The following is a 57,671-nucleotide window of genomic DNA, read 5'->3' as shown; positions in this document are numbered from 1 at the left end:
TAAATCTCTCTTATACGAGTGCGATGTCTATCAACGATGAAGAAAATCATTCAATTTATGCATGCAAAAAAACTGTGCAGACGGAAAGTGCGTCTACACAGTTTTTTTACATGGATATCAGGTATTTAAGAAAAATTCAAAAAGTTGTTTAATATTACTTTTAAATAAGACAATCATCGAACCGTAAAACGAATATTGTAGGCATTCTTTTATTTTTGCTGTGTGTTAAGGGTAAGGTAACTAATGATGCCCATTTTGAATGACCTGTACCTTAGCTAATGGATGAAGTTTTTTTAAATTGGTATGAAAATCCATTAACAAGTGTGCTGTTAATGATCACGCAAACACTTCAAGTAATCTTCAACTATATGGCAGGTTGGGATCCACAACATTTCTTTTTAGAATATCTTGATTTTTGGACAGTAGAAGGCTTTTTGAGAAACTTGTTCTTCAACGGCTATCACCCTGTATTGCCGTGGATTTGTTTCTTTTTCATCGGCCTAATTTTAGGACGGTTAGATTTAACCAATGATACCGTAAGAAAAAGATTGTTGGTCGCTGGTCTTTCTATAACGGTTTTAACTGAATTCATGTCTAAAGTACTGATGAATGTAACAACCAAGTCAGTTCTAGATGCAGATAGCGCGTGGTTCCTTTTTGAAACGGGTCCAATTCCCCCTAATATTTTCTACATCGTTTCAAATACCGCAACGGCACTGATTGTTATTGTAGGCTCCATATATATTGCCGAAAAATTTGCCGAACATGGGCTTGTACGTGCCATTATAAATACAGGTCAATTGACATTGACGCATTATGTAAGCCATGTCTTTATTGGTATTGGCATTTTAATAGTGTTTGACAGACTCGACAATCAAACATTAGCTTTTTCACTGCTATACGCATGTCTTTTTTTCATCGGCAGTATGCTATTCTCTGTGCGCTGGAGACGAAAATATCGTAGAGGCCCCATTGAGCTTATGATGCGAAAAATATCAAAGTAGAAAAGGTGACTGCGTTTAATCGGTGATTGACGCGATACTATCAGCGATTTTTAGTAGAACAAGTAACTGCATTTTCATTCACATGCAACAATGACAGTTGTACATCACACAAAATAGAATAGGCTTTCTTCATAAGTTTCGAGCACCTTTTACTGACAAAATGCACCATTTCGCTTAATTTCATAGTATTCGTCTAGGTTTTCTAATATTTATGTTGACAATAGGTTTTCAGAATTATAGAATTATTTCCAAGAAACGTAATGCCTTATCAAGAGAGGTGAAGGGACTTCGCCCAATAAAGCCTCGGCTACTGATGTGAATCGGTGCCAAACTCAGCAGAGTTTACTGACAGATAAGCGGGTCCATCGAATCATCATGATGCGTTGACCTCTTTTGTACAAAAAAGTATGAAAAAGAAGGGGTGTATCGAATGTCTCAAACAGCAAAGATTGATGACAAGAAATTAGAAGTGATTGCCAATGCTATTCAAAATCTACAATTTGGCGAGGTGCAAATCACCATTCAAGATGGTGTTATTGTGCAAATTAATCGACTTGAAAAGCAAAGATTTCCACAAAAAAAACGAATAATCGCAGCTGACTAGAAATCTGGAGGCCACATCATAAGCAGGAATCTTTCCTTCGCTTATATGTGGTCTTTTTTTGATCCCGCATGAACGGTCAGGCATTGAACTGATCGTAAAAGCCCGATTGGTTCAACGTTGGATCCTTAGGTATGATGAATACCCATTTGATTGAAGTTTTTTCTTAATTAGCAGCGATTTAAAAAGGAGTGAACAGTTTGAGATTAAGGTATTTCATAAATATTGGTGTACTGAGTAGTATATCAATTGTGCTGATGTTATTTAATTTTCCGTTACCACCGTTCCCTAGTTTCTTACAGGTAGATTTTAGTGATGTGCCAGCCTTATTAGCAGCAATGACGATGGGACCAGTTGCAGGAATTTTAGTGGAGCTATTAAAAAATATATTGGATTGGTTATTGTCAGGAAGCATGACTGGTGTACCGGTAGGCCATTTGGCCAACTTTACAACAGGTGTGTTATTCATCATCCCGGTGTATTTCTTCTATTCAAAAATACAAAGTGGGAAGGGGCTTATCATTGGATTGCTTGCAGGTACAGTTTCGATGGCAGTTGGTATGAGCCTTCTGAATTATGTGCTTTTCCTACCGATGTACACCTTGTTTTTAGGAATGGAACCTGTGAAGGGGGATGCTTTAAAAGATATGATTGTTTTAGGGATTTTACCATTCAATCTAGTGAAAGGTGTCATTGTCATGATTGTAACAATGATAGTATTCCGAAATATTCGAGCTTGGATGGCCCAGCAACGTTTGAAATATAATCGTACATATTAAAAACAGGAGGAATAATAATGACGACAAAAACAGTTAAAAAGATTGAAGAAATCGCAACTTCGCTTGCAGAGAAATTTAAGGAAACAGCCATCACGCGAGATCAAACAGGGGGGAATGCTAAAAATGAGCGAGATTTAATACGAGAAAGTGGACTTTTAAAGCTTTTAATTCCGACTGAATATGGTGGTTTAGGAGGTAATTGGCTTGAGGTCCTACAGGTTGTGCGTATTTTTGCTAGAGTAGATAGCTCGCTAGCACATGTTTTTGGTTATCATTTTGTCAATTTAACGACGCCACATTTATGTGGGAGTGAAGAACAAAAAGTGCGTTATTATACGGAAACCGTACAACGAAATTTATTTTGGGGTAATGCCTTTAACCCAATTGATATTAAGTTAACGGCAACGAAGCAGGATAATCATTACATTTTTGAAGGTAAGAAAACATTCTGCTCAGGTAGTGTAGATTCGGATTATTTATTAGTATCAGCGCTGTTAGAAGGGCGGGAAGAGCCATTGTTGGCTATAATACCTACTAAACGAATAGGTATAGAAGTGAAAGAGGATTGGGATAATTTTGGTCAACGTCAGACAGATAGTGGGACAGTCGAATTTCATGCGGTACGTGTGGAACTTAATGAAGTACTGGAGAATGGCTTTAATCGCAATGAGTTTTCTCGCCTTCGTTTAAATATTTCAAGCTTTATCTTAAATCATCTGTATTTAGGTATTGTAGAAGGCGCATTTGAAGCAGCAAGAAATTACACACAAACTGAAACGAGAGCGCGTTCACCGCTCTACACTTCAGCAACAGAGGATCCAATTATTCAAAAACATTTTGGTGAATTTTTTGCTCAAGTAGAGGCGGCCAAATTAGTGGTGGAACGCTCAGATGAATTGTTCCAAAAGCTTTGGCTAAAAGGAAGTAACATTACGCTAGCAGAACGTGAAGCGTTAGACGATGTCACGAATGTTGCGAAAATTGTGACGACAAGAATAGGGTTAGATGTTACCTCTCGTATGTTCGAGGTGATGGAAAGTCGTGCTACAGCAAATCGTTACGGCTTTGATCGCTACTGGCGTAATTTACGGACGATGACGCTACATGTGCCAGTAGATACGACTATACAAGAATTAGGAAGACGTGTCTTACAACGTTAAAAGGGGTGAATATCATGGTGCTATTAGAGCGTGAAGAGGAGCATAACAATAATGACTTGGAGGAGGCGATTAAGGTACTTGCGCCAACAACAAAAAATAAAATAGAGGCGAAAAACATTCATTTCGATTATCAAGATGTCTGCATTTTAAACGACATTTCGATAAATGTGCAGGAAGGTGAATTTCTCGTTCTAATGGGCCCGAGTGGTTGTGGAAAAAGTACCTTTCTTCGTTTGCTTGCAGGACTCGAGCAACCAAACGCTGGAGATATTACGATTGATGATGTGTCGCTACAAATACAGGCGCCAGATTGCGGCGTAGTATTTCAAGATTATTCATTGTTTCCTTGGTTAACGGCACGCAGCAATATCGTGCTTGCATTAAAACAAAAGCTTGGGAAAACGAAAAAGAAACAAGCATTACAACAGCTTGCAGAAGATTATTTGAAGCTTGTCAATCTAGGCCATGCCATTACAAAATATCCTGGTCAAATGTCTGGAGGGATGAAGCAACGTGCAGCCATAGCCCGTGCATTGGCTTACGGATCTGATTTACTACTAATGGATGAACCATTCGGAGCACTTGATCCGATTACTCGCATTCAACTACAAGATTTAATGCTCCAAATTAGTCGGGAACAAAAACGCACCATTGTTTTTGTGACACATGATGCTGATGAAGCAATCTATTTGGCAGATCGCATTATCATGTTTGGTCTTGGCAAAAAAGGGGCTGTGACGACTAGTTTAGATGTACCGTTTAAACGGAAAACGACAAATCGTAAAAAACTATTTGAAAGTGAGGAGTTTTTAACGTTCAGAGACAATGTATATGAAGTAATGAATAAAGAGATACTCAATCAAATTGAAGAAACATCACTTGTGACAGCGGATGGCGCAGGGATTTAAGGAGGAACTAGTTTGCAAAAGCGTAGATGGAAAAAATCAATTTATACATTTTTGGGAGGTGTCAGTTTACTTGCTCTAACAGCATGTGGCACGGATGAAAAAGTTAGTGAGCCAGCTTCAGCAGAGGATTTGTCGGAGAAAACGTATGATATTAAGGTCGGATATAGTCAATCCAGCGGTGCGCCATTATTAGATGTTGCGCTGCAAGAAGGCTTTTTTGAGGATGTCGGCGTCAATATCGAACGTATTGGTTTTGCGAACTCTGCTGACGGATTAAATGCGCTGCAAGCAGGGAAAATCGATGTCGGTCTGTCATTTGGCACAGCCGGTCCACTGACGTTCATTTCAAATGGTTCTGATTTCAAAATTATCGGTGGGCATTTAGAAGGTGGACATCCGATTTTAACGAAAACAGAAAATGCTAACCAATACAAAACATTAGCAGATTACAAGGGTAAGAAAGTTGGTACGATTCGTATCTTCACGTCGGATATCGTCTTTCGTTCAGCATTAGCAGAGGAAGGAATAGATTGGGAGAAAGATTTAGAAATTATCGAGTTTAAAACGGGCAGCATGTTATTAGAGGCAGTTGCTTCCGGAAAAGTAGATGTGGCAGTTTCCGCAAACTCATTCTATGCACAAGCACTTGAAATGGGCTTGGAGGCAGTAAGTTGGAGCAACGATTTACAGCCATCCCATGTGTGCTGTCGTGTCGTAACAAAAGAAGAGCTGTTAAAAGAAGATGATGGCGAAGGCTATAAACGCTTCCTGAAGGCATTAATTTTGGCAGAGCGTACGAAGATTGAGCATCCAGAAAAAGCGGTGGAAGCTGCACGAGAACATTTAAAGGTAGATGATGAAGTGATTAACGCCATTGTCAACGAGGGTCATTCTAATTATTCAGCAGATCCAAACAAAGACAGCGTTATCGCCATGTGGAGTCAAATGCAAGAAATAGGTTATGTCGAGGATGTTGAGGATATTGATATTAATGAATATATCAATATTGAATTATATGAAAGAGCACTGAATGAGTTAATAGAAGAACATCCATCTGATGATTATTTTAAACAATTACTAGAAAAATTTAATGCACAAAATGCCTAAGTAAAGGAGGGACACTCTATGCGCCAATTTTTTAAGCAATATAGCATCACGATTTTAATTGGGCTAATTGTACTTGTAGCCTGGGCGCTGTTCACGAAATATGCGAGCTGGATTAATCCTGTGATTTTCCCAGAGCCCCTTGTAGTGTGGACGTCCCTGCAAGAAAAAGTCCAAGAGTTATTTAGCGGTTTTATCAGTTCCATGCAGCTATTATTGCCGGCATATGTGGGCGCACTAATCATTGGTATCGCAGGCGGTGTATTTTTCGGCTTGCATCATCAATCACGCAAAATTTTAATGCCGTATTTTCATGCATTCAGTCCAATTCCACCGACATTATTTATACCCTATGTCATTGCGTTAATGCCGACGTTTCAATCGGCATCAACGTCACTCATTTTTATCGGTGCGTTTTGGCCTATCTTTTTAGGGGCTATTCAAGGGGTATTACTCATTGAGCAACACTATTTAGACAATGCAAAAACTCTTGGTTTGAAAGGCTTCGACTTTTTAGCAAAAGTCATACTTCCTGCAAGTTCCCCGCATATTTTAGCAGGTGCTGGATCGTCACTAGGGATGTCCTTTTTAATCTTAACGATTGCAGAAATGTTTGGGGCATCGTCCGGGATGGGTTACTTCATTCAATACTATGCGGATTTCTCACAATACCATTTCGTACTAGCAGGCATTATTTTCAACAGTATGATTATTCTGGCGTTCATGATTGGTTTTGACAAACTAAAAAAACGTCTGCTTTTTTGGACGAATATGAAGGCTGAATCGAAATGACAGGTAAGCGATTGATGCAAGTGTTAACGATGGTGCTCATCTTAATAGCACTTAGCTATAGCGTATATGTGAATGGTTTTGCAAAAGAAAAAACAAAGCTTCTTGCGGCAAAACAAATGGCGCCTACTTTTATACTGACAAATACAGCAGGTCAAAAGGTTCGATTAGAGGATACTAAGGGACAAGGGCTAATTTTAAATTTTTGGGCCACGTACTGCCCGCCTTGTAAAAAAGAAATGCCATTATTAGATGCCCAATCAAAAAATATAGCAGTTATCACGGTCAATGTAGGGGAGCCTACGCGGCTGGTGAATCAATTTTTACAAAAACAGCAGTTAACGCTGCCCACATTATTAGACCGCGAACAGAAAGTGTATATCCTCTATCAAGTGACGAATCTACCGACCACATTTTTTGTGAATGCAAAGGGCGAGATCGTTGACAAAGTCGTAGGGGAATTAAACGAACAACTATTAAAAGAAAAGATTGCACAAATACAACCAAAGTAAAGGGAGAGATTTTAATGACGAATGAATTCAAACAAGACACAATCGCATTACATGGTGGGCAAACAGTTGACCCTATTACACGTTCTCGTGCTGTGCCACTTTACCAAACGACATCCTACGTATTTGATGATACGGAACATGCAGCGTTCCTCTTTAAGTTACAAAGTAGCGGCTACTTATATTCACGCAATGCCAATCCGACAAATGATGTGTTAGAAAAACGTCTTGCAGCGCTTGAGGGTGGTGTGGGTGCATTTGCGGTCGCTTCTGGGCAAGCGGCTGTGCTATTAGCAGTATTAACTGTGGCACAAGTGGGCGATGAAATTGTCGCAACTAATGCGTTATATGGTGGCACTTATACATTATTTGAACGGACACTACCACGCTTTGGTATTACAGTGCGCTTTGTTGACGGGGCAGATTTGACAGCAATTGAAACAGCTATTAATGATAAAACAAAAGCGGTATTCACAGAAACAATCGGTAACCCAAGTTTGCAAATTGCTGATATCGAGGGCATTAGTGAAGTGGCTCATCGTCATGGCGTGCCAGTAATTGTCGATAACACATTCGCCACACCTTATTTAGCGAAGCCATTTGAACATGGCGCCGATATTATTGTCCACTCAACGACGAAATTTATCGGTGGGCACGGGACATCTATCGGTGGAGCTATCATCGATAGTGGGAACTTTGAATGGAATACTCAACGTTTCCCAGCATTTGTCGAAAGCAACCCATTGATCGACAATCGTTCATTTGTTGAAGCGGCAGGAAAAGCAGCGTTTGTAACGAAAGCACGCTTTGAGCTTGGGCATGATTTAGGGGCTACTTTATCGCCATTTAATGCTTGGTTATTTATTCAAGGTTTAGAGTCACTATCTGTTCGTATTCGTCAGCATGTATCGAATGCCCAGGCGGTTGCCACGTTTTTAGAGCAACATGATTTAGTGGAATGGGTGAATTATCCGACACTAGCGGGAAATGCACAGCAGGGTATTGCCGCGAAATATTTGCCAAAAGGCGCGGGCTCAATTTTCAGCTTTGGCATTAAAGGTGGTCTAGAGGCAGCCAAAACGTTCATTAATGCAGTGGAGCTTTTATCGCATGTTGCGAATGTTGGTGATTCAAAATCACTTGTCATTCACCCAGCAAGTACATCCCATTCTCGTTTAACACCAGCCCAACAAATTAGTAGTGGTGTCACACCAGAGTTAATTCGTCTATCGATTGGCTTAGAAGATATTGACGATATTTTAGCAGACTTAGAGCAAGCACTACAAAAAGCAAGCGTGCAAGCTTTAGTGACAGCGAAGGAGGAGCAATAATATGACAATTGCAGTTGTAGTTAATGATGCAGGCATTATCACAACCATCACAGAAGGCAGCGTGTTACGCATTCTAGCGCACGATGGTAGTACAGAGAATTTCCGTAATCCTGCACTAGATTTAACAGAAGGTCGCCGTGGTGCAGCACTACGTTTAGCCATTGAAAAGGGCGCAAAGATATTTGTTGCACCACCGGAGACGTTTTGTGAACTATCTTATGCGAAAGCACAAAGTGAAAACATTCAATTTTATCACCTGCCTAGTAATAGTCCCTATGAAGCATTTACAACAGCATTAGCGAACGGAGAAATAACACTTTCTACGACATTACCAGAAGCAGAAATTTTACCGAGTGTACCTGTGAAAAAATAATAAAAGATATGGAGGAATGAGCATGGTTGAATTTATTACAATGGCCCCTACTTCAGGAGATAGTGAGTATGTAGGTGCTCCATCGAAGGACAAAAATATTGATGGTTGGACTGGTACTGGTACGGATGCCAATCGTGAACCGTCTGTTGACTATATTACAAAAGTTGCACAGGCTGCAGAACGCGGAGGTTTCTCAACGCTATTACTGCCAATTGGTGGCTCATGCATCGACTCACTTGTTGCGGCATCACACTTAACAGCTAGAACCGAAACTTTAAAATTTCTATATGCAGTTCGTCCAAGTTCAACAGCACCGACGATTTTGGCAAAGCAGTTTGCTTCCATTGATGAATGGTCGAATGGTCGTATCAACGTTAACATCGTTACAGGTGGTTCACCACAGGAGTTAGCAAGTGATGGAGATTTGCTATCTCACACAGAGCGCTATCGTCGCACGCGTGAATATATCTATATCTTAAAACGACTGTTTACGGGCGAGAAATTTGATTTTAACGGTGAATTCTATCAGTTAAGAGGTGCGTATTTACCACGATTACCAAAACAAACACCACCTATTTTCTTTGGAGGTTCCTCGGATGTAGCAAAAGCGGTAGCGGCAGATTTAGCTGATGTATACATGCTATGGGGAGAAACATTAGAAAATACGAAGGTAGAAATTGATTCGGTGAAGGCGCTCGCATCACAAAAAGGTCGAGAGCTGTCGTATAGTTTTTCATTCCAAGTGGTCATTGGTGATACGGAAGAAGAAGCATGGGCGAAAGCAAATAAACTCATTAGTCAGGTAGATCCAGAATTTTTAGCATTGAAACATCAACAAACACTAGCAAATGGGGCAGTGGGTGTGAATCGATTGCATACGTTAATGGTGGCGTCAAAAGATAATAATTTTGTCATTGGACCAAATTTATGGGCGGGTTTAACGCAAGTATTGTCTGGTAATTCCATTGCATTAGTAGGCACACCAGACCAAGTTGCAGCACGTATCGTTGAATATGTGGATTTAGGTTTCGATAAAGTGCTATTACGCGGATTCCCTCATTTAGAGACCATCGAAGAGGTTGGCCAAAAAGTAATTCCACGTGTTCGTGCATTATTAGCGGAGCGCGAAGCAAAAGTCGTATAAGGAGGAGTGAAACGATGACAAAAAAACAAATGAAACTAGGCGTCTTTTTAATGGGCACAGGGCATCATATTGCCTCATGGCGTCATCCAGATGTGCCGAGGGATGCAAGTGAAAGTATTGCATTTTTTCAGCACATCGCACAAGTAGCAGAAGCTGGAAAACTAGATATGTTGTTTTTAAGCGATGGGCTATCGTTTAACCATCTATCGCACCCAGCTGAACTTGTGCGCTTTGAACCGTTAACATTGCATGCGGCATTATCAACCGTGACGAAAAATATCGGCTTAACAGCAACGGCTTCGACAACATATAATGAGCCATTTCATGTAGCCCGAAAGTTCTCCTCGCTCGATCATTTAAGTGGTGGTCGTGCAGGGTGGAATGTGGTGACATCATATTACGAAGCAGAGGCGTTGAACTTTAATCAAAATTCACATTTAGACCATACGCTTCGTTATGATCGTGCCGAAGAATTTGTAGAAGTAGTAAAGGGGTTATGGGATAGCTGGGAGCAAGAGGCGCTTATCCGAGATAAAGACCATGGCACTTATTTTGATAAGCAGAAGCTACACACATTGTCTTTCAAGGGCAAGTATTATGCAGTGAAGGGACCATTGAATTCATCTCGTTCTCCACAAGGACGTCCAGTCATAGTGCAGGCAGGCTCGTCGGAATCGGGCACAGATTTAGCTGCTAAAACAGCCGATGTTATTTTTACTGCACAGCAAACATTAGAGGATGCCCAGTTCTTCTATAAAAAGCTAAAGGATAAGGCGGTAGCCTTTGGGCGCAATGCAGATGATGTGAAAATTATGCCCGGTGTGTCACCGTATGTAGGTGATACAGAGGAAGAAGCCTATGCGAAATACGAACAATTGCAAAGTCTAATTACACCTGAAATTGGCTTGGATTTCTTGTCAGATTATTTAGGGGGATTTGATTTTTCAGGCTATGATCTAGATGGCCCACTACCGAAAGATATTCCCCTGACGAACGGCAATCAAAGTCGTCAACAGTTGATTGTGGCGTTGGCAGAGCGTGAGCAGCTGTCCATTCGTGAATTGTATTTACGTATTGCAGGCTCACGCGGGCATCGTTTTATTTTTGGGACGCCTGAACAAATTGCCGATCAGCTAGCGGAATGGATGGATAAGGGTGCAGCGGATGGTTTTAATATTATGCCGCCATATTTCCCAGACGGATTTACGGACTTTGTGGAAAAGGTAGTGCCTATTCTACAACAACGAGGTATTTTTCGTACAGCATACGAGGGCACAACATTACGAGAAAATTTAGGTTTACCACAGGTCGAGTCACGGTATGACAAGGTAGAAGTTTAACTTCTTTCCGCATTCATCCCTTACCTCTATAGGTAATGAGATGAATGCGGTTTAAGCTACTTTTCAGCGAGTGTCCAAACTCCCGCTGAAATAGAGAAACTCAGGCTATAACTTCCCATCCTGTGAAAATGACTGGGTGACCAACACTACGTTGGCCAATAGTGGATAAAGATAGGGACGTCCGTGGCGAAACGGCGTTCTTTTTATTTGATATGGGTAAGATTAGTGTCTGTTAAAGCTTTGAATAGCTTTTGAGAATCTTCTCTATTGAGATGCTTCCTGTGTAAGATATGTCCACCTATGAACAATAGAATTTTAGTTGTACGATAGATATATGAATGAAAGTGGGTTGATCCTACCAAAAAAGGAGTTACCTCAAGGTGTGAATTTGAGATAACTCTCTTTCCAATAGAAATAGAAATGACATATACGCATAAAGCGAATGACCTGCGTAAATGAATAGTGAAGTGCCACTTTTTTTCTTAGCATATGACTATAAAGGGGTAGGTTAATCGTAAAAGCTTGTAGGAATTTGACCTAAATGCCGACGATGATAGAGCAGTGGTTCTTTTTGCGCATTATTAATTTCCAAGACATGCCCAATGAATATTGTATGGTCACCTGCATCGACTTGCTTGAATGTTTTGCATTGTAATGTCGACAATGTAGCATGTAAAATCGGTAAACCATGTCCGGAAGTTGACCAAGTTGTTTGGGCAAAGCGGTCCGGAATTTTACTCGAAAATAATGTACATAAATGTGCTTGCTCGCTCGCTAAAATATTGACGGCAAATTTTTGGGCTGCTAGAAATGGCGCATGAAGTTGTGATCTTTTATCGAGCGACCATAAGATGAGCAATGGATCAATAGAAACAGATGCAAAGGAATTGACCGTTAAGCCAATAGGTTCGTGCGCGTCATTATAAGCTGTAACAACTGTGACGCCTGTTGGGTAATTGCCTAAAGCTTGTTTAAATGCAGTTACTTTGTCAGTCATGTCAATCACCTCTTGTTATTTTATGATAAAAACACATTGTTCTACGGGCACAATATCTTTTTAATACGCTCAACAGTTGTTTGTTCTAGCCGTGTCATTTAAAGCGAGCTGCCAAAATCTATCATGCTGCACCTTTAATAAAACGACGATGCGGCCCGTTTGTGAATAAAATGCGGAAGGAGCATTTTTCGCCGCTACTTCAATAACTTCTTGTAACCGTCTATCGGAAAGAGGCGAAGCTTTCGATAGACCAAAAATGGAAAGTCTATCTTGGAGGGCTTTGTAAAATGCAGTTGTCATAATCTATAAAAAATCCTTAACTATTAGAAAATTCTTAATATTATTTTAAACCAATAAAACTAACAGGTAAAGTATATAATGAAAAAATGAAAGGGGGCACAATCATGACTTTATATTTCGACCATTTAGTTCATCAAGTTCAGTCACCAGAGAATATAAAAGATTTCTTAAATAAGCGCAATATCCATACCGTGAATGGTGGTCAGCACACAATGTGGGGAACGTATAATACACTAAGTTATTTTGGCTTAACATATATTGAGCAAATAGCTGTGTATGATCGAGCATTATTTGAGGAGGCGGCGAAGTACCCTTATACATTACATCATACGTTTAAGGGGAATAATGAGCATTACGGATTTTCACGCATTGCTTTACGTACCACTAATATTGACGAAGAGGCAACTCGTTTACGTACGCTGGGACTAGAAGTTTTCGGACCTGATGCTTGTAGTCGAACACGGCCAGATGGTTCAGTGGTGAAATGGAAGCTTTTACACTATGGTCTGCCGGGGCAAGCCATTGATTTTCCATTTTTAATCGAATGGGCAGATGGCGATCAAGAGCGCTATGCGCAATTAGAGGCAAGTGGAGCGATCAAAACGGCACAGCCTATTACGATGGAGTCTGTGCAATTTTATGTACGAGATGCCGAAGCTACGGTGCAACGATGGCAGGAAGTCTTACAATTGCCCGAGCCCGACATACAACCACAACGTATATCCTTACAGTTGCCGAATATGCGCTTAGATTTTTATGAAGAGGCACAGGCCACTAAAATGATGCTGGGTCGTAAAAGTGAAGGTCCATTTGGGGTAACGTTAAAAGATAACGAACGAAAAAAGGAAACATTAATCTTCCCAGGCGCTTTTTATTGGATCAATTCATAATAACTAGTTGAGCGAGTAACCGCCACTAGAAATGCTTAAACTATTCATACTTAGAACAAAAAGGAGCTGTTCTTTTTAGGGAACAGCTCCTGTCACGTTTATAATTTTACAACATTTGACGCCTGTGGTCCGCGATTACCTTCCACCACATCAAATGATACCTTTTGACCTTCTTCAAGTGTACGGAAGCCTTCCTCTTGGATCCCCGTAAAATGTACAAATACATCTTCTCCATCATCACATTCAATAAAGCCATAACCTTTTTCATTATTGAACCACTTTACGATTCCCTGTTGCATAAGCATTCGCCTCCAATGCGCTTGAATGTAAAACTAAATCAATTAAGTCGTGACATAATTTAGAAAATGTGAAAAAATGCATTTTCACTTAGAACATACATGAATTGAGCAAAGTTGTCAATTGATTGTCGAAATGCCTTGTATAACTATCTATGAATTCTTTCACAATAAAGGCTATAATGGAATTTAACAACAGAGAAAGTAGGATGCCATATGACAACGAAAAATCAACCTTTAACAGATTTAGAAATTGCAAGTCAAGCGGTTATGAAGCCTATTACTGAAATTGCGAAAGCTGCGGGTATTCCAGAGGAAGCACTCGAACAATATGGCCGCTACAAGGCAAAAATTGATCCATTAAAAATTACAGCACACGGTGAGGATGCAAAAGTAGTTTTAGTAACAGCTATTAGTCCTACTCCAGCAGGTGAAGGGAAATCAACTGTAACGGTTGGACTTGCTGATGCTCTTCATCAATTGAATAAAAATGTTGCGGTTGCTTTACGTGAGCCATCACTAGGTCCAGTAATGGGCGTAAAAGGTGGTGCAACGGGTGGTGGATATGCACAGGTCGTACCAATGGAAGATATTAATTTACATTTCACTGGCGATCTTCACGCAATTACTACGGCCAACAATGCATTATCTGCATTTATTGATAATCATATCCATCAAGGCAATGCGTTAAACATAGACCCTCGTCGCATTATTTGGAAGCGTGTGATGGATTTAAATGACCGTGCGCTTCGTAAAGTAGTCGTTGGTTTAGGTGGTCCTGTTCAAGGGATGCCGCGTGAGGACGGCTTTGACATTACAGTTGCGTCAGAAGTTATGGCTGTGTTCTGTTTAGCGACAAGCATTGAAGATTTACGTGAACGTTTAGCAAGCATCGTGATTGGTTACACATTTGAGCGTGAGCCTGTATTCGTGCGTGATCTACAAGTAGAAGGTGCTTTAACATTATTATTGAAGGATGCCTTCAAACCAAATTTAGTACAAACCCTTGAAGGAACACCTGCCATTATTCATGGTGGTCCATTCGCCAATATCGCTCATGGCTGTAACTCCATTATGGCAACCCAAACAGCACGAAAGCTAGCTGATATCGTAGTAACTGAAGCGGGCTTCGGTTCAGATTTAGGTGCTGAAAAATTCATGAACATTAAAGCACGTAAAGCAGGTTTCAAGCCAAGTGCCGTTGTCATTGTAGCAACGATTCGAGCATTAAAAATGCATGGTGGTGTAGCAAAAACAGCACTCATTGATGAGAATGTTGAAGCACTTTTACAAGGAATTGAAAACTTAGCTAAACACGTTGAGACAGTTCGTACATTTGGCGTTGAACCGATAATCGCTTTGAATCGTTTTATTACGGACACAGAGGCTGAGTTAGAAGCAGTCCTGAACTGGTGTCAAGATAATCATGTACGTATTGCTCGTACAAATGTCTGGGAAGAGGGTGGCAAAGGTGGGCTAGCTTTAGCAGAGCAAGTGCTAGCTGTACTGGATGAAGAAAACAATTTCTCACCTTTATATGACGTAACAGAATCTATCGAAGAAAAAGTACGTACAATCGTGCAAAAAGTGTATGGTGGGAAAGATGTACAATTTACAGACCAAGCCAAAAAACAAATTGTCCAAATTGAGAAATTCGGTTGGGACTCTCTGCCGATCTGTATGGCGAAAACGCAATATTCTTTATCCGATCAACCAAGTCTTTTAGGACGCCCAGAAGGATTTACAATCACAATACGTGAAGTTATTCCAAAACTTGGTGCAGGCTTCTTAGTTTGTCTTACAGGCGATATTATGACAATGCCAGGTTTACCAAAAACACCAGCTGCCTTTCGTATGGATGTAGATAATGATGGACATGCGGTAGGTTTGTTCTAATTTAATAATTAAATGTACAAAAGCTGCTCCTTGATAGGGCAGCTTTTAATTTTCAAAGGAGGGAAGCACCATATCGAATCAGTAAACAACTAGCCAGCCATAAAAAAATGGCTACTCGAATGATGATATCTATTGTCAATTAAAAGGCAGAAAGCTTTCTTTCTCGTTTTATCTTTTTTAGAAGCCTAACAGAAAAAGCAGAAATAAAATGAGTTAAATAAAGAAATTGGAAAGAAACAATAAAAGCTACCATCATCTTCATCGAGTAAGATGGGCAGCTTTTACTGTTTCTTCAGCGGGTTGGTATTACATAACATAACTATCGTTCCTACTTCCTTCATAACTTACTTCATTTTGGCTTAAATGAAACTCGGAAAAAAAATGGTGCCTAAAAAAATAATCTATTTTTGTTAGCACGACTCTGATATGATACAGCTTTTTGCAATATGTTGGCAAAATAATAGGTGTATTATTTTACATTAAAGGGAGGAGTTACGTTCACACATACTCAAAGCAATGAATAGTAGAAGGTAACATCGATTAATGGTAAAGATATTACACGTTTGCGACATATGGCCAAAGCCTTCTTGGTCGTGAAAACAAGCTAACTGTTCGTTCACTTATCTCGTCATGTACATTCACTATGCGGGTTAAAACAAAGAATTTCTAAGGGAAAGTGTTCACTTTTATTTGTTTTCTTAGATGATTGGTTTACACTATACGCACGTCATCTTTCAACACAATATTCAATTGTAAGCCCGCTGAAGTTGTATAATCTGTCGAAACATAGCTGTTGTACATTACTGAAATAGTGAGGTTACAGAACAAAAATAGATGTTCTGTATGGTTAGTATATAATATTCTGAAAAATTAGTCAATTGAAAGTGTTTTTTATTTGATTTTTTGTTTCTTACCAACTCCTCTAAGCAATGCAGTATAATTACAAAGGAAAGGACTGAACAAAAAATGAACAATTTAATGGATAAAGTACGAGGAATTTATGAGCAATTTGATGCTAGCCATGACTTTCAGCATATTGAACGCGTTTATCAAAATGCGTTAGCGATTTTACATACAGAGCCAGAAGCAGATGCGGAGGTCGTAAAAATTGCTGTGCTTTTGCATGATGTGAGCGATAAAAAGTATACCGATAGTAAAGAGCAAGAAGAGCAGCTAATTGCTGAGTTACCTCTGAGCGAAGAGAAAAAGCAGCATATCAGAGATTGTATTGCACAAGTATCGTTTAATGGTGGAAATGAGCTTGAAGCAACTTCTATTGAGGCAAAAATTGTACGAGATGCAGATCGATTAGATGCGATTGGGGCCATTGGAATTGCACGTACATTTGCATTTGGCGGTGCGAAAGGTCGTAAGCTTTACGATAAGGAAGAGGAAGCACGGTTAAATATGACGGAAGAGGAGTACCGCCATAAAAATACATCCTCCGTCACACATTTTTACGAGAAGCTCTTATTTTTGAAGGATTTAATGACAACTGAAAAGGGCATACAAATGGCTCAGGAACGCCATCAATATATGGAAAGCTTTTTGGATCAATTACACCATGAAATAGGTAAGTAAATATTAAAGTTAGACTCTGATAGGAAAAGGCATAGGTGCTGCATGAAATTGCATACTTGTGCCTTTTTGCTTTGCGCGGGTGTTTTTAGAAAAGGAGTAGGATTTGTTGTCCTTTGTTTACCTGACATTTGATGTTATGATAAAAATGGATATCAATAATAAAAGTCTACATAAACGTAGTGTGGGCACTAACACACCTAAAATGAAAGAGATGGAAAAGTGTAATGAGTCATTTAATTGTACAAAATTTAACGAAAACCGTGGGCGATAAAACGCTCTTTCAGAATATTGAATTTACGATTTATGAGGGGGAGCGAACTGGATTAATCGGTATTAACGGAACTGGTAAATCTACATTGCTTTCCATTTTAGCAGGTGAAATCGAAGCGGATTCCATGAATGTGGACCGCCCAAATAAATACCGTGTTGCTTATTTACCGCAGGAGCCAACTTTTAATAGTGGTGAAACAGTGCTACAGGCAGTGTTTGCAGGGGATTCTCCTATTTTAAAGTTAAATCGTCAATACGAGGAAGCAGTAGCGTCACTTGCTTTAGATCCAACCTCAGAAAGTTTACAAAAGACATTGTTCAACTTACAACATCGAATGGATGAGGAGCAAGCATGGGATGTCAATGCCCTCGCCAAGACAGCGCTAACAAAGCTTGGAATTGAAATGTTTGAAAAAGAGGTCTTAACGCTGTCAGGTGGCCAGCAAAAGCGCGTAGCTTTAGCAAAAGTTTTAATAGAGCCGGCAGATCTGTATTTATTGGACGAGCCTACCAACCATTTAGATGTACAGTCAACTGAATGGCTGCAAGAAATGGTACTACGATTAAAAGGGGCCGTTATTTTTATTACCCATGATCGTTATTTCTTAGATGAACTATCGACACATATCTACGAGCTAGCAGATCAAACGTTGTATCGACATACTGGGAATTATGGAGATTATTTAGAGGCGCGTGCCATTCGTGAAGAAATGAAAGCAGCCTCTGCCCAAAAAGATCGCAACCGCTATCGTTCAGAATTAAAATGGATTCGTCGTGGAGCGAAAGCGCGTTCTACGAAGCAAAAGGCACGTATTCAACGCTTTGAACAGCTAGAGGATAACTTAGAGCGTAAATCAGACGATGTTTCATTAGAGATTGGACTAGCAACAACACGTCTCGGTCGAAAAGTTTTAGAGGCTGAGAATATTTCAAAGGCTTTTGGCCAACAAAAAATTCTTGAAGATTTTTCATTTTTACTGCAGCAGGGTGACCGTATTGGTATTATCGGCGCGAATGGTGTAGGGAAATCAACATTATTGAACATGCTAGCAGGAGAGCTTACACCTGATCAAGGTGAAATTCTTGTAGGCTCGACGGTAAAGTTAGCACATTTCAAGCAAACACTGCCTAAAATGAATGAAAATGAGCGTATGATTGAATATATTCGCGAAGCCTCCAATGATATTACTGATGCAGAAGGTGTACGCTACTCGGCTGCTCAAATGTTAGAGCGTTTCTTATTCCCACTGCATGCGCATGGCACACCAATTGGTAAATTATCGGGTGGGGAGCGTAAACGTCTACATTTATTAAGACTATTAATGGAGCAGCCAAACGTCCTGTTATTGGATGAGCCTACAAACGATTTAGATATTGAAACACTCGGTGTGCTAGAGGATTTCATCGAGCATTTCCCAGGAGTTGTTATCACAATTTCTCACGATCGCTTTTTCCTAGATCGTATTGCGAAAAAACTGTGGATTTTAGATGGCCAAGGGCATGTTGAAGAGAAGCTTGATATTTATAGTGAATATTTACAGAAACGTGAACAAGAGGCGACAGTAAAGGTAGAGGCACCAAAAGTAGAAAAACCTAAGGTCGAGAAGCCGAAATCGGATAAGAAAAAATTATCCTTTAAAGAGCAAAAAGAATGGGAAACGATTGCTGATGACATCGAGAAGACAGAGACAGCGATTATGGAGACAGAAGAGGGTATTGCCAACTCTGGTGCGGACTTTACAAAGCTACAGGAATTAACGGCAAAGCTTGATGAGCTGAATGCACATTATGAACATCTTATTGAAAGATGGTCTTATTTAGATGAAATCGTTAACGGATAAGGAGCGATAGACATGAAAATTATTACCATTGAACCGACACCCAGTCCTAATTCTATGAAGATTGTCGTTGATACAGAGTTACCTTTTGGCAAAAGCTATAATTTTACAAAGGATAATAAAGAACAAGCAACTGGTGAAGCAGCAGCGATTTTAGCCATTGAGGGTGTTAAGGGTGTTTACCATGTAGCAGATTTCTTCGCAGTTGAGCGTAACGCAAAATATGCATGGGAAGGTATTTTAGCAAGTATCCGTCAGGTGTTAGGCGAAGACGTCCAAGAAGAAAACGTGATGCAAGTTGCCAATGAATTTTATGGTGAAGTGTATGTTCATGTACAATTTTATAAACAGGTGCCACTACAAGTAAAAGTATTTGACAATCAACGGGAGCACCGCGTGAGCTGTGGTGAGCGCTTTGTAGAAGCATTCAATAAAATTACTGAGAGCGCAATGGATGAAAATTATATTTTCCAACGTAAGTGGATTGACTATGGCGTGCGCTATGGAGAGCTTGAGGAAATCGCTGAAGCAGTGAAGCAAGAGATAGATGTAACCTATTCAGAGGAACGATTAACAGAGATTGTCGCAATGATTAATGATACTGACAAATCAATTACGAAAACAACCAAGCTAAAAATTACTGTTGAGCAGTTCAAGCAACCTGAATGGGAAAAACGTTTCCAATTGCTTGACCAAATGGCAGATCCGGAGCTAGATGATTTGCCGCTTTTAGATTTGGCGTTACAGGACGAGCAAATGTCTATCCGCCGACTTGCAACAGTTTATTTAGGAATGATTGAAGATGTGGCAGTTGTTCCATACTTGGAAAAGGCATTACAGGACAAAAGTGCAGCGGTTCGTCGAACTGCAGGAGATTGTATGAGTGACCTCGGCTTCGTGGAGTTTGAAGACGCGATGCAGCAAGCATTACAGGATAAAAACAAACTTGTTCGTTGGCGTGCAGCCATGTACTTATATGAAGTCGGTACTGAAAAGTCATTAGCAGCATTAAAGGCAGCTGATGAGGATAAAGAGTTCGAAGTGAAGCTACAAGTAAAAATGGCGATTGCCCGTATTGAACAAGGTGAGGAAGCAAAAGGTTCTGTTTGGAAGCAAATGACAGAATCTCGCCAGCAATAAAAGGAATAAACCAGCATCTATTTAAGCTACTATTAGCTTAAAGTAGAGGCTGGTTTTTGTTTTAATTGAAGACAATTTTCTTTCTACTAAATCATCTAACCTATGCTTTAAATTTTCAGCTATACTTAGAGTGAAGGTGAAATGATAGATACACATCCATTTGGTATGTCCAAAACTTTTTCTTTGTTGACCAATCCCAGTCACTTTCAACTCTGGGAATTTCACTTCATACTCTATAGGTGATTTTCTTTTGCAAAGCTTATAATCTAAAACAGTTCTATCAACGGAGAATACGCTCCTAACAGCGAAGAAAGCAATTTAACGAGGAGGAATATTAAGATGAACACGAAAAAAATTACAGATGAAAAGGATTTAAAAACAGCATTTGCCATTCGTCAAAAAGTTTTTATAGAGGAGCAAAAGGTACCAGAGGAAGAAGAATTTGATGAGTTCGACAAGCTAGATGCAGCATGTGATCATATTCTTGTGTACTTTAACGATCAACCTGTTGGCACTGGAAGACTGCGAGTTGTTGATGGCTACGGTAAACTAGAGCGTATATGTATATTAATAGAATTCCGTAAATTTGGTTTAGGTAAAGTGATTATCCAAAGTTTAGAGGAAATAGCACTTAAAAAAGGTTTAACAAAATATAAATTAAACGCGCAATCCTACGCAGAGGGTTTTTATGAAAAATTAGGCTATAAGCGTGAAGGTGAAGAATTTATGGATTGTGGTATCCCACATATTTTAATGAAAAAACAATTTAATAAGGTGTAGGATGGACAGACAATAAAAATATATAAATATACGCTATACATAAGCGGTATTTGTTTTTTACCGCTTGGTGTATAAGATATGATAATTAAGCAGTAGGAGGATTTATTCATGCTTGATATTCATACTTAGGTAAACATTGTACTGACTTTATTTCTAGATATGCGAAATCAGTTTGTGAATGGAGATACAATGATGTCTAGGTAAGATCAGATAATATTGGGGGAAGAGGTGATTAATGGGTCTTTTTGATGTCGAAAATGTACAAATCTCGTTGTATTTCAAATACGTAACAATTTCATAATATTAAATGAATGGGAGAATAATTATGGGAGAAATTAGAACAACAAAGGAACAAATTGTAGAATATTGGTTTAATATTATAGATGAAAGTGGCTTGAGCGTGGATGCCAGTGAAGCTATTGAAAGATGCTGGAGATGTGGTTATAAGGCTCGACTACAACGTTGCCACATAATTCCTGATTCTCTAGGTGGGACAGACTCAGTTAATAACCTAGTTTTGCTTTGTGAGCGCTGTCATATAGAAAACCCAAATGTAAGTGATACTAAAATAATGTGGGATTGGATTAGAGCATATACTACTCCTTTTTATGACACTTTTTGGATGATAGAAGGATTTAAAGAATACGAATTTATATACGGTAAATCATTTGAAGAAGAGGTTAGAGAAAGAAATATTAAAAATACAGAATTAATTAAAAAGAGATTTCATGAAGAATTTAAGAAAGCATCCTTTCATTTTGGTCATCCCTACTTGAATAAGGCTACAATAGCAGGGATGATACACATGGTACTTAAAAAATATGACAAGGAAAACATTTCTACAGAAAACTGTGATTAAAAAATGTTTATATTTAGCTGTGGATTCCATTTGGATCAAGTAATATTTTAATTGCATCTTTATCACTTATTTTAGAGGGAGTTACGGTAAATAAATCGATATGAATCATATCTTCATATACGACTAATAGCTGAGGAGCAATAATATAGATGTCATCATTGAATATGGCTTTCTTATAAGTTTCAATATGTTGGCTGCGGTTAGGTAAAAATGCTTCGACATTTTCTTCATTTACAACGCAATAAATATCGATATCTGAAAATTCATCATGCTCCTCTCTAGCCATTGCTCCTCTTAAAAACATGATTTAATTTCAAGTGTATTCTCTCTTTCTATTCAAACAGGCTACCCAAATAATATTTTGAGTAGCCTGATTTTCTAGACTTCCTTTACAACAGTACCTGAGAAGCTATCGTGAGGAAGAAGTTGTCCATTTTGTTGTTTGAATGCTTTTGGATTTTTCAAGTAATCGAGTGTGCTAATTGAGTCACGGTAAGCCATTCGTTTCATAATTTGAGTGGAAGTCAGCTCAGTCCCATTTTTATTTTCAAGAACTAGCCCCATTTTTTTGTAGCCAACTGTTTCCCATTTTTACGCAATTGTCCAATTTCAAGTGCCCACGTAACGACTGTCGGTGTGACAATGGCATGAATTGCCTCGTTTTTTATTCTTTTTCGCAGGACATATTCCACACCAGTTGCGACAGCCGACGAAATAGCCAAATCAATTAGAAATGCTTTTGTTCGTTTTTTTGTAATAGAATTTCATCACCTAAGCGCCTCCTCTTATTCAGCTTTAATACGAATTGCAACAGAATAAGTTCCAAGATATTCAAAATAACATGTTGTCTCTAAACGGTATCTCTTGCTCAGAAAGGTAAGATGCAATGGCACCATGTTTTTCTGTCGAAGCACCTGCATAGTGATTGGCGAATGTAAGGAGGGGAACAGCCTGCTGCTTACAAAAATCGATGAGATTGGCTGCTGTAATCTGTTTGCTAAGGAGAATAGCTAACATTGCGCCAATAAAGGCATCACCCGCTCCAGTTGTATCAATTGCATGGACCTCGTCAGCTGGCACTATGACATGAAGGTTTTTAGTATAAAGACTTGCACCCTCGGCTCCTCGAGTAATGATGAGTACTTGTACTTTCCCTTGAAATAATGAATGGACTGCTGTTTCTTCATCCTCAATCGCTGTTATAAACAACAATTCCTCCTCGGACAGTTTAACGATATGGGCCTTAGGTAAAAATTCTAAAATGGTTTGACGACATGCCCTCTCATCATTCCATAGTGGTAATCGAACATTGGGATCAAAAGAAACAAGGCTACCTGCCTGATGAGCCTGTTCTATCAAGGCCACATGTGCATGTTTCATAGGGCTTTCCACTAGATTAACGGAACAAAAATGAAGAATATCTTTTGCTGTGAATAGATTAGCTGGGAGTTGCTCTTTGTTGTAAAGTAAATCGGCTGCGTGGCGACGATAAAATACGAAGTCACGGCCTCCATCACTTGTCAGAGAAACAAAAGCTAGACTTGTTTCACCCTCAATAGTTTGTAAAATATAGTTTGTATCGACACCAGCCTGTTTTAACGTGTCTATGAGAAAATCTCCAAAAGCATCCTGACCTACCTGGGTGAGAATGGCAGCTTGTTGCCCAAGTTTTGCACATGCGGCAGCGACATTGGCAGGAGCCCCTCCAGCATTTTTAGTGAATTGCTTAACTGTAGCTATGGAGGCGTTTTGTTCAGTAGGTGTAAAATCAATTAACAATTCACCAATCGTATAAAGTTTATTCAATGAAAAACCTCCTTACTATCAAATTAAGATGGAGCTTGGGACACACGTTTTTTCTTCGGAATGTAAATGGTATAAAAGATGCCACCGAAAATTAACACAATACCCATTGTTTGCGTGAAATTTGGCATAAAATCAAGCAACAGCATATCGAGCAATATTGCCACAACCGGGTCAACAAATACTAATACTGAAACTAGAATTGTAGATAAACTACGAATACTATCAAAAAATAAATAGTAAACAAATCCTGTATGAATAAAGCCTGTTCCTAAAATATATAGCCAGTTTGTTGATGTTAAGCCTTCAAACAATGAAAAATTGATAAAGGGAAGTAGCATGATAATTCCGACCATTGTTTGTATATACGTTAATGCATAGGAGCTAAGTTTTATGATCGTTTTACTCGTTAGCATCGTAAACGCGTAAAACAATGCAGACAGTAATGCCCAAATAAAGCCTGATTTCATAAATTCAGAGAGTGATAAAAAATTATTTAAGCCAATAATGAACATACTGCCGATAAAACAAGTCACTGTTGCTAGCAATGCTTGAATAGTCATCTTTTCTTTTAAAAACAATGCGCCAAATATTAATACGAATATTGGTGCTAAATTATAGATCGAAATCGCAATGGAAATCGACATTTCTTCAAAGGCTTTAAATAAGAATACCCAATTTAAGACAATAAAAACACCGCAAATAAGTGTTCGTAAAATTTCTTTTTTATCCCATACTTCTGTTTTATGCCCACCTGTGATGAGCCACATTCCTCCTAGAAAAAGGGTAGCACAAATGCATCTGACAAATACTAGCTCGACGGCAGGTACGCCAGTATGAACGGTAAAAAATCCGATGGAGCCAAAGAGAGCCATTGAGACAGTTAGTTTGATAATTGCTGAAATGTTCATACAAAACCTTCTTTCTATTAATATTGTTACAATCTTTGACGCTAGTGAAAGTAGGGGAGACTTAACATTATTTCTCTCAGTAGAGGGTGGAACAGCTCAGCTAAGAGAAGAATCTGCTCAGGTAGAGATCGACTTCGCTCAGCTAAGAGAAAAATCCGCTCGGGTAGAGGTCAACCTCGCTCAGCTAAGGGAAGAATCCGCTCAGGTCAAGGTCGACTTCGCTCAGCTAAGAGAAGAATCCGCTCGGGTAGAGGTCTCCATCGCTCAGCTAAGAGAAAAATCCGCTCGGGTAGAGGTCGACCTAGCTCAGCTAAGAGAAAAATCCGCTCAGGTCAAGGTCGACTTCGCTCAGCTAAGAGGAGAATCCGCTCGGGTAGAGGTCTCGATCGCTCAGCTAAGAGAAAAATCCGCTCGGGTCAAGGCCGACCTCGCTCAGCTAAGAGAAGAATGCGCTCAGGTCAAGATCGGAACAGCTCAGCTAAGAGAAGAATCCGCTCGGGTCAAGGTCTCCATCGCTCAGCTAAGAGAAAAATCCGCTCAGGTCAAGGTCAACTTCGCTCAGCTAAGAGAAGAATCTGCTTCGGTCAAGATCAGAACAGCTCAGCTAAGAATCCGCTTAGCCCCCATTCCCCTACAAACCTTTCAATCCCTAATGTTCAAAAAATAAGTAAAGAAAGCCGACAGCATATGTCAACTGTCGGCTTTTCATGAATAGTTCTACAATTATTCTCGGATTTGGCCGTTACCGTGAATGAAATATTTTGTAGATGTTAATGCAGGTAAGCCCATTGGTCCACGAGCGTGTAATTTTTGTGTACTAATGCCAATTTCTGCACCGTAGCCAAATTCAAAGCCATCTGTAAAGCGAGTAGATGCATTATGATAAACAGCTGCTGCATCCACGCTATTTAAGAAAGTATCCGCTACTAATGGATCTTCTGTTATGATGGCTTCTGAGTGATTTGTGCCGAACTTATTAATGTGTTCGATTGCTTCATAAACGTTTTCCACAATTTTAACGCTGATCTTTAAATCTAAATATTCAGTTGCATAGTCTTCTTCAGTTGCTGGATGAGCGAAATCAAGTGCTTGACAAACAGTTTCATCGCCGATAATTGTCACACCTGCTTGATGCATAGCACTTAGTAGCTGTTTGCCGTACTCATTAAACCAATCAGGATGTATTAGTAAGCTTTCTGCTGCATTACAAACAGAAGGGCGCTGTGTTTTCGCATTGATACAAATTTTTTCTGTTTTTATGTAATCGGCCGTTTGGTCTACATAAATATGACAGTTACCAGCGCCTGTTTCTAGTACAGGTACAGTCGCCTCACTTACTACTAAATCAATTAGTGCCTTTCCACCGCGAGGGATCAGAACATCTAAGTATTCTTTTAAATGGAATAATTCTTTCGCTGTTTCTCGATTTGTATCTTCAATCAATTGTACCGCGTCTACAGGGATTGACGTTTTTTCGAGTGCACGATGGATACTTGCTACAAGAGCTACATTAGAAAATTTAGCAGAGGAACTACCCCGTAAAAGGACGGCATTCCCTGTTTTTAAGGATAATGTTGCTGCATCGACTGTTACATTAGGACGTGCCTCGTAAATCATCCCAATAACGCCGATTGGCACCATACGTTTTTCAATCAGTAATCCATTATCCTTTTCAATTCTCTCTAGAAGGCTGCCGACTGGATCATTTAAATTTACGAGCAGATGAATAGCATTTGCCATAGCCTCAATTCGTTCCTTGTTCAGCATAATACGATCAAGTGTGGAAGCAGGCATTCCTTTTTCCTCACCAATTGTTAAATCTTTTGCATTTTCAGCAATAATATAGTCTTGATCGATTATCAATTGCTCGGCAATTTTTGTGAGAGCCTCGTTTTTTTCACATGAAGTTTTAATATTTAAAATATAGCTAGCAGCTTTTGCCAGTTTTCCTTTGTGTTGAACTTCACTAGTCATGTAAATGCCTCCTTAATTTGTTTGGATTTTTAGCCATTTATCTCGATGAATAACCTCAATTGGATAGTTTGCCAACTCATCTGTTCGTTTTCCCATCGCATGAGCTAACTCTAGGGAAGAATACAAGACCTCGCCTCGTCCAAGCAGCCCCTTTTCACTATAAACTTCGACAACATCACCATTTACGAAATCACCTTCGACACGATATACACCAGCAGGTAGCAAGCTTTTGCCATTTGCCAATATCGCATGTTCTGCACCACTATCTATAAAAATTTTACCAGATACTTCCGTGAGTGCAATCCACTGTTTGTTATTTGTTAAAATTTCAAGTGCATCATGTTCAACATACGTACCATCACCACGTCCTTCAACGATGTCGACAAGCTTATTAGCACCGTGACCAGTTCCGATAAACACCTTGACACCTGCGTTTAAGGCTGCTCGCGCTGCAAGTAATTTAGATTCCATACCACCTGTACCAACTCTAGAGCCTGCACCATCAGCAAAGCCAAGCATTTCATCGGTTACCTCTGTTAAGCGATCAATACGCTTGGCTTGGGGGTTTTTATTTGGATTAGCGTTATATAGGCCATTAATATCTGTTAAAATAATGAGCTGATCTGCGTGTACAAGGCCACTCACCAGTGCCGATAACATATCGTTATCTCCAAACGTTAACTCACTGACAGATACCGTATCATTTTCGTTAATGATAGGGAGCATGGAACGTTCTAGTAATTCCTCAAATGTAGCGTATGCATTTTTATAGCGCTCCTTTTTTGAGAAGTCAGTGCGTGTTAGTAAGATTTGGGCAGGGACAATATCATAAATGCTAAATAAAGCATTGTAGGTTTGGATCAGTAAGCTTTGCCCAACAGCCGCTGCTGCCTGTTTACCTTTTACCGTAACAGGACGAGAAGGGTAGCCTAGCTGTTTAAAGCCTGCTGCAACAGCACCAGATGACACAAGCAATACTTCATAACCATATTTTTTTAATTCAGCTATCGCTTGCACATGATCCATTAAACGAACTTTATCAATTTCACCTTTTGCATTTGTTAAGGAGCTACTTCCAATTTTGACGACGATCCTTTTTCTTTCCATAACAATACCTCCAATTCGTTCATACACTAATTCTTTACACTGCTCTATTTGCTTTAGTAGCCATAAGGATTTCGCTACTATGTAAAAAGCTATCGAACATTCAATGTTATGTAAGATGTCTAAACCCTATTTGTTGATGCAGTATCTTTAATGAAATAAAAAAACCTTTTCATCCTAAGAAACTAGGACGAAAAGGTTCGCTTTCCGTGGTACCACCTACATTGAACGTCATTGACATTCCACTTTACTCATAACGCTTGAGACTGCGCCTAGTTTGGCTAGGACGTATTACGAAGTAGGTTCTTTAGTCTTTCTTGCACAATGCCTTTCAGCCGATGGACATCGCTCTCTTATCAAGCAGTTTCTAGGTACTAGTCTTCGTTCGCAAATTTAATATAAAAAATTCTTGTGTGGGCTATATGCCAATGACTATGGCAGAGCTCTATTGTTTTAAAAAGTAATTGAATAAAGAATGCACTACTTCAGCGAGTCTGTCAAGCTGAATGGAAAAGTTAATAGAAAGTTTTGAATAAATAAGTAGGTAATGCTGAACAAACGAGGGTAAAGGGTAGGGGATACATTTCTAATTATTTAAACCACCAAATGGCGATTAAGAGCGGGAGCATCGCTAAAATAATGACGAAGAAACTCCATACTATTTGTTTTCCTGAGGACATATTTTTCGGTTTTATACTCATTTGTTCATATAATTGATTGATGGCAAGTTGCTCTTTTGTGTAGAGCATCGCTTGAAATTCATCATAATCTTGTATATAACTTGAGGGGGCACGAGGACTGAAGCGTAAACTTCGAATATCGTCAGTAATCTCATTTTCGCCTATCCAATAGGTAATAACAGGAGCTAATCCTGAATTTTGGGTAGCCTGTACCTCGATATCGTGTGTTTTCATTTTATAATAGACATTTCCCTGTTCGTCTTGATATTGTCTTACAATATCACTTACTGCCACCAACAACACCTCTTTCTCTTTTAAACAATACACTTTTTTTTATTATAAGGTATTAATCGAGAAAAGTGTTGCTTAAACGAGTATTATTGGTAGGATAATTTTTTTCTCAAAATTCAATATAAAGTCATAAACTTACATCTAAAGAAAACAACGTCATGTAGTATAATGGAAATATTATTTAAAAGAAGTTGAAGGAAGGGAAAGTATTGGAATTTTCGACGTTGTTAGCGTTTTTAGGAGCAGCGATTATTTTAACCCTCATGCCAGGGCCAGATAATTTGTTTGTTCTTGCACAAAGCATTGCTCAAGATAAAAAGGCCGGCATTGCAACATCATTTGGTCTTTGTACAGGCTTACTCGTCCATATTGGCGCTGCCGTTTTAGGTATCTCTGCTATTATTTATCAATCGACAGTGATTTTTTCTATTGTCAAATTTGCTGGAGCTGCCTATTTATTGTATTTAGCGTGGCAATCATTTCGAGCAAAAGGAGATCCTTTTACATTAGAGCAGCAAAATGCCCAAGCCTATATAACGTTATATAGAAAAGGGATATTGATGAATATTTTAAATCCAAAGGTCTCTTTATTTTTCTTAGCACTATTGCCACAGTTTGTAAATCCTTCGCAGGGACATGTTGCTTTACAAATGCTAGTATTGGGTATTGTATTTTTAGTACAAGCGTTGATTCTCTTTTCGTTGTTTAGTATATTTGCTGGGAAAGTAAGGAAAGTCATTATTGGTAAACCTGCGATTGCCAAACGCTTAAACACTATCCAAGGTGTCCTATTCGCGTTTATTGGGATACAAATTGCACTAAGTAAACAGTAAAGGGAGGAATTCACATGGCAATATTACATATTACCTTCAGCTTATCTACACAAGGCTCCATAAAACTTGCAATACGTCAAAACCATTTACAGCGAGAGGAGTCTGTCCTTAGTGTCAATGATGTTTTCTCGATTGGTCCACTTACTAGCTTAGAAGAACGAAAAAGCTGGTTGGCAACTCATATTTTTAGAGAAAATGAAGATCTTGAATTATATGAAGATGTCCATGAAAATTGGAAGAAAAAAATCGCAGGATTGCCGTGCGATGTCGATGTTTGGATTTGGTACAGTCAAAATACACATGAAGAGATTGGACTTCGCTATGTCATGAGTGAGCTTGTTCATAAATGCTGTATGGTCTATGGAATTGACGCGACAGAAGGCTTGAAGCGTTTCCAACCAAACATGGAGTTACGTCATACAGGTGTGCTATCCTCTGAGATGTTAATGAAGCTTCGTCCTGATGCTAAGCGTTTTTCGATTGAAGAGTGTCAGCAACTCGCAAAGGAGTGGGAGGAGCTAAAGCAAAATCAAAGTACACTACGTATGTGGAAAGATGGTATTGTGCATGTAGAGGAAGATACATTAGATCCTATTATTATCGAGTGTGCAAAAGGTTTGCAAGTACAGCACAATGAAGAATGGCTTTTACCTATGCGTATCATCGGTGAAACATTTGGAGTATTTAATGACTATTTAAGTGAAGAATTTGTGGAAAACCGCCTGATCGCTCTTGTCAAACAGGGACTTTTTGAACTTGATGGCGATACAACAGATATGCATTCTTATCGCGTAAAATATGTAGGAATGTAATCGATGGGTTAAATTTTCTTCAATAGAATAAAACAGCTTCTAGCTAGTAACCACCTCTCACTTTTGGAGAAGGTGGTTTTTGTACCCATAAGATTATCCATTTCACAAAAGTGTTGGACAGCTTTCACGGCAAATTATCGATATAAAAGTCAATTGGGTGTGGGTATATCAGTTACACTGACATTTGCAAAAGCAATTTGATAAAGTAAAGCGAGTAACAATTGTGAGAAAGGTGACATTGTTACTCGCTTTTGTGCTTAAGCCATCATTAAATTATTTCTTTTCATAAAAATCAAATACAAACTGCTGAAATTGTCGTGCAGATGGTGAAAGGTAGCGATTTTCAATCCAAGCCATACCAATTATACGTTCACAGACCATATCCTCCACACGAATTTTAGCCAATTTTTTAGGGTTTAGGTCTTCATCATCAGGCAGTAACGATACGCCAAGACCTGCACCTACAAAGCCAGCAATGGTTGATACCTCATCGCCTTCATAGGTAATTTTCGGTTTAATACCTGCTGCATTTAATAATCGATCAGCAGTACGGCGCAATGCATACCCCTTTTTCATAAGAACAAAATTTTCTTGTTCAAGCTCTTTCATTTTAATGCTCTTGCGATTGGCGAGGGGATGGTCAATTGGCACCATAATATAAAGTTCATCACGCCACAGCTCCTTCCAACAAACAGGTGGCTCAGTGTCAATTGCTGCAAGGAGGCAAAGGTCTAACTCTCCTGCAAGTAATTGCTTCAGCTGTGAATGTGAGTAGTTTTGTGTAAAGTGAAAACGTATATGCGGGTGTTTCTGACGGAAAGCGCGGATTAAATCAGGTACGATACTAGTCCCCAGAGTATGTAAAAAGCCGAGTGACACATCTCCAAGCTCTGGGTTATTAAGCTCCTGTAATTCTAGGACTGCCTTTTCATATTCTTTACGCATGCGTTGGACACGATATAAAAATAACTCGCCATATCTGTTAAGCATAATTGAACGTCCTTGTCGATCAAATAAGGGTACTCCTAATTCCTCTTCAAGTTTAGAAATCGAGCGACTTAATGCTGGCTGAGAAATTGCTAATGCTTCAGCAGCACGTGTCATATGCTCAAGTTTTGCTACAGTTGCAAAATATTCTAATTGTTGCCACTCCATGTTCTCACCACCACTATTCCTTATATTTTGAGTTACCTGCATTATAACGGTAAAAGAGTAGGAAGTATAGGCGCCAAAAAAATTTGAAAAAGATGGAGCACTTAAAAAGAGGAATGTAAAATTAAAGTAGCTGAAAGTGTGATAGTACAGCCATTAACCTCACATCATTTATGCATGTAACACATCAAAACGATAAAAACTATAAATTGTACATTATGAATAAAGGGTGTTAAGATAGACACATAAAATACACAATTCAAATTTCCGTGAAGGGGATATTATAAAATGAATTTATCAAAGCCACAACCTCTAACAATTGAGGGAGGCAAAAAAGCCGTACTATTACTGCATGGATTCACAGGTAGCACAAAAGATGTGAAAAAGCTAGGTGAATTTTTATCCAAACGTGGTTATACAGTTCATGCACCAATTTATAGTGGGCATGGAGTAGAACCAGAAGCTTTACTTGAAACAAGACCAGAAGATTGGTGGAACGATGTTGTGGAAGGTTATAACTTCCTACAGAGTAAAGGCTATGAAGAAATCGCAGTAGTAGGGATTTCACTTGGCGGCGTATTTTCGTTAAAAGTAGCAGAGAAGTTTCCAGTGAAAGCATGTGTTGCTATGTGTGCACCAATTACGCGCGATAACTCAAAAGGATTATTTACTCGTTTATATCATTACGCTCGTTTATATAAACATTTTGAAAATAAATCAAAAGATCAAATTATTTCTGAATTACATGAATTACGTATTACACCGAAAGATTCATTAGATGGTGTGACACGTTTAACAACTGAAACACGTGAGGAATTATCAACAATTAAAGCACCAACATTAGTATTACAAGGTTCATTAGATGATGAACTTTACCAAGAAAGTGCGCCTTTCATTTTGGATACAGTGGAAACAGATGACAAAGAAATTATTTGGTATGAAAATTCTGGTCATATTATTACACTAGATAAAGAGCGAGAAAAAGTGTACGAGGACGTATACAAATTTTTAGATCATATAGAGTGGTCAGTAGCAAACTAAGAGCTGTCAGCAGACAGCTCTTTTAAATTTGTCTTTTAGAAGCTAGGAACGGACCATTTCATAATTATATATTGAAAAACTATTGTTTTTATAATAAATGCCTGATACCATTGTGGAATTGTAGTGAAAAATCATTCGATTAAAATAATTTGCTATAGTCAAATACATCTAAGGAGTAACAAAAATGCAACAGAAAATACCTTTTTCAACATATGCAGTCATCGGCACAATGCTTTTCGGACTGTATTTTGGAGCAGGGAATCTAATTTTTCCAATTCAGCTAGGACAATTAGCAGGAACTAACTTTTGGCTTGGATTAATTGGATTTTTAGTAACAGCTATTGGTCTACCGTTTCTGGGTATCTTGGCAATTGGTTTATCAGGTAGTAACGGATTACGTGATTTAGCGAGTCGAGTTCATCCTTTATTTGGCGTCATCTTTTCATTAGCGCTATATTTAACGATTGGCCCATTTTTTGCCATTCCACGTACAGCAACAGTACCGTTTGTCGTTGGCTTTGAACCATATATTCAAGCACAGCACACAACACTTCTACTTGCAATATTTAGCTTTGTATTTTTTGCTATCGTGTATTACTTCTCATTGAATCCTGCGAAAATTATGGATTATATCGGTAAATATTTAACACCTGCCTTTTTGATTGTGCTATTTATTTTAATTATTACAAGTATTGTAAAGCCAATGGGTCATTTCCAACAGCCAATGGGAGACTATATTGATGCAGCATTTATGACAGGCTTTAAAGAAGGCTACAATACAATGGATGCTCTAGCGTCATTAGCCTTCGGAATTGTTGTCATTAATGCCATTAAAAGCGCAGGAATTTCTAATAGAAAAGAAATTGCAAAGGCTACCTGGAAATCGGGTATTTTTGCCATGGCGTTAATGATGTTAATATATGGTCTAATTACGTATATGGGGGCATCAAGTATTGGAGCTGTTGGCTCATTTGATAATGGTGGCTTAATATTTGCAGCTGTTGCTGATCATTATTTCGGTTCATTTGGAGCTATTTTATTGGCAATCATTATTGTCCTTGCTTGTTTAAAGACAAGTATCGGCTTAATCACATCTTGTAGTGAGTTTTTCCACGAAGTGTTTCCGAAAATAAGCTATAAATGGTTTGTTTTGTTATTGTGTGTTGTGTCATTTACAATTGCCAACTTCGGATTAACGAATATTATTAAGTTTGCCATTCCAGTGCTGATGTTCTTATATCCGCTAGCAATTGTCTTAATTCTACTTGCTTTAAGCTCCTCGCTATTTAAACATAAGCAAACGGTCTATGCGATTGCGATGATTTTTACATTTTTTATTAGTTTAATAGATGGCTATAAAGCATTAGCTGCAAGCATTCCGGCAGCAAAATTAAGTATTTTTGAGGCGATTCAACAGGCTTATTCTGACTTTTTACCTTTTTATGACATCGGTTTAGGTTGGATATTACCAGCGTTGGTTGGGGCATTTATAGGATACTTATTCCCAGCGAAAAGGGCATAAACGGTAAGAATGAGGCTGGGACATAAGTATATTTTCAAAGAAAATTAAAAAATTTCACATCAGAAAAGCGCGAGAAATCAACGTTTAAAATTGATTTCTTGCGCTTTTTAAGGTTTTAGGCAGTTTTTGTCTATTTTAATTGTAAAAAAGGCACGTACCAGTGAATAGGTACGTGCATCCTCTGTATTAGTAAGCTGTCCAGCCACCATCAACAGCAATTACTTGGCCGTTTACAAAGCTTGCTTCATCTGAGCCAAGGAAAATAGCAAGCTGAGCGATTTCCTCTGGCTGTCCAGCACGTGGATTAATAGCCAAACCTAGCGCTTGGCGAGCTGCACCTGTTTGACTCACATTTGTCATAGAAGAAGCAATGTTTGTGATAACTGCACCAGGAGCAATACCGTTACAGCGAATATTTTTATCTGCATACATAAATGCTGTGTTTTTTGTTAAACCAACTACAGCATGCTTTGAAGCCGTGTAGGCAGCCCCGGCACGAGCGCCATATAGACCACCAGCAGAAATATTGTTAACAATGACACCATGTCCTTGAGCAAGGAAAATTTCTGTTGCCAGACGCATAGAACGCATAACAGCAGTTGTATTTACCGCAAATACTTTATCCCAACGTTCATCAGAAAGTTCACCAACTGGCTCCATACCATCCATAATACCTGCATTATTGACTAAAATATCTAATTGACCATAAGCATTTTTTGTTTCATCAAATAAGCGTTGTAAGTCTTCTGTTGATGCGACATTTGTTTGAACTGCGATAGCTGAGCCACCAGCTGCTTTGATACTTTCAACAACAGCTTGAGCACCCTCTAAATTCAAGTCAGAAACCACGACTTTTGCGCCTTCTTTAGCATATCCTTCTGCGATAGCTTTCCCCATACCTGAAGCTGCACCTGTTACGATTGCTACTTTTTCTTCTAATCTCATCCCAAAGACCTCCTATTTAAGTTGTTTCTCCAGAGATTGTCCTAACACAGAGTAGTATGTGAACATTTCTTGGATGTATCATGTCAGATATTGAACATGTGTTCATTAAAATAATATAATAGTTATGTAAGCGATTTCAATACGCAAAATACGAAGAACTGTTCAATAATCAACACATTTATACAAATCTGTTTAATATGGAGATGAAAAATTTGACTGCCAATGATTTAAGAGTTGTTAAAACAAAGCAAGCGTTGCACAATGGATTATTGACTTTATTGAGTGAAAAGCCATTAGAAAACATTACAATTGCAGAAATTTGCCGTGTTGCAAAAGTGAATAGGGGCACATTCTACTTACATTATGAGCAAAAGGAAGGTCTATTTGAAGAATACTTTCAGGAAATAATGGAGGATTTGTATCATTCTTATGAAGAACCATATCGCGCAGTGACAACATTGGATAAGAATCAATTAGATCCAAATACTATTCGAATTTTTCATCATATTGAGCGCTTTAAAATGTTCTATCGCATTGTTTTTTCAAAAAATGTACCTCTAACTTATTATTATATGCTGTTTGATGAAATTCATTCGCTTATGAAAAGGGACCTAACAGCTCATAAAATTCACGATGATATCTCCATTGATTATTATAGTGCCTATCAAGCAAATGCTATTATCGGTTTAATCATTCAGTGGTACCGTCAGGATTTTACAGATAGTGTTAGCACTTTGAATATGCAACTTGCTGCTATTTTACGGTTTGGGCATTGATAAGTAATGAAATAAAGAGATTAAACTTAATAGAATGACGGCGAGGACTATTTTGTAAAATAGTCCTCTAAATAATTATAAGAGCTTTGTTGAGTTACCTTCATATCAATACCCCTATAAAGAAAATATTACTTTCCCTATTGTTATTTAAAGTTTTTTTCTGAAGATATGAATCTTGTTAGTTCAACTCGTAATCTAGTTACAGAACAGAAGGGGTTTCTACTTTCGATTTTTTAATAGCAACAACTATGGTAGAGATGGCCAATGTTACAGCAATAATCATTCCTAACGAACTACTATTGCTCATTAAATTGTCAGAGCTTCCTCCGAAGATAATGGTGTAATAGCCATCTGCTCCATATGTAGCCGGAAGAATAGAAGCTAGTTTATTGTAAAAATCAGATAGCATCATTTGCGGAACAAGAACACCTGATGTAACAAGCTGTAGCGAAAGGGCGCAAATATTAAATACCATGCCCAAATTCCCAAAGACTATGACAAAAACTTGAGCTAAGCAGAGGAAAGCCCAGAACATTAAAGCTTGAAATAGGTAGATTGTTAAAAAGATTTGGTCACTTGCAATATGAAATAGCTGCATTAAAGCAATTGTTATTAATGGGAGGGTAAAGGCTACACCAATATTAATAAGCTGTCTTGCTAGGAACAATTGCCATTTTGAAATGGTATCTTGTACAAGTTGTGCGGCTTGCTGATGCTGCATAATCATAACCATTGCTCCAACAAATGACGAAATAATAACCATTAATGGTACAAAGTTGGCAGCGAAATCTTCAACATTATTTGTTTTAATAATCATAGAATTCACTGAGCGATCCTTTACACTTTGAACGGTAGAAGCAACAGCATCTTGAATTTGTAGTGCTGCATTTTGTTCCAGTGGGAGCTGTGAAAATTTTTGAGTAAATATCTCAATGGTCTTACCTTGTTGTAAAGGATAAATGCTGTGATTAATTTCCTCTGTTAGTTGTTTGCCTACGCTCTCCATCATATTTTTTGCGATACTTGCATTTGCTTGATTAATAGAATATATTATTTCAGCTTCTTTACCAGCTTGCAGTTGTGTAGAAAAGTCGCTCGGAATATGAATAATCATATTAATGTCACGTTGATTTAACTTCTGATCAGCTTGCTTTAAAGAGGTGAAATCTTCTATTGAAAAAGGTAGAGTTGCTTTTATTTTGTTTGCTACCTGTTGACCGATCTCAGTATCTTCACTAATTAGTCCAATTTTTAAATTTTCAGCTCTGTCATTTACACCATCATACGCGGTCATCCAAATAGAAAAGAAAATAACTTGAAAAGCAATAGTGGCAACAATGCCAATATACGTTTCACGAATTCTAAATAATGCTTGTAAACCTTTCATAATAGACCTCCTGTATAAGTAAGTACTTACTTGCATCGAAAGGAAAAATTTTTTCTAGGGAGCCAATCCCCTAGAAAAAATTGAAACGCTCATTTTTAACAATTCTTCAGTTGGCATATCAGAAACTATTGTTCCTAAGCGTGCCCGCGACATAAAATGACCAAAATTAAGGGCAATAAGTGATAATGCTGCTGCTTCAACATCAAGCTCTCTAATTTTCCCTCTACGATGCATTTCCTCAAAATAATGAATCAACTCATGTTTAATTAGGAGAGGGATATTGGCAATCTCCTCATTAATTTCAGGAAATTGCATAGCTTCTTTAAAGCCAATCATTACGAAGTCCTGAATAGACATTAAAAAGTTAAAATGTTTAAGGGAGAAATTGAGTAAATCCGTTTCCAATTCCCATGTAACATTTTGATTAATCTCTTCTTGTAAAACCGGATAATAGGAGAAACGCTCAATAATGGCTTTTAAAATGCCGCGCTTGTTACCGAAATGGCGAAAAATGGTTACTTCATTAACGCCAGCTAATTCAGCAATTGCTTTAGTTGTTGCCGCGGTATATCCCTTCTCGCTGACAAGATGTAAGGCTGCTTCAATAATTCGTTCTGCGGTATTTTTGGTAGACAAAAATATACTTCCCTTCATGCAAGTAATTACTTACATGCTAGCATAGTACAATTTCTTATGCAACAAAAATAATAACGCTCATGTTGAATTAAGAAGTGCTCAGGTGGTAAGTAAAATCGCTCAGGTAATGTCAAAAAGCGCTCGGGTGGCGTGTAAAATCGCTCAGGTAATGTCAAAAAGTGCTCGGGCGGCAGGAAGACTCGCTCAGGTAATATCAAAAATCGCTCGGGTAGTTGTGCGAACCGCTCAGGTACCAGGCGAACTTCTTCAGATGAATCCGGCCTCCGCTATGACACAAAATAAATGAATGTATTGACAACTATATCGACGGCTGATATATTTTTATTATATCGTCAGTCGATATATTGTTGGACGATATAAGGCGGCTAAATCATTGGAGGATTCTTCTTCATTCCACACTTATTATTAGTCTTCATCAATCGGGTTTTTTGCGGGGATTAAATCTATTTACTACCTATAAAAGCTTTTTAGTACAGATAAATTACTGCCCGTTAATGCGGGATAAAGGGGGAATTTTGTATGACTCAGGAGCATCCGCCGTTAACAGAGGGCGTTTATTATATTTTATTAGCTTTATTTGATGCACGGCATGGTTATGGCATCATGCAATTGGTAGAGGAAATGAGTAATGGTCGTGTTCGGCTTGGGGCTGGCACCATTTATGGGGCCATCAAAACATTACTTGAGCGTGGGTGGATTGAGGCGCTAGATGGCGACGGGCGAAAAAAGGAATACATGATTACAGAAAGTGGAAAAAGTGTTGTGGAATATGAAATTTTGAGATTAAGGGAACTTTTTGACAATGGTATCCGTATAACGAAAGGAGATGGATAATATGCATAAATATCGATTGATGATTAATCCTTATGCAATTGAGAATTGGGTCAATGATATGGCTAGCCAAGGGTGGCATCTGAAAAAATTTACTTGGATTCGTTTTACATTTGAGCGTGGTGAACCAGGTGATTATATTTATCGCCACGATGAATTAGAACGGTTTGGTACCCACTATGAAGATGACTATCTGGAGTTTTTAAAATCCTCAGGTATCGAGCAAGTAGATCGCTCTGGCAATTTTATTTTCTTTAGAAAGCCTTCTAATGAAGGACCTTTTGAGCTTTTCTCAGATAAGAAAACTAAGATTAATAATCTGTCTAAAAAAATTATGTTGCTGTTATTCATTATGCTTCTTAATTTATTCGTTGGTTTAACAGGACTTAGTGGTATTTTCTTAGGGCAACATACTGATACGGTAAGATTAATATTGAACAGCACTGATATTCTTGTGGTTGTGTTAATTGCTATACCATTATTTAAACTTATGCGGGTGCGGAAAAATTTAAAAAAAGAACTGGATGTGTATACAGATTAAAGCGGGAGGATGTGGATTCAATGAAAAAGATTAAATTTCGCTTTTATATTGACCATGAACATGAAGAACAATGGGTAAATAACATGGCTGAACAAGGCTGGTATTTAACAAGTTTTTGGCCCTTCTTATATGTATTTGAACGTGGCACCCCTGGTGAATATATATATCGCAGTGAAATGGTGATAAATAGGAAAAAAGATTACTATGATTTTTTAGACACGATGAATATTGAACATATGCATTCATTTGGGGTATGGGCATACTTTAGAAAAAGAAAAGAGGCAGGACCATTCGAAATATTTTCTGGGAAATCAGAAAAAATAAAATATTTATCACGTATTAATTTATTGTTTATCCTTGTCTGTTTGCTAAATGCTTTTGCTGTTTCGTTGAACATTGTACCTTCCATCATTCATCATGAATACCAAGAAATCACATGGTTTTGCTTGTTGAATGTATTGTTAATGTTCTTATTAATGCTAGAGGTTTATAGAAATCATAAACGTAAAAAGAGGTTAAAAATACTTACACATATTTATGAGGACTGAGTCTACAAGGTGGGATGCATGGATCTAATGCAGAAATTGGAAAACGTAAATATACTGCAACAAAGAATTACATATATTCAAAGAGGTTAAGGAGGATAAAAGATGACATTGCAATTACAAAATGTTACAAAGAAATATCAAGATTTCACAGCGGTTGATAATCTGAATTTTACCATTAAAAAAGGGGAGATTTTTGGACTGATCGGACAAAACGGAGCTGGCAAAACAACGACGTTCCGGATGATTTTAGATTTGCAGGAAACTACAGCTGGCACGATTATGTGGGATGGTAAACCAGTGAATGCCATTAACCGAGATGTGCTTGGCTATTTACCAGAGGAACGAGGCATTTTTCCAACGATGAAGGTAGAGGATCAGCTTTACTTTTTTGGAGAGTTACGTGGAATGAAGAAATCAGAGCTAAAGAAGGATATTGACTTTTGGATAAGTCGATTTGAGCTGGAAGAAAAACGCAAGGATAAGGCTGAAACATTGTCAAAGGGAAATCAACAAAAAGTACAGCTGATTGCAAGCTTTATCCATAAGCCACAGTTCTTAATATTGGATGAACCATTCAGTGGTCTTGACCCTGTCAATAAAGATTTACTGAAGGATGCTATATTACTATTAAAAGAACAAGGTACGACGATTTTGTTCTCAAGTCACCAAATGGATAATGTGGAGGAGTTGTGCGACCACCTTTGTCTATTAAAACGTGGAGTCGCTCTATTCTCAGGGAGTTTAATAGATTTAAAGAAGCAATACGGGAAAACGAGACTAGCGGTACGAACTGACTGGTCAACAGCTCAATTGTTAGCACTTGATGGTGTGAAAGATGTTCGAGTAGAGAAAGAACAAATAGTGCTTATTTTAGAAGACGAGAGCTTTGCACAAAGCATTTTTGAGCAGCTTTCAAATGGTAAATATATTGAAAAGTTTAGTTTAGATTACTTATCGTTAGATGAGATCTTTAAGGATAAGGTAGGTGGCAACATTGTCGAAGTTTAATTTATTAGTGAAACAACTCTATAAATCAAAATTGAAATCAAAATCTTTTATTGTCATGACGTGCATTTACATTATTGGGATGTCTGTTGCAGTTTTCTGGTCGGACATTAAAGAGCTTTTTATGGGTAATGACGATGCAAAACAAATTGCTATTGTCAATGAAACAACAGCCGATTTAAGTAGTCTTTTTATTTCCAACGGCGATATGGTATTTATACAGAATGAAACCAATTTATCGGAGTTGGAGAAAAAGGTTAAGGACGAGAAGCTAGATGCCATCGTTAAAATAGCAGATCAGAATGGTCAGCTACATGCTGAAATTGCTACTTACACGCCGTTGAAATTAAACGATCAAACAACGTTATCTTCACTACTGCAATATGCTGGTCAAAATTATACTGTACAACAGTTATCGCTAACACCAGATCAAGCAGCACAAATTATGGATGCCAAAACGATTATCTCTAATAAAAACTTGAATACAGAGTCTGCTGGTGGTAAAAGTGAAGAAGAGAAACAATCAGGGCTATTTGTATCTTATGCAGTGGGTATTTTAATTTATTTCTTTATTTCTACATTCCTGTCTATGATTACAACGGAAATTGCCTCTGAAAAAGGTTCCCGTGCAATGGAGATGCTATTAGTAAGTGTCAAACCAGCTACTCATTTTAAAGCAAAGATTGCTGGTGTACTATTACTTGCATTAACACAGATGGGCATTATTACAGTTGTCTTCCTAATCTATGCGAAGTTTGTGAAGAACGGCGTTATTTGGGATATGGCAGGTAGCATTGTTAAAGAATTGTCGTTGGGCTACGTGATATATGCAATTCTATTCCTAGTACTAACAATCGTTCTTTATTTAATTGTTGGGGCATTATTCGGTTCTTTAGTATCTAAAGTTGAAGAAGCAGGTCAAGTATTAATGCCTGCGATGATGATTACATTAATTGGCTTCTATGTAATGTTATCGGGAATGGGTAATCCAGATACAATTATCATTAAGGTATTCTCTTATATTCCATTTACGTCTGGAATGGTTATGCCAATGCGTATTGGGGCTACAGATATTGGGGTAATGGTACCACTAATATCACTAGGTATTTTAATAGCAACGATTATTGTGGCTTACTTATTCAGTCTATCATTCTATAAACGTAGTGTACTGACATATAGTTCAGGTGGCGTTATTAAAAAGTTTAAAACTGTGCTAAAAGTGACAACATGATGATGAAAGCAGCTACATATTGTGGCTGCTTTTTGGTTTTAGCTTCTTTCAGACGCAATTATGCCGAGGCGTAATTGATTATGATGCCAATCATAGAAAACTCTGTAAAGTATTTCTTGGATACTGTCGAATTTCCTAATGAAACACGCTATAATTTATAAAAGGGGTTGGGGCTATATGTTATCGCATGTACAAATCGATGCTTTATTAAAACAAAACTCGAAGTATCGTCCAGCATCACAAGAAGAGAAGGAGCTGTTTTTTGACAAGCTTGAGCAACAGTACCCTAAGAGTGATGAATTAGTCTCAATCTTGAATAATCGTGAGCAATTGCAGATTTGTGTCGATATGTCCAACCCTACAAATTATAGATTTCAACTAGAGCATTCAGAGGGTTCTTATAGATTGACTAACTCATTTTTTGCAATGCTTGAATAAATGAAACTTTTTCGTTATGTAATCGTAAATAGTAGAAGATAAATCGCAGGGGGTAAATCAATATGTCTGAATTCGACAACGACCTATTAAAATCAAAGGATCCATTCGCAACAGAAAATCCATTACTACAGCCTAATCCATTATTACAGGTAAAGCAAGAGCAAAAACCAGTCCTTGTTTCTGAACAAGAGCTATCACAAATTGCTCAAAATCAGCTTGCGTTAAAGCAAGATCCGGAAATCCATGCACTAGCACAAAAAATTGATGTAAAAGACCAAATTGCCATGCTAGAACTTGGAAAAGAAACTGCGAATGGCATTTCTGCTTTTTCAGATAAAATGCTAGCAACTATGAAATCTAGTAAACTTGAGGAATCAAGTGTATTACTAAACAATTTAAATAAAATTATGGATAAATTTGATCCTCAGGATTTTGCAGAGGACAAAAAAGGTGGCTTCCTTACAAAGCTATTCAGTAAGGGAAAGGAACAATTAGAAAAGTTCTTATCCAAATATGACAGCATGAATAAGGAAGTTGATGTCATTTTCCGTGAGGTTCAAAAATACGAGGTTGAAATGAAACGTAATACAATTGATCTTGAAAACCTATACGATCAAAACTTAAACTACTTCCAAACTTTAAGTAAGTTTATTGCAGCTATTGAAGTGAAAACGGATGACGTTCGTTCTTCATTACCAGAACTAGAACAGAAATCTCAAACTGGTGATCAATTAGCAGCGATGGAATATGAAACAATGCTACGTGCAGTGGATTTACTAGAGCAACGTCGTTATGATTTAGAAATGGCGCAGCAAGTTTCGTTCCAGTCTGCCCCACAAATTCGTTTAATGCAGCAAGGCAATAACCATTTAATTGCTAAGATTAACTCTGCCTTTGTCACAACAATACCGATCTTTAAGCAAGGGCTCATTCATGCAGTAACGCTAAAACGCCAAAAGCTTATTTCGGATTCAATGAGTGAACTGGACCGTCGTACAAATGAAATGCTAGTAAAAAATGCAGAGAATATTAGTAAAAACAGTGTGAATATCGCACGTGCGGCAGGTAGCCCAAGCATTAAAATTGAAACAATTGAAACAACATGGCAAACAATTATGACAGGTATTCAAGAAACGAAGCAAATTCAAGCGGAAACAGCGAGAAATCGTGAAGAAGGCCGTAAACGTATAGAACGCTTGCAACTGGAATACGAAAAACTGAAAAAAATGTAATCGTGAAGCTTCTTGCAACCTTTCCTTGCAAGAAGCTTTTTTGCCCCTCAAAATTCCCACTTCAAAGAAAGAAGTGAAGTGGAAAGTCAAGCAGGAGATCAATTGCCCGTAAAAGCCAGATGTTTCACTTTATTTTGACAAAATAGAAATTACTCATTATGATAAGAAAAATTAGAATGATTATTAAAGAAGAAGGAAGCGGAAAGATGTTAAATAAAGCAATACCATTACACGAACTAATTAGTAATGGAGTGAAGCAAAGATGATGAAAAAAATGGATCTAACTTCATTGTCGTGTGAACCTTTAAAGGATGGAACGCTTGCAATTAATACGACAGAAACACTTATGCTCGTATCACAAAATCGCTACCAAAAATTAACGCATTTAGAAGAGCTGTACAATGCTATTCATATAGATTTAGATGAAAAGCACACTATATTGGAGCAAGAGAGAAAGTTTTTAAAGAACCAAAATAGACAACTAGTGGAAGAAATGCAAATATTAAAGCAGCAAAATGCTGTATTACAAAAGAAGTTAACGGAATATAATTGTGCCGTAGATGAGCTTAAGGAACTTCGCAGACAAAATACTGAGCTACTAATTGAGCTGAGTAAATATACTGCCTTGTCGAGGGAGTCACTGTCAGGTCCGCTAAAATCTATGATTCGTGATATGCGCGAACAAGGCGTAGGGATTAAGGAAATTCATATTCGTATAAAACGACAAATCAATCCAGAAATCAGCTATAGTATGGTACGTAAATATATTTCTGAGCTAGAATCCGAACATAAAGAATAACGCCAAATTGATATGATATCAATTTGGCATTTACAGTTTCCAATCAAAGTCCTATAATTAGTCTATTCTTTTAGAAGTTAAAGCCTTCGGACGCAATTATGCCGAGGCATAATTGATTAGGGAATTTTACGAAAAAGTCGTAATTGATTTCAACAAGAGTAGGAGAGTTAGAGGCAATGTCAAATGAGAAAAAAGGGGTTTTGGCAGCATTCTTGGCTTATGCCTTCTGGGGTGCCTTTCCTCTATATTGGAAATTACTCGAGCATGTACCGAGTATGGAAATTTTATTGTCACGCGTCATTTGGTCCTTTGTCTTTACAGTACTAGCAGTAGTTGTATTTGGTATGCGCAAAGACCTTCTAGCGGATTTAAAATATTTATGGTCACACCAAAAGCATTTCTGGCAGCTTGCGGGAGCTTCCTTTGTTATTTCAATGAATTGGTACTTATATATTTGGGCAGTTACTCATAACCACTTAATTGAAACGAGCTTAGGCTATTATATTAATCCACTGCTGTCAGTTATTTTTGGAGTCTTTTTCTTTAAAGAAACTCTTAGTCGTGCACAGTGGGCAGCTACTGGAATCGCCTTTTTGGCAGTTATTATATTAACGATTAACTATGGTTCAGTTCCTTGGGTAGCGCTTCTTATTGCTATATCCTTCGCTATTTACGGTGTTTTGAAAAAGAAAATTACCCTTGATGCGACAAGAGGACTAGCTATTGAAACGCTATTTATTCTACCGTTTGCATTAGGCTATTATGTTTACCTATTTACAACGGATCAAGCCTCATTCTTACATGTTGATGTGAAAACAGACATCCTTATGATTGTCAGTGGTATAGTGACAGCCGTACCTTTAATTTTATTTGCGAAAGGGGCACAAAATATCCCGCTCTATTTATTAGGCTTTATTCAATATGTCTCACCGACAATTGTATTAATTTTAGGGATCGTGCTTTATAAAGAGCCGTTTAGTCAAGTAGAACTTTTAGCATTCAGTATTATTTGGGCAGCCTTACTACTGTTTTCAGGTTCGAAAATTATTGAAACGAGAAAGGCTCACCATAAATCTGCTTAATAAAGGGCTTGTAGAAATTTTCTACAAGTCCTTTTTGTATAATCCATAAAAATAAAGCTATTCTATCTTTAACTCAAATAAAAATGTCATGAATGAATATCGTTTACAATGAAAGAGGAGAAACTTTATGGATTTTCACTATACAGTCACATCAAATAAAACGATTGAAGAAACAATTTCAGCTATAGACATAAATTTAAAAGAACATAAATTCGGCGTTTTATGGGAGCTCAACTTAACTGAAACGTTGCATAAAAAAGGCGTAGATAGTTTTACAATGCCTTATAGAATTCTCGAGGTCTGTAATCCAGTAGAAGCAGCGAAGGTACTTGGTCATAATGCATTAGTTGGATACTTCCTGCCGTGTAAGATAACGGTTTATGAAGATGCAGGGAAAACGAAAATCGGCCTTCCAAAACCAACTGCGATGATAGGGTTGTTAAATGACCCTGAATTAAAATTAATTGCTGAAAAAATTGAAAAAATTCTAATGGATGTATTAGAGAAAAGTAAATGATGAATAAATAAGCACTTTACTTTTTTGTCAGTATATAGTAATATAATGGCAGTCAATTAGATAACAATGATGTTGATTATAAATTAATGAGAGGTGCTTTTGATGAGTGCGGTAGGTTCTAAATAGGAACAATTACATGAAATAAATTTTAATGACTACAGGGGATTTGTATCTTATAGAGACCCCTTATTTAGTTGTGGATTTATTTCGATACCTATGAAGATACCTACAATACTTTATAAAGCGTGTAATGCTCTGACTAAACTTCATTTTAACTTCTTTCAGCAAACATCCGCTGAAATAGAGGAACTCAGTCTAAGAACGCCACGTCCTGTGGCAACGACTGAGTGACCAACATCACGTTGGCCCAAAGCCTCTGGAGGATGTCACGGAATCGGAAAGGAATGCTTTGTGCTTGCACAAAGCCGATTCCGGACGCAATTATGCCGAGGCATAATTGATTGAAGTCTTTTTCACGATGCTTATTACACATGCCTTGTAATGTAAAAGCTGTGGTGTCCCCACAGCTTTTTTTGTTTTTTTAATTGAATAAATCATTGCTATCTAATGAGTAGGTATCTTCATGAATGATTAAGGGAAAATCATAGTGAGGAGAAATTAACAATGAATCATACTACTTTTGAGAAGTTACAATACAATGAATTAAAGGATATCGTTAAATCATACTGTGTCAGTGGGTTAGGGAAACAGTTATTAGATAAATTAACGCCGAGTCCAAGTTTGACAGTTGTTAAAAATCGTTTGAATGAAACAACTGAAGCAAGAGCAATTTTAGATGCGGAAGGTCATGTCCCATTTTTAGGGATTTCGAATATCGACAATACTATCAAAAAGCTTGAAAAGGGGATTATTTTAGACCCAAGTGAATTAGTTAGTATCTCAGACTTTTTAAGAGGCTGTAGAAAAATTAAAAAATTTATGCTGGAAAAGGAGTTTTTTGCACCAGTCCTTGCCTCCTATGCGAAATCTATGGCTGAATTCAAGAGCATAGAAGAGGAGATCAATTTTGCGATTAAAGCAAATCGTGTGGATTCTGCTGCGAGTAGAGAGTTAAAGCGTATCCGAAATCATATCGAAACAACAGAGGAAAAAATTAAAGATCGCTTAGCAAAATTTTTAAATAATAGTGCAAATAAAACATATATCCAGGAATTCTTTATTAGTAAAAAGGATGATCGATACACGATTCCTATTAAGGCTTCTTATAAAAATCATGTGCAAGGAACGGTAGTGGAGATGTCATCAAAAGGTGCAACGGTCTTTATGGAACCAAGTGCAGTTGCTAAATTAAATGTGGAAATGGCCACTTTGAAAGCAGAGGAAGCGGTAGAGGAATATCAGATTTTAGCGACGTTATCTGGATTACTGATGGAAAATATCCGTGAAATCAACATCAACATGGAGTTAATTAGCCAATATGATATGGTATTTGCCAAAGCTAAGTTTAGCAAGCATATTGGTGGCGGAGCACCCAGTTTAAATGATGTTGGCTATATAAAGCTCATCAATTGTAAGCATCCACTGTTAACCGGTGAGGCGGTGCCCCTTCATTTTGAAATTGGTAAAGATTATCGCAGCTTAATCATTACAGGACCGAATGCTGGTGGAAAAACAGTCGTCCTAAAAACCATTGGCTTATTAACATTGGCTACTATGTCAGGCTTCCATATTGTTGCAGATAAAGGTACTGAAATAGCTATATTTGATCATATTTTTGTAGACATCGGTGATAATCAAAGTATTGAAAATGCACTTAGTACGTTTTCATCGCATATGAAAAATCTTTCTGATATTATGAGGGCATCTAACAATAATACACTTTTACTATTTGATGAAATAGGCAGTGGTACTGAACCAAATGAAGGAGCAGCATTAGCCATTTCTATTTTAGAGGAGTTTTATCATATGGGATGCATCACAGTTGCCACAACCCATTACGGTGAAATTAAGCGTTTTTCTGAAATGCATAGCGATTTTATGAATGCGGCAATGCGTTTTAATAGTGAAACATTAGAACCGTTGTATCAACTAGTTATCGGCACGTCTGGAGATAGTAATGCTCTGTGGATTTCACAGAAAATGAATGTTCGTGAAACGGTATTGCAAAGAGCGAAAGACTATATGGCGAATAAGGATTACCATCTAGAACGAGTAAATGATAGTAAAATCAGGAAGCCTGAAATTGAGAAACAGAGAAATTGAGGTAAGAGAAAAGGGATTGCACAAGTGTGCAATCCCTTTAATAATTATTGAACCGTATCTATTTGTGCTTTAATTGAATAATAAGTTTCTTCAATTTTTTGTTTGTAAGGTAGATCAATTAAATCCTGAGAATCCTTATAGGCCATCTTGGCGATTTCGTAGGCTGTTGTTAACTCACCAAAGTGTGCATAACAAAGCGCTTTATAGGAAAAGCATTCATTAATGCCTAATATGTCATATGGATGTAAGATGGATGAAGGAATGCTTGTAAAATGGTCAAATGCTTCCTTAGCTTCTTCATATCGACCTAGCAAATATAAGGATTTACCTTTTTCACAATAATATAAGTTTTTATCAAATTTAATCGTTCCCATATCCATAAGTGGACGAAAATTCTCCATTTCCTCTAGAGCCTGCTGATAATCGTGAGTGTAATTGTTATAATAATGAGCTCGTAATAAGAAAATAAAAGCATCCACATCTATTCGTTCAACAAAAATTCGATACTGCTCAAGCTTCTTCAGCATATGCTCTACTTGCTCGAAATCATTGTCAATCATTGCACAAAACGCCCCAATACGATACATATCATCAATATAAGAGTAAAATTGATTTTTATGTGCATTGGTAATGGTCTCATAAATAAGCTGTTTACCTGCTTCATGTTCGCCAATTGCTAACTGAAAAAGGCTAATATAATAAGCCATTTTCACAGCATCTCGCGAATCTAATTGGTAATTTTCCTGCTCAGACTCTTCTTTCGCCTGTAAAATACAAGAATAAGCTATTTTGTAGTTTCGTTCTACCGATAATATATTCATCTGTAATATATAGGTTTCAAACCAATGACTTAGTAAATTAATTTCCTTAAACATATAGCGTGCCTGTTGAAGAGGTGACTCCCATGCCGTTGATCCCGCATGATATTGTGCTGCTGCATATATATACAGTAAACGACCTGCTTCATAACTAGGCGAAAGCTCTTCTACGTAAGGCTTAATCATCTCTACGATTTGCTGCATATTATCTGTATCACCAAGTTTTAATTCCGCAAACAAAATTTCTACCTGCTCTAAAAGTTGACGTACCGTAGAGGGAGTTACTTGCTCAAGTAATTCACTTGCTTTTACCCCTAGACGCTCAGCGATAAAATCAAGGCTTTCCATTGAAGGCTTGGCCTTACCATTTTCAATTTGGCTTAACATACCTTTTGTTAGACGATCACCGGCAAGTGCCTCTAATGTTAATTTTTGTTCCTTTCTTAATTTGCGAATTCTTGTACCTAAAGAGTCCATTGCCTCGCCTCCTTTTTTATAACATGTCCTTTGTTTAATTATATTAAACTTTCTCTTGCGTGAAAAGTGGGAATTGTGGTATATTTTGTTTAATAAAATTAAACTTTTTAACGTAATTGAAAATATGGAGGGATTTTGCATGAATGAAGCGGCAAAATATAAAAAGGCGACATATCATTTGTGGACATTTACTGCCAGTAAAATGATTGCCATGTTAGGGTCTCATGTCATGGCGTTTGGAATCAGTTTGTATATTTTAGCCATGACAGGGTCGGCAATGAGCTTTGCGACCAATATGATTTGTTCCGTGTTACCACGTGCACTTGTAGCACCATTAGCAGGCTATGTGGCAGATAATTATTCGAAAAAGCGTACAATTCTACTTGCACAAGCTGGTACCATTTTGACAGTGGGTGGATTACTACTTTATACAGAAACGGTAGGCTTATCGGTGTATGCAGTTTATACGGCTACTGTTTTCAATACCATTTGCTCTGCTTTTTCTGGAGTAACGTTTTCATCTGCGATTGCAACGCTTGTTAATCCAGAGCGTTTACAGCGTGCCATGTCATTTAATCAATTGTCGACGTCTGTAGCTATGATCGGGGGACCAGTAATTGGGGGAATGATGTACGGATTCTTTGAGATGGACGTATTTTTAATGGTCAATGTAGTGGCTTATGCCATTGCCTTTTGTTTAGAAGCAACTATGAATTTTAACCTTTATAGTACAAGAGGGGAAGATGTGAAAAAAGAAAAAATGTGGGAAGGGCTCAAGAGTGGTTTTCATTATATAAAACAACAAAAAGTCATTAAAACGATTATGTGGGTTGCCTTATGGATTAACTTATTCTTCTCAGCAATCGCTGTTGGAGGAACGTATATTATTATTGAACTGCTCAAAGTAAAATCCACGCATTTTGGCTTTATTGAGGCTTCGGGTGCGGCAGGAATGCTAGTAGCTTCACTTTATTTTGCAACAAGACCAGAGGTGAAGGCACCATTACGTTTCTCGAAAATTAGCTTGTTGCTATTGGCTGGTAGTGTTGGGCTAGCAGTGATTCCATTGGTAACAAATTTTTCATATGTAACAATTGTTGTATTTTACCTTATTATTTACTTTATTTTTGCTATTTTTGAAATGGGCATTAATATGCCAATCGGGGTGTATATGCAAAAAAATATAACTGAAGAATACCGTGGGCGTGTCTTTGGGCTGATGGAAACGATGGCTATGTCGATGATGCCAATTGGTATGATGGTTTATGGGGTGTTATACGATACATTACCAGCGATTGTTATTTTGCCGGTGACAAGTGTGATTATTATTACGCTCTCACTAGTCTTGCTACGGACTTCTACCTTAAAAGAAGCTCATCCAGAGTTTTATAATAAAGAGGTCATGACCGAAACTATGGCCAATTAAATTTATTCTTATATACAAAACCAGGCATGTATTCACACTAGCATGCCTGGTTTTATATTACTGGTCCTCAATCACAATATAAGTAGCTTTAATCGGTCCATGCACACCTACAACTGGAATCATTTCAATATCTGCTGAGTTACTTGGCCCTGTTATAAAGTTGATACAGGAGGCAATTTGCTCGCCATGTCTGATTTTTTCACTAATAATGCGAGCTGCTTGTGTCATGCGTGGAACAATTGTACTTTTAGGAATTAATATAATAGACTTCTCTGGCAAAAAACTAACTGATCTACCTTTATCCTTGTTACTAAAAAGCACGGCAGTTCCTGATTCTGCTAAGGTTATTTCGCTTATGGTGATGCCGATGTTTGCTTTTTCAGCCTGTTGGATATTTTCCTCAGGTTGCTCTGAGTCCCATTCATATAGTTGAATATTTGCTTGTGGCCACTGCTCAGCCATTAAGGTTGATAGTCCATAGCTTTGGAAACGCTCGTCCTTCCAGGTGATCACGGAATGACCCCCATAATTTTCGACCACTTGGTGTAAATCATCTGAAAGCTTTGTAGTAGTTGTCTTGACAAGAGTTGTATTGATATTTTTACATTGCTCAGCTAACACTTCTACTAAATCATCTCTTGTTGCATCTTTTAGGACGCGATCTTGTGGTTGATGTTGCCAAGTTGGTCGTGCGAGTTCTGTTTTCGGTGCATGTCCAAGCTGTTTTGCGATTTTTGATAAAAATACATCTCTATTTTGAATGGTACCTGTCATTATTTTTGCCCTCCTTTTTGGCGGTGTTTAAACCAGTCACGGAAATTATCCTTATTTGGAGCAGGAAAATCTCTTGCTTCCGTCCATGCTTTTAGGGGACCTGGGCCATTTGAAATTTTATTATCTTTTGTAAATGGAGACATTGCCGGTGAAGCCATTTTTGTCGCCATTTTATATAGGGCAGGGGTGGAAGCACCTAAACCAAATGCCTTCATTAATAGCTTTTCCGATACAGGTGCCTTTCCTTCATTTTCAACAATGACTTGGCGATGTCTATGAATAAGCTGATGTAACGGAATCTTTACAGGACAAGCATCTGTGCAGGCACCGCATAATGTAGAGGCATATGGTAGCTCCTTAAAATCATTATAGCCACCTAATAATGGTGACAGAACGACACCCACTGGTCCGGAGTAGATAGAGCCGTACGTATGCCCGCCAACATGACGATAAACTGGGCAAGCATTGACACATGCTGCACAGCGAATACATTGTAAAATAGGCTGGAATTCGCCACCCAAAATATCAGAACGTCCATTATCAACAATTACTAAGTGGAATTCCTCGGGTCCATCTGTGTCACCTTCATCTTTGATCCCCGTTAATGTTGTAATATAGCTTGTTAGTTTTTGACCAACAGCACTTCTCGTTAATAAACTCACTAGCACTTCCATCTCTTCAAAGCTAGGAACGATTCTTTCCATTCCCATGACCGTAATTTGGGTTTTAGGTAGGGCGGTCACTAAATCGGCGTTGCCTTCATTCGTGACGAGAGTAATCGAGCCACTTTCTGCAATAGCGAAATTACAGCCTGTAATGCCAATATCTGCTGTTAAATATTCATGCCTTAATTTTTCACGTACATAAAGGGCAAGCTCCTCTGGTTTTTCAGTTTTATCATAACCTTGCTTTTCTTTAAAAACATCTCGAATCTGCTCCTTATTTTTATGCAAGGCAGGAACAACGATATGAGATGGCGGCTCGTGATCGTCCACTTGCAAAATGTACTCTCCTAGGTCAGTTTCAATGACTTCACAGCCAAGCGACTCTAAAGCGGCGTTTAAATTAATTTCTTCTGTGACCATGGATTTTGACTTCACGATTTTCGTAGCATTTTTCTTTTTAGCGATGCTTTGAATATAGTCTGTCGCTTCTTGTGCTGTTTGTGCAAAGTACACATGTCCACCTCTTTTAGAGACATTTTCACTTAGCTGATATAAATAAAAATCTAAGTTCGCCAACACATGCTTTCTTATTTCTTCTCCATGAGAGCGCCATTCTTCCCAATGTCCGAGCTCTTGTGCTTGTGTAAGTCGACGGGATTGAAAGCGTTCCTGCGCGCTTGACACTGCGCCACGCATAAATGTATTTTCTAATTCCTTCGTTACACGATGATTGAAGCTATCATCACTTGTTTTCATTGCCATCCCTTTTCCCCCTCTTATCGGCAGTTCAATACTTCCGCAATATGCATGACTTTAATAGGCTTTCCTTGTCGATTAATTCGACCACCAATATTGATTAAACAGCCAGCATCGGCGCCGATTAAAATGTTTGCTCCTGTTTCTTCAACATTTTGTACTTTTTCATTGACCATTTCTCCCGAGATATTCCCCATTTTTACTGAAAATGTTCCCCCAAATCCACAGCAACGATCTTTCCCAGGGAGTTCTACATACTGTAAGCCTTTCACTTGGTTTAATAATTTAAATGGTGCTTCCTTTACACCGAGTAGGCGTGTCATATGACAGGAGGTATGATAAGTAGCCTTGCCATCTAAATGTGCACCTACATCCTCAACCTTTAATACATCTACAATAAACTCTGTAAATTCATAGGTTTTATCTGCTAATGCTTGCGCTTTTGGTTCCCAAACGTGATCTCCTTTAAACACTTCTGGATATTCCTTAAACATATAAGCACAGGAACCAGAAGGGGAGACAACATACTCTGCATGCTCAAATGTTGTTATCATTTTTTTCATAGCATTTTTAGATTCTTTGACGTAGCCACTATTGTAGGCAGGCTGCCCACAGCATATTTGATTTTCAGGAAAGTCAATATCACAGCCAAGCCTTTCAAGCACTTCGACGACAGCTTTTCCTACATCACCTTGAAACATATCAACTAAACAAGTCGCAAACAGTGTTACCTTCATAATAATCGCTCCTTTATACATCAAATCCTCACGGAACAGCTAATCAACTGGTCATCTGATGACTTAATGGTTAAATATATTATTTTTATAATACTACAACTTTTCAGACTAATAAAAGTGTTTACCGCAAAAAATTTAAAAGCTGTCTATTCGAAAAAATAGACAGCTCTTGTTATTTCATGGATTCTGTTGTTTCGAAATATTGCATTAAAACCTTTTCCACATTACTTAGATGCGAAGCCATTGCTTGCTTTGCCAGTTCCTCGTTTTGCTGTTTAATCGCAAGGAAAATTTGCATATGTTCATCGTATAGCTTTTCACTTGTTGTTTTTTTTGAGTACAACCAAATTCGGCGCGTTTCTTTCATCATTTCGATCATTAAGCCTGAGACTTGATCTAATAAAGTTGCAAGTAGGGGATTTTGTGATGCTGTTGAAATGGCTGCGTGAAATTGAAAATCCACTTTTTCTCCAAGTTCACCATCACCTTGTACCCGTTTCATCTCATCCAAAATTTCCAGCATTGATTGTATGTCTTCCTCTGTTCGATGAATGGCTGCGCTAGCTGCTGCGCCCACTTCGATAATTTTACGTACTTCTAATAAATGTGAGACATCCTGCTTATTTGTTAAGATCACTGTTGATAGGGGGAAATCAAGCTGGTTGGGTTGAACACTTTTGACAAATGTACCCGAGCCCTGCTTAATATCAATGAGCCCCATTGCGTTTAGTGCGGAAAGTGCTTCTCGAATTGCGGATCTACTTACTTGTAATTGTTCAGCAAGCTGTTCTACAGAGTCAAGACGATCACCAGGCTTCAATACGCCACTTCTAATTTTTTCATAGAGGATTTCGGAAACTTCCTCATATATTTTTTTAGGTTTAATTTTTCTTAATTCCAAAGAGCTACACCTCATTTATCTCTATCTTTTGCTCTGTCGATATGTTTATTATACATGAAGAAAAGTAATTTACTCGCTGTATAAAATGAATACTTTATGTAAATGAAAAAAGCTTAATATGAAAATGTTATAAAATCAATTTGAGGTTAGCCTAATATAATGTAGAATAAAGGCGAATATTGTTGACAGATAATTCACGGGAGCGCATAATGCAAAAGAACATGAACAAAAGAGTTTCTTGGTCTAATAACATCCGAATAATAAAGTGTGTATGGTATTTCACTTTTTCAACACCTTTTTGCCATGAAACGTTCACAAACAAGAAGGGCGCAATTTAATGTGATTTTTGGTACGATGGAGGCAGTAACTGTAAGGAGCGAATGAAAAAATATGGGAACTGATATTAACGTATTTTTAGCTTTTGGTGCAGGGTTTTTAAGCTTTATTTCACCGTGTACTCTTCCATTGTATCCAGCATTTTTATCATACATAACAGGTATGACATTAGATGAGCTAAAATCGGAACGCGGTATGTTACAAAAGCGTGCTATTTTCCACACATTATTCTTTTTACTAGGATTTTCAATTATCTTTATTATGATTGGACTAGGGGCATCTCTAGCAGCAGAGTTCTTCCTTAATTATCAAACATTACTACGTCAGGTTGGTGCCATTTTAATCGTAGTATTTGGTTTAATGATTGTAGGATTACTACAAATTGACTTTTTAATGAGAGATCGAAAATTCCAATTTAAAAATCGACCATCTGGTTATATTGGTTCTGTATTAATCGGAATAGCCTTTGCGGCTGGTTGGACGCCGTGTACAGGCCCAATTCTAGCATCGATTATTGCATTAGCTAGTGCTAATCCAAGCGCAGGCTTTAGCTATATGTTAGCTTATTATTTAGGCTTTGCGATTCCATTCTTCGTGTTATCTTTCTTTATAGCACGTATGACTTGGATTCGAACGCACAGCCAAAAAATCGTGAAAATAGGTGGTTATATTATGATTGCCGTTGGAGTATTATTATTCTTTGATGGATTAACGTATATAACACGCATTTTAACGCCTATTTTCGGTGGATTTACAGGACTATAGTCTGCTAAACTATAAAAGGCAAACTGTACTTTAACGTGGAGGGAGATGAACATGTGCCTACAGTTTTAGTAGTGGATGATACGCTATTTATGCGTGTTGCAATAAGCAATATGTTTACTGAATGGGGTTATGAGGTAGTCGGCAAGGCAGCAAATGGTAAAGAAGCTGTAGACATGTATCGCGAGTTACAACCAGATCTAGTAACGATGGATGTAACAATGCCCGTTATGACAGGTATTGCAGCAGTAAAAAAAATCATCCCAGAATTTCCGAATGCAAAAATAATTATGATTACGGCTTTAGGTCAACAGAAGTTAATCGTGGAAGCGATAGAAAGCGGTGCGAAAGATTTTATCACAAAGCCTTTCGAGCCAGATAGATTAAAAGCTGTAGCAGACCAATTACTTGGACAAAATTGTTAAATTGACATTAGAGGAGGATTTTATATGTTAAGCAATATCCCTTCTCAATATTATGTTATAGGCTCGACCATTATGGCCATTTTTATGGGTAGCTTTGTTATGTTTATACGTATGCGAGCATCCAAAAAACCAACAAATGAGAAGAAAATTATCATTCCACCTATTGCAATGTCTTCAGGTGCATTCATGTTTTTATTTGAACAATTTAGAGTTCCGCCTATGCAAATTCTAGAGGCGGCAGCAGTCGGAATGGTATTCTCGACAATATTAATTGCTACTTCTAAATTTGAATTAAAGGGTCAGGATATCTATTTAAAACGTTCAAAAGCTTTCGTGTTTATATTAATCGGACTGCTAGTTTTCCGTATTGTTGCAAAAATGATATTAAGCAGCTCCATTGATGTTGGCGAGCTAGCAGGCATGTTTTGGATTTTAGCATTCGCAATGTTACTTCCTTGGCGAATTGCTATGCTCATACAGTTCAAAAAAGTCAAAAAAACTATTCCATTGAAGGATATGTAATGGAAAAAGAGGCTGGGACAGAACCCGATTATTTTGAAAAATAGCGAAAATGGATAATAACTTTTCCGCCTCTCTGAGTTAAATATTCCTTCATAAATCAAAAAAATGTTAGACCGATTGTATCTTGGTCTAACATTTTTTCTTTTTGTCCCAGCCTCTTTTTTTTGAATGAAGTTCGGCTAATGGATAGAACAGTTCGAGTGGCGGATAAGGTCAGCAAAGTGGAGGATGGAAGACAGAGCGACGGATTGGGCTGTCAAAGTGGCGGAAAGAAAGTCGAAAGCGACGGATGGACTAGACAAAATGACGGAAAGAAAGTCGAAAACGACGGATGGAATAGCCAAAGTGGCGGATAGAATGTCAGAAGTGACGGATAGAAGACAGAGCGATGGATGGACTAGTCACGGCGACGGAAAGAAAGTCGAAAACGACGGATAGAATAGTCAAAGTGATGGATAGAAGACAGAGCGATGGATGGACTAGACAAAATGACGGAAAGAAAGTCGAAAACGACGGATAGAATGGCCAAAGTGGCGGATAGAAGACAGAGAGATGGATAGCAAGGCGAAAGCGACGGAAAGAAAGTCGAAAACGATGGATAGAATAGCCAAAGTGGCGGATGGAAGACAGAACGACGGATGGAAAGGCAAAAGTGACGGAAAGAAAGTCGAAAACGACGGATAGAATGGCCAAAGTGGCGGATAGAAGACAGAGAGATGATAGCAAGGCAAAAGCGACGGATGGACTAGTCAAAGCGACGGAAAGAAAGTCGAAAACGATGGATAGAATAGCCAAAGTGGCGGATGGAAGACAGAACGACGGATGGAAAGGCAAAAGTGACGGAAAGA

The 57,671-nt window shown here is 38.1% G+C and carries 60 protein-coding genes, 2 pseudogenes and 1 riboswitch (1 of these 63 running past the window's edge); of the genes and pseudogenes, 43 read left to right on the top strand and 19 right to left on the bottom strand.

Going from position 1 to position 57,671, the window contains the following annotated elements; genetic code table 11:
- The 13 genes from ACIQXF_RS11585 to ACIQXF_RS11525 form a co-directional block, all read left to right on the top strand.
- A protein-coding gene (locus ACIQXF_RS11585) for a phosphopantothenoylcysteine decarboxylase domain-containing protein (protein ID WP_402782973.1) crosses the window boundary here: on the top strand, nt 1-3 show its end. 672 nt of this gene lie to the left of the window's left edge; only the last 3 of its 675 coding nucleotides appear in the window; the start codon falls outside the window, past its left edge; the stop codon is at nt 1-3.
- 275 nt (nt 4-278) lie between these two features.
- Entirely contained in the window at nt 279-1,004 is a 726-nt protein-coding gene (locus ACIQXF_RS11580) for a DUF418 domain-containing protein (protein WP_402782971.1), read from the top strand.
- 262 nt (nt 1,005-1,266) lie between these two features.
- Nucleotides 1,267-1,363: riboswitch (SAM riboswitch) on the top strand.
- A 71-nt stretch (nt 1,364-1,434) separates the two neighbouring features.
- On the top strand, nt 1,435-1,608 hold the full coding sequence (locus ACIQXF_RS11575) for a YezD family protein (protein ID WP_402782969.1): 174 nt from the start codon (nt 1,435-1,437) through the stop codon (nt 1,606-1,608).
- A 188-nt stretch (nt 1,609-1,796) separates the two neighbouring features.
- The gene (locus ACIQXF_RS11570; protein ID WP_402782967.1) at nt 1,797-2,384 is read left to right on the top strand and encodes an ECF transporter S component; all 588 of its coding nucleotides are present in this window, start codon (nt 1,797-1,799) and stop codon (nt 2,382-2,384) included.
- A 17-nt stretch (nt 2,385-2,401) separates the two neighbouring features.
- A complete protein-coding gene (locus ACIQXF_RS11565; protein ID WP_402782965.1) occupies nt 2,402-3,544 on the top strand; it encodes an acyl-CoA dehydrogenase family protein in 1,143 nt (380 codons plus the stop codon).
- A gap of 14 nt (nt 3,545-3,558) precedes the next feature.
- Nucleotides 3,559-4,452, top strand: a complete 894-nt coding sequence (locus ACIQXF_RS11560) for an ABC transporter ATP-binding protein (RefSeq protein WP_402782963.1) — start codon at nt 3,559-3,561, stop codon at nt 4,450-4,452.
- A gap of 12 nt (nt 4,453-4,464) precedes the next feature.
- Entirely contained in the window at nt 4,465-5,559 is a 1,095-nt protein-coding gene (locus ACIQXF_RS11555) for an ABC transporter substrate-binding protein (protein ID WP_402782961.1), read from the top strand.
- A gap of 18 nt (nt 5,560-5,577) precedes the next feature.
- On the top strand, nt 5,578-6,348 hold the full coding sequence (locus tag ACIQXF_RS11550; RefSeq protein WP_402782959.1) for an ABC transporter permease: 771 nt from the start codon (nt 5,578-5,580) through the stop codon (nt 6,346-6,348).
- On the top strand, nt 6,345-6,857 hold the full coding sequence (locus tag ACIQXF_RS11545; RefSeq protein ID WP_402782957.1) for a redoxin domain-containing protein: 513 nt from the start codon (nt 6,345-6,347) through the stop codon (nt 6,855-6,857). Before ACIQXF_RS11550 ends, ACIQXF_RS11545 begins: the two co-directional genes overlap by 4 nt.
- A gap of 14 nt (nt 6,858-6,871) precedes the next feature.
- On the top strand, nt 6,872-8,185 hold the full coding sequence (locus tag ACIQXF_RS11540; RefSeq protein ID WP_402782955.1) for an O-acetylhomoserine aminocarboxypropyltransferase/cysteine synthase family protein: 1,314 nt from the start codon (nt 6,872-6,874) through the stop codon (nt 8,183-8,185).
- A 1-nt stretch (nt 8,186) separates the two neighbouring features.
- Nucleotides 8,187-8,558: a NifB/NifX family molybdenum-iron cluster-binding protein gene (locus ACIQXF_RS11535; protein ID WP_402782953.1), complete on the top strand. Its 372-nt coding sequence runs from the start codon at nt 8,187-8,189 to the stop codon at nt 8,556-8,558.
- Between the two features lie 22 nt (nt 8,559-8,580).
- Nucleotides 8,581-9,702 carry an LLM class flavin-dependent oxidoreductase gene (locus ACIQXF_RS11530; RefSeq protein ID WP_402782951.1) on the top strand — a complete coding sequence of 374 codons (1,122 nt, stop codon included), beginning with the start codon at nt 8,581-8,583 and terminating at the stop codon, nt 9,700-9,702.
- A 14-nt stretch (nt 9,703-9,716) separates the two neighbouring features.
- Nucleotides 9,717-11,042, top strand: a complete 1,326-nt coding sequence (locus ACIQXF_RS11525) for an LLM class flavin-dependent oxidoreductase (protein WP_402782949.1) — start codon at nt 9,717-9,719, stop codon at nt 11,040-11,042.
- A gap of 508 nt (nt 11,043-11,550) precedes the next feature.
- Here the strand turns inward: ACIQXF_RS11525 and ACIQXF_RS11520 are convergent.
- Nucleotides 11,551-12,039, bottom strand: a complete 489-nt coding sequence (locus tag ACIQXF_RS11520; protein WP_402782947.1) for a flavin reductase family protein — start codon at nt 12,037-12,039, stop codon at nt 11,551-11,553.
- A gap of 69 nt (nt 12,040-12,108) precedes the next feature.
- Nucleotides 12,109-12,339: a nitroreductase family protein gene (locus tag ACIQXF_RS11515; RefSeq protein ID WP_402782945.1), complete on the bottom strand. Its 231-nt coding sequence runs from the start codon at nt 12,337-12,339 to the stop codon at nt 12,109-12,111.
- Nucleotides 12,340-12,443: 104 nt separating this feature from the next.
- Between ACIQXF_RS11515 and ACIQXF_RS11510 the strand changes: the two genes are divergently transcribed.
- Nucleotides 12,444-13,229, top strand: coding sequence for a VOC family protein (locus ACIQXF_RS11510; RefSeq protein WP_402782943.1), 786 nt, complete (start codon nt 12,444-12,446; stop codon nt 13,227-13,229).
- 98 nt (nt 13,230-13,327) lie between these two features.
- On the opposite strand, the gene ACIQXF_RS11505 is transcribed toward ACIQXF_RS11510, so the two are convergent.
- Entirely contained in the window at nt 13,328-13,528 is a 201-nt protein-coding gene (locus ACIQXF_RS11505) for a cold-shock protein (RefSeq protein ID WP_004269397.1), read from the bottom strand.
- Nucleotides 13,529-13,741: 213 nt separating this feature from the next.
- Between ACIQXF_RS11505 and ACIQXF_RS11500 the strand changes: the two genes are divergently transcribed.
- From ACIQXF_RS11500 to ACIQXF_RS11475, 6 genes are all read left to right on the top strand, one after another.
- A complete protein-coding gene (locus ACIQXF_RS11500) occupies nt 13,742-15,421 on the top strand; it encodes a formate--tetrahydrofolate ligase (protein ID WP_402782941.1) in 1,680 nt (559 codons plus the stop codon).
- Nucleotides 15,422-16,387: 966 nt separating this feature from the next.
- Nucleotides 16,388-17,002 (top strand): HD domain-containing protein, encoded by a 615-nt coding sequence (locus ACIQXF_RS11495; protein ID WP_402782939.1) that lies wholly within the window; start codon nt 16,388-16,390, stop codon nt 17,000-17,002.
- 224 nt (nt 17,003-17,226) lie between these two features.
- Nucleotides 17,227-19,113 (top strand): ABC-F family ATP-binding cassette domain-containing protein, encoded by a 1,887-nt coding sequence (locus ACIQXF_RS11490; protein ID WP_402782937.1) that lies wholly within the window; start codon nt 17,227-17,229, stop codon nt 19,111-19,113.
- Between the two features lie 12 nt (nt 19,114-19,125).
- On the top strand, nt 19,126-20,250 hold the full coding sequence (locus ACIQXF_RS11485; protein WP_402782935.1) for a conserved virulence factor C family protein: 1,125 nt from the start codon (nt 19,126-19,128) through the stop codon (nt 20,248-20,250).
- Nucleotides 20,251-20,589: 339 nt separating this feature from the next.
- Nucleotides 20,590-21,030 carry a GNAT family N-acetyltransferase gene (locus ACIQXF_RS11480; RefSeq protein WP_402782933.1) on the top strand — a complete coding sequence of 147 codons (441 nt, stop codon included), beginning with the start codon at nt 20,590-20,592 and terminating at the stop codon, nt 21,028-21,030.
- Nucleotides 21,031-21,355: 325 nt separating this feature from the next.
- The gene (locus ACIQXF_RS11475) at nt 21,356-21,889 is read left to right on the top strand and encodes an HNH endonuclease (protein ID WP_402782931.1); all 534 of its coding nucleotides are present in this window, start codon (nt 21,356-21,358) and stop codon (nt 21,887-21,889) included.
- Between the two features lie 13 nt (nt 21,890-21,902).
- On the opposite strand, the gene ACIQXF_RS11470 is transcribed toward ACIQXF_RS11475, so the two are convergent.
- The 4 genes and pseudogenes from ACIQXF_RS11470 to ACIQXF_RS11455 all read right to left on the bottom strand — a co-directional run bounded on the left by ACIQXF_RS11470 (nt 21,903) and on the right by ACIQXF_RS11455 (nt 24,603).
- Nucleotides 21,903-22,193 (bottom strand): nucleotidyltransferase domain-containing protein, encoded by a 291-nt coding sequence (locus tag ACIQXF_RS11470; RefSeq protein ID WP_402782929.1) that lies wholly within the window; start codon nt 22,191-22,193, stop codon nt 21,903-21,905.
- Nucleotides 22,194-22,267: 74 nt separating this feature from the next.
- Nucleotides 22,268-22,647, bottom strand: a pseudogene (locus ACIQXF_RS11465) (RDD family protein).
- A 73-nt stretch (nt 22,648-22,720) separates the two neighbouring features.
- A complete protein-coding gene (locus tag ACIQXF_RS11460) occupies nt 22,721-23,695 on the bottom strand; it encodes a carbohydrate kinase family protein (RefSeq protein ID WP_402782927.1) in 975 nt (324 codons plus the stop codon).
- 23 nt (nt 23,696-23,718) lie between these two features.
- Nucleotides 23,719-24,603 (bottom strand): DMT family transporter, encoded by an 885-nt coding sequence (locus ACIQXF_RS11455; RefSeq protein ID WP_402782925.1) that lies wholly within the window; start codon nt 24,601-24,603, stop codon nt 23,719-23,721.
- Here ACIQXF_RS11455 and ACIQXF_RS11450 point away from each other — a divergent pair.
- The gene (locus tag ACIQXF_RS11450) at nt 24,596-25,270 is read left to right on the top strand and encodes a hypothetical protein (protein ID WP_402782923.1); all 675 of its coding nucleotides are present in this window, start codon (nt 24,596-24,598) and stop codon (nt 25,268-25,270) included. The two genes, ACIQXF_RS11455 and ACIQXF_RS11450, sit on opposite strands and share 8 nt — an antisense overlap.
- 56 nt (nt 25,271-25,326) lie before the next feature.
- Here the strand turns inward: ACIQXF_RS11450 and ACIQXF_RS11445 are convergent, their stop codons facing one another.
- The 3 genes from ACIQXF_RS11445 to ACIQXF_RS11435 form a co-directional block, all read right to left on the bottom strand.
- Nucleotides 25,327-26,577, bottom strand: coding sequence for a glutamate-5-semialdehyde dehydrogenase (locus ACIQXF_RS11445; protein WP_402782921.1), 1,251 nt, complete (start codon nt 26,575-26,577; stop codon nt 25,327-25,329).
- A gap of 12 nt (nt 26,578-26,589) precedes the next feature.
- The gene (proB, locus tag ACIQXF_RS11440) at nt 26,590-27,684 is read right to left on the bottom strand and encodes a glutamate 5-kinase (protein ID WP_402782919.1); all 1,095 of its coding nucleotides are present in this window, start codon (nt 27,682-27,684) and stop codon (nt 26,590-26,592) included.
- Between the two features lie 587 nt (nt 27,685-28,271).
- Nucleotides 28,272-28,655 (bottom strand): sodium:proton antiporter, encoded by a 384-nt coding sequence (locus ACIQXF_RS11435; protein ID WP_402782918.1) that lies wholly within the window; start codon nt 28,653-28,655, stop codon nt 28,272-28,274.
- 206 nt (nt 28,656-28,861) lie between these two features.
- On the opposite strand from ACIQXF_RS11435, the gene ACIQXF_RS11430 reads away from it, so the two are divergent.
- Both ACIQXF_RS11430 and ACIQXF_RS11425 read left to right on the top strand, forming a co-directional pair.
- Nucleotides 28,862-29,485 (top strand): LysE family translocator, encoded by a 624-nt coding sequence (locus tag ACIQXF_RS11430; RefSeq protein ID WP_402782917.1) that lies wholly within the window; start codon nt 28,862-28,864, stop codon nt 29,483-29,485.
- 14 nt (nt 29,486-29,499) lie between these two features.
- Nucleotides 29,500-30,297 (top strand): DUF1835 domain-containing protein, encoded by a 798-nt coding sequence (locus tag ACIQXF_RS11425; RefSeq protein ID WP_402782915.1) that lies wholly within the window; start codon nt 29,500-29,502, stop codon nt 30,295-30,297.
- A gap of 273 nt (nt 30,298-30,570) precedes the next feature.
- Here the strand turns inward: ACIQXF_RS11425 and ACIQXF_RS11420 are convergent, their stop codons facing one another.
- Nucleotides 30,571-31,452 carry a LysR family transcriptional regulator gene (locus ACIQXF_RS11420; protein WP_402782913.1) on the bottom strand — a complete coding sequence of 294 codons (882 nt, stop codon included), beginning with the start codon at nt 31,450-31,452 and terminating at the stop codon, nt 30,571-30,573.
- Nucleotides 31,453-31,737: 285 nt separating this feature from the next.
- On the opposite strand from ACIQXF_RS11420, the gene ACIQXF_RS11415 reads away from it, so the two are divergent.
- Both ACIQXF_RS11415 and brnQ read left to right on the top strand, forming a co-directional pair.
- Complete coding sequence (locus ACIQXF_RS11415) at nt 31,738-32,490, top strand: alpha/beta hydrolase (RefSeq protein ID WP_402782911.1); 753 nt, start codon at nt 31,738-31,740, stop codon at nt 32,488-32,490.
- Nucleotides 32,491-32,674: 184 nt separating this feature from the next.
- A complete protein-coding gene (brnQ, locus tag ACIQXF_RS11410) occupies nt 32,675-34,012 on the top strand; it encodes a branched-chain amino acid transport system II carrier protein (RefSeq protein ID WP_402782909.1) in 1,338 nt (445 codons plus the stop codon).
- A 186-nt stretch (nt 34,013-34,198) separates the two neighbouring features.
- On the opposite strand, the gene ACIQXF_RS11405 is transcribed toward brnQ, so the two are convergent.
- Nucleotides 34,199-34,957 carry an SDR family oxidoreductase gene (locus tag ACIQXF_RS11405; RefSeq protein ID WP_402782907.1) on the bottom strand — a complete coding sequence of 253 codons (759 nt, stop codon included), beginning with the start codon at nt 34,955-34,957 and terminating at the stop codon, nt 34,199-34,201.
- A 212-nt stretch (nt 34,958-35,169) separates the two neighbouring features.
- On the opposite strand from ACIQXF_RS11405, the gene ACIQXF_RS11400 reads away from it, so the two are divergent.
- A complete protein-coding gene (locus ACIQXF_RS11400) occupies nt 35,170-35,733 on the top strand; it encodes a TetR/AcrR family transcriptional regulator (protein WP_402782905.1) in 564 nt (187 codons plus the stop codon).
- Nucleotides 35,734-35,932: 199 nt separating this feature from the next.
- Here ACIQXF_RS11400 and ACIQXF_RS11395 read toward each other — a convergent pair whose 3' ends face one another.
- Together ACIQXF_RS11395 and ACIQXF_RS11390 are read right to left on the bottom strand one after the other, a co-directional pair.
- Nucleotides 35,933-37,120 carry a YhgE/Pip domain-containing protein gene (locus ACIQXF_RS11395; protein ID WP_402782903.1) on the bottom strand — a complete coding sequence of 396 codons (1,188 nt, stop codon included), beginning with the start codon at nt 37,118-37,120 and terminating at the stop codon, nt 35,933-35,935.
- Between the two features lie 54 nt (nt 37,121-37,174).
- Complete coding sequence (locus ACIQXF_RS11390) at nt 37,175-37,774, bottom strand: TetR/AcrR family transcriptional regulator (RefSeq protein ID WP_402782901.1); 600 nt, start codon at nt 37,772-37,774, stop codon at nt 37,175-37,177.
- Nucleotides 37,775-38,296: 522 nt separating this feature from the next.
- Here ACIQXF_RS11390 and ACIQXF_RS11385 point away from each other — a divergent pair.
- The 11 genes and pseudogenes from ACIQXF_RS11385 to ACIQXF_RS11335 form a co-directional block, all read left to right on the top strand.
- The gene (locus ACIQXF_RS11385; RefSeq protein WP_402782899.1) at nt 38,297-38,611 is read left to right on the top strand and encodes a PadR family transcriptional regulator; all 315 of its coding nucleotides are present in this window, start codon (nt 38,297-38,299) and stop codon (nt 38,609-38,611) included.
- A gap of 1 nt (nt 38,612) precedes the next feature.
- Nucleotides 38,613-39,149: a DUF2812 domain-containing protein gene (locus ACIQXF_RS11380; RefSeq protein ID WP_402782897.1), complete on the top strand. Its 537-nt coding sequence runs from the start codon at nt 38,613-38,615 to the stop codon at nt 39,147-39,149.
- 20 nt (nt 39,150-39,169) lie between these two features.
- Nucleotides 39,170-39,697: a DUF2812 domain-containing protein gene (locus ACIQXF_RS11375; protein WP_402782895.1), complete on the top strand. Its 528-nt coding sequence runs from the start codon at nt 39,170-39,172 to the stop codon at nt 39,695-39,697.
- 102 nt (nt 39,698-39,799) lie between these two features.
- The gene (locus ACIQXF_RS11370; RefSeq protein ID WP_402782893.1) at nt 39,800-40,705 is read left to right on the top strand and encodes an ABC transporter ATP-binding protein; all 906 of its coding nucleotides are present in this window, start codon (nt 39,800-39,802) and stop codon (nt 40,703-40,705) included.
- Nucleotides 40,692-41,933 carry an ABC transporter permease gene (locus tag ACIQXF_RS11365; protein WP_402782891.1) on the top strand — a complete coding sequence of 414 codons (1,242 nt, stop codon included), beginning with the start codon at nt 40,692-40,694 and terminating at the stop codon, nt 41,931-41,933. Before ACIQXF_RS11370 ends, ACIQXF_RS11365 begins: the two co-directional genes overlap by 14 nt.
- 177 nt (nt 41,934-42,110) lie before the next feature.
- On the top strand, nt 42,111-42,371 hold the full coding sequence (locus tag ACIQXF_RS11360) for a hypothetical protein (protein ID WP_402782889.1): 261 nt from the start codon (nt 42,111-42,113) through the stop codon (nt 42,369-42,371).
- A 62-nt stretch (nt 42,372-42,433) separates the two neighbouring features.
- Nucleotides 42,434-43,603, top strand: a complete 1,170-nt coding sequence (locus tag ACIQXF_RS11355) for a toxic anion resistance protein (protein WP_402782887.1) — start codon at nt 42,434-42,436, stop codon at nt 43,601-43,603.
- 262 nt (nt 43,604-43,865) lie between these two features.
- Nucleotides 43,866-44,402, top strand: coding sequence for a hypothetical protein (locus ACIQXF_RS11350; RefSeq protein ID WP_402782885.1), 537 nt, complete (start codon nt 43,866-43,868; stop codon nt 44,400-44,402).
- 176 nt (nt 44,403-44,578) lie between these two features.
- Complete coding sequence (gene rarD / locus ACIQXF_RS11345) at nt 44,579-45,484, top strand: EamA family transporter RarD (protein WP_402782883.1); 906 nt, start codon at nt 44,579-44,581, stop codon at nt 45,482-45,484.
- 127 nt (nt 45,485-45,611) lie between these two features.
- The gene (locus ACIQXF_RS11340) at nt 45,612-46,001 is read left to right on the top strand and encodes a DUF302 domain-containing protein (RefSeq protein ID WP_402782881.1); all 390 of its coding nucleotides are present in this window, start codon (nt 45,612-45,614) and stop codon (nt 45,999-46,001) included.
- Nucleotides 46,002-46,625: 624 nt separating this feature from the next.
- Nucleotides 46,626-48,218: pseudogene (locus tag ACIQXF_RS11335) on the top strand (endonuclease MutS2); the annotation flags it as partial.
- Between the two features lie 50 nt (nt 48,219-48,268).
- On the opposite strand, the gene ACIQXF_RS11330 reads toward ACIQXF_RS11335, so the two are convergent.
- On the bottom strand, nt 48,269-49,519 hold the full coding sequence (locus tag ACIQXF_RS11330) for a helix-turn-helix domain-containing protein (RefSeq protein WP_402782877.1): 1,251 nt from the start codon (nt 49,517-49,519) through the stop codon (nt 48,269-48,271).
- A gap of 139 nt (nt 49,520-49,658) precedes the next feature.
- Between ACIQXF_RS11330 and ACIQXF_RS11325 the strand changes: the two genes are divergently transcribed.
- A complete protein-coding gene (locus ACIQXF_RS11325) occupies nt 49,659-50,945 on the top strand; it encodes an MFS transporter (protein ID WP_402782875.1) in 1,287 nt (428 codons plus the stop codon).
- Nucleotides 50,946-51,002: 57 nt separating this feature from the next.
- Here ACIQXF_RS11325 and ACIQXF_RS11320 read toward each other — a convergent pair whose 3' ends face one another.
- The 4 genes from ACIQXF_RS11320 to ACIQXF_RS11305 form a co-directional block, all read right to left on the bottom strand.
- Nucleotides 51,003-51,719 carry a LutC/YkgG family protein gene (locus tag ACIQXF_RS11320; RefSeq protein ID WP_402782873.1) on the bottom strand — a complete coding sequence of 239 codons (717 nt, stop codon included), beginning with the start codon at nt 51,717-51,719 and terminating at the stop codon, nt 51,003-51,005.
- Nucleotides 51,719-53,146, bottom strand: a complete 1,428-nt coding sequence (locus ACIQXF_RS11315; RefSeq protein ID WP_402782871.1) for a LutB/LldF family L-lactate oxidation iron-sulfur protein — start codon at nt 53,144-53,146, stop codon at nt 51,719-51,721. The genes ACIQXF_RS11320 and ACIQXF_RS11315 overlap by 1 nt, the downstream gene beginning before the upstream one ends.
- 14 nt (nt 53,147-53,160) lie before the next feature.
- On the bottom strand, nt 53,161-53,877 hold the full coding sequence (locus ACIQXF_RS11310) for a (Fe-S)-binding protein (RefSeq protein ID WP_402782869.1): 717 nt from the start codon (nt 53,875-53,877) through the stop codon (nt 53,161-53,163).
- A gap of 172 nt (nt 53,878-54,049) precedes the next feature.
- Entirely contained in the window at nt 54,050-54,778 is a 729-nt protein-coding gene (locus tag ACIQXF_RS11305; RefSeq protein WP_402782867.1) for a FadR/GntR family transcriptional regulator, read from the bottom strand.
- A gap of 390 nt (nt 54,779-55,168) precedes the next feature.
- Between ACIQXF_RS11305 and ACIQXF_RS11300 the strand changes: the two genes are divergently transcribed.
- From ACIQXF_RS11300 to ACIQXF_RS11280, 5 genes are all read left to right on the top strand, one after another.
- Nucleotides 55,169-55,879, top strand: a complete 711-nt coding sequence (locus ACIQXF_RS11300; protein ID WP_402782865.1) for a cytochrome c biogenesis CcdA family protein — start codon at nt 55,169-55,171, stop codon at nt 55,877-55,879.
- A gap of 35 nt (nt 55,880-55,914) precedes the next feature.
- A complete protein-coding gene (locus tag ACIQXF_RS11295; protein ID WP_402782863.1) occupies nt 55,915-56,301 on the top strand; it encodes a response regulator in 387 nt (128 codons plus the stop codon).
- Between the two features lie 24 nt (nt 56,302-56,325).
- A complete protein-coding gene (locus ACIQXF_RS11290; protein ID WP_402782861.1) occupies nt 56,326-56,823 on the top strand; it encodes a CcdC family protein in 498 nt (165 codons plus the stop codon).
- Nucleotides 56,824-57,051: 228 nt separating this feature from the next.
- Nucleotides 57,052-57,261: a hypothetical protein gene (locus ACIQXF_RS11285; RefSeq protein ID WP_402782860.1), complete on the top strand. Its 210-nt coding sequence runs from the start codon at nt 57,052-57,054 to the stop codon at nt 57,259-57,261.
- Nucleotides 57,262-57,442: 181 nt separating this feature from the next.
- Nucleotides 57,443-57,671 (top strand): hypothetical protein (locus ACIQXF_RS11280; RefSeq protein WP_402782858.1); only part of this gene is annotated, 229 nt, incomplete at its 3' end.

It is taken from the genome of Lysinibacillus sp. NPDC097231 (assembly GCF_044761885.1).
Lineage (GTDB): Bacteria > Bacillota > Bacilli > Bacillales_A > Planococcaceae > Lysinibacillus.
Note: the sequence above shows the minus strand (reverse complement) of the source record. Positions and strands in the feature narration are given on the sequence as shown.

Coding starts and splice junctions, on each gene's coding strand:
- ACIQXF_RS11545 (WP_402782957.1), top strand. CDS start 6,345: ATGACAGGTAAGCGATTGATGCAAGTGTTAACGATGGTGCTCATCTTA.
- ACIQXF_RS11355 (WP_402782887.1), top strand. CDS start 42,434: ATGTCTGAATTCGACAACGACCTATTAAAATCAAAGGATCCATTCGCA.
- ACIQXF_RS11515 (WP_402782945.1), bottom strand. CDS start 12,339: ATGACAACTGCATTTTACAAAGCCCTCCAAGATAGACTTTCCATTTTT.
- ACIQXF_RS11580 (WP_402782971.1), top strand. CDS start 279: ATGGATGAAGTTTTTTTAAATTGGTATGAAAATCCATTAACAAGTGTG.
- ACIQXF_RS11390 (WP_402782901.1), bottom strand. CDS start 37,774: ATGAAGGGAAGTATATTTTTGTCTACCAAAAATACCGCAGAACGAATT.
- rarD (WP_402782883.1), top strand. CDS start 44,579: ATGTCAAATGAGAAAAAAGGGGTTTTGGCAGCATTCTTGGCTTATGCC.
- ACIQXF_RS11470 (WP_402782929.1), bottom strand. CDS start 22,193: ATGTTTTTAAGAGGAGCAATGGCTAGAGAGGAGCATGATGAATTTTCA.
- ACIQXF_RS11310 (WP_402782869.1), bottom strand. CDS start 53,877: ATGAAGGTAACACTGTTTGCGACTTGTTTAGTTGATATGTTTCAAGGT.
- ACIQXF_RS11510 (WP_402782943.1), top strand. CDS start 12,444: ATGACTTTATATTTCGACCATTTAGTTCATCAAGTTCAGTCACCAGAG.
- ACIQXF_RS11340 (WP_402782881.1), top strand. CDS start 45,612: ATGGATTTTCACTATACAGTCACATCAAATAAAACGATTGAAGAAACA.
- ACIQXF_RS11550 (WP_402782959.1), top strand. CDS start 5,578: ATGCGCCAATTTTTTAAGCAATATAGCATCACGATTTTAATTGGGCTA.
- ACIQXF_RS11360 (WP_402782889.1), top strand. CDS start 42,111: ATGTTATCGCATGTACAAATCGATGCTTTATTAAAACAAAACTCGAAG.
- ACIQXF_RS11455 (WP_402782925.1), bottom strand. CDS start 24,603: ATGAACATTTCAGCAATTATCAAACTAACTGTCTCAATGGCTCTCTTT.
- brnQ (WP_402782909.1), top strand. CDS start 32,675: ATGCAACAGAAAATACCTTTTTCAACATATGCAGTCATCGGCACAATG.
- ACIQXF_RS11520 (WP_402782947.1), bottom strand. CDS start 12,039: ATGACTGACAAAGTAACTGCATTTAAACAAGCTTTAGGCAATTACCCA.
- ACIQXF_RS11560 (WP_402782963.1), top strand. CDS start 3,559: ATGGTGCTATTAGAGCGTGAAGAGGAGCATAACAATAATGACTTGGAG.
- ACIQXF_RS11325 (WP_402782875.1), top strand. CDS start 49,659: ATGAATGAAGCGGCAAAATATAAAAAGGCGACATATCATTTGTGGACA.
- ACIQXF_RS11405 (WP_402782907.1), bottom strand. CDS start 34,957: ATGAGATTAGAAGAAAAAGTAGCAATCGTAACAGGTGCAGCTTCAGGT.
- ACIQXF_RS11505 (WP_004269397.1), bottom strand. CDS start 13,528: ATGCAACAGGGAATCGTAAAGTGGTTCAATAATGAAAAAGGTTATGGC.
- ACIQXF_RS11490 (WP_402782937.1), top strand. CDS start 17,227: ATGAGTCATTTAATTGTACAAAATTTAACGAAAACCGTGGGCGATAAA.
- ACIQXF_RS11350 (WP_402782885.1), top strand. CDS start 43,866: ATGATGAAAAAAATGGATCTAACTTCATTGTCGTGTGAACCTTTAAAG.
- ACIQXF_RS11375 (WP_402782895.1), top strand. CDS start 39,170: ATGAAAAAGATTAAATTTCGCTTTTATATTGACCATGAACATGAAGAA.
- proB (WP_402782919.1), bottom strand. CDS start 27,684: ATGGAAAGAAAAAGGATCGTCGTCAAAATTGGAAGTAGCTCCTTAACA.
- ACIQXF_RS11450 (WP_402782923.1), top strand. CDS start 24,596: ATGTTCATACAAAACCTTCTTTCTATTAATATTGTTACAATCTTTGAC.
- ACIQXF_RS11575 (WP_402782969.1), top strand. CDS start 1,435: ATGTCTCAAACAGCAAAGATTGATGACAAGAAATTAGAAGTGATTGCC.
- ACIQXF_RS11475 (WP_402782931.1), top strand. CDS start 21,356: ATGGGAGAAATTAGAACAACAAAGGAACAAATTGTAGAATATTGGTTT.
- ACIQXF_RS11540 (WP_402782955.1), top strand. CDS start 6,872: ATGACGAATGAATTCAAACAAGACACAATCGCATTACATGGTGGGCAA.
- ACIQXF_RS11415 (WP_402782911.1), top strand. CDS start 31,738: ATGAATTTATCAAAGCCACAACCTCTAACAATTGAGGGAGGCAAAAAA.
- ACIQXF_RS11320 (WP_402782873.1), bottom strand. CDS start 51,719: ATGACAGGTACCATTCAAAATAGAGATGTATTTTTATCAAAAATCGCA.
- ACIQXF_RS11380 (WP_402782897.1), top strand. CDS start 38,613: ATGCATAAATATCGATTGATGATTAATCCTTATGCAATTGAGAATTGG.
- ACIQXF_RS11565 (WP_402782965.1), top strand. CDS start 2,402: ATGACGACAAAAACAGTTAAAAAGATTGAAGAAATCGCAACTTCGCTT.
- ACIQXF_RS11495 (WP_402782939.1), top strand. CDS start 16,388: ATGAACAATTTAATGGATAAAGTACGAGGAATTTATGAGCAATTTGAT.
- ACIQXF_RS11480 (WP_402782933.1), top strand. CDS start 20,590: ATGAACACGAAAAAAATTACAGATGAAAAGGATTTAAAAACAGCATTT.
- ACIQXF_RS11330 (WP_402782877.1), bottom strand. CDS start 49,519: ATGGACTCTTTAGGTACAAGAATTCGCAAATTAAGAAAGGAACAAAAA.
- ACIQXF_RS11420 (WP_402782913.1), bottom strand. CDS start 31,452: ATGGAGTGGCAACAATTAGAATATTTTGCAACTGTAGCAAAACTTGAG.
- ACIQXF_RS11370 (WP_402782893.1), top strand. CDS start 39,800: ATGACATTGCAATTACAAAATGTTACAAAGAAATATCAAGATTTCACA.
- ACIQXF_RS11285 (WP_402782860.1), top strand. CDS start 57,052: ATGGAAGACAGAGCGACGGATTGGGCTGTCAAAGTGGCGGAAAGAAAG.
- ACIQXF_RS11425 (WP_402782915.1), top strand. CDS start 29,500: ATGGCAATATTACATATTACCTTCAGCTTATCTACACAAGGCTCCATA.
- ACIQXF_RS11315 (WP_402782871.1), bottom strand. CDS start 53,146: ATGGCAATGAAAACAAGTGATGATAGCTTCAATCATCGTGTAACGAAG.
- ACIQXF_RS11385 (WP_402782899.1), top strand. CDS start 38,297: ATGACTCAGGAGCATCCGCCGTTAACAGAGGGCGTTTATTATATTTTA.
- ACIQXF_RS11445 (WP_402782921.1), bottom strand. CDS start 26,577: ATGACTAGTGAAGTTCAACACAAAGGAAAACTGGCAAAAGCTGCTAGC.
- ACIQXF_RS11530 (WP_402782951.1), top strand. CDS start 8,581: ATGGTTGAATTTATTACAATGGCCCCTACTTCAGGAGATAGTGAGTAT.
- ACIQXF_RS11300 (WP_402782865.1), top strand. CDS start 55,169: ATGGGAACTGATATTAACGTATTTTTAGCTTTTGGTGCAGGGTTTTTA.
- ACIQXF_RS11395 (WP_402782903.1), bottom strand. CDS start 37,120: ATGAAAGGTTTACAAGCATTATTTAGAATTCGTGAAACGTATATTGGC.
- ACIQXF_RS11525 (WP_402782949.1), top strand. CDS start 9,717: ATGACAAAAAAACAAATGAAACTAGGCGTCTTTTTAATGGGCACAGGG.
- ACIQXF_RS11290 (WP_402782861.1), top strand. CDS start 56,326: ATGTTAAGCAATATCCCTTCTCAATATTATGTTATAGGCTCGACCATT.
- ACIQXF_RS11485 (WP_402782935.1), top strand. CDS start 19,126: ATGAAAATTATTACCATTGAACCGACACCCAGTCCTAATTCTATGAAG.
- ACIQXF_RS11500 (WP_402782941.1), top strand. CDS start 13,742: ATGACAACGAAAAATCAACCTTTAACAGATTTAGAAATTGCAAGTCAA.
- ACIQXF_RS11535 (WP_402782953.1), top strand. CDS start 8,187: ATGACAATTGCAGTTGTAGTTAATGATGCAGGCATTATCACAACCATC.